47 protein-coding genes, 1 tRNA gene and 6 pseudogenes are annotated in these 44,673 nt (G+C 71.0%); 24 read left to right on the top strand and 30 right to left on the bottom strand.

Annotated features, from left to right (window positions below):
- Positions 1-120: 120 nt before the first annotated feature.
- Positions 121-1,278 (bottom strand): RICIN domain-containing protein, encoded by a 1,158-nt coding sequence (locus AB4039_RS24015; RefSeq protein ID WP_266845599.1) that lies wholly within the window; start codon positions 1,276-1,278, stop codon positions 121-123.
- 744 nt (positions 1,279-2,022) lie between these two features.
- On the opposite strand from AB4039_RS24015, the gene AB4039_RS24010 reads away from it, so the two are divergent.
- Both AB4039_RS24010 and AB4039_RS24005 read left to right on the top strand, forming a co-directional pair.
- Positions 2,023-2,490, top strand: coding sequence for a hypothetical protein (locus tag AB4039_RS24010; protein WP_442271790.1), 468 nt, complete (start codon positions 2,023-2,025; stop codon positions 2,488-2,490).
- Entirely contained in the window at positions 2,373-3,098 is a 726-nt protein-coding gene (locus AB4039_RS24005; protein ID WP_442271789.1) for a response regulator transcription factor, read from the top strand. The genes AB4039_RS24010 and AB4039_RS24005 overlap by 118 nt, the downstream gene beginning before the upstream one ends.
- Before the next feature lie 535 nt (positions 3,099-3,633).
- Here AB4039_RS24005 and AB4039_RS24000 read toward each other — a convergent pair.
- The 3 genes and pseudogenes from AB4039_RS24000 to AB4039_RS23990 form a co-directional block, all read right to left on the bottom strand.
- Complete coding sequence (locus tag AB4039_RS24000; RefSeq protein ID WP_442271794.1) at positions 3,634-3,759, bottom strand: hypothetical protein; 126 nt, start codon at positions 3,757-3,759, stop codon at positions 3,634-3,636.
- Positions 3,736-3,822, bottom strand: a pseudogene (locus AB4039_RS23995) (transposase); the annotation flags it as partial. The pseudogene AB4039_RS23995 and the gene AB4039_RS24000, both read right to left, overlap by 24 nt.
- A gap of 145 nt (positions 3,823-3,967) precedes the next feature.
- The gene (locus tag AB4039_RS23990) at positions 3,968-4,414 is read right to left on the bottom strand and encodes a hypothetical protein (RefSeq protein WP_442271788.1); all 447 of its coding nucleotides are present in this window, start codon (positions 4,412-4,414) and stop codon (positions 3,968-3,970) included.
- A gap of 142 nt (positions 4,415-4,556) precedes the next feature.
- Here AB4039_RS23990 and AB4039_RS23985 point away from each other — a divergent pair, with 142 nt between their 5' ends.
- The 3 genes from AB4039_RS23985 to AB4039_RS23975 all read left to right on the top strand — a co-directional run bounded on the left by AB4039_RS23985 (position 4,557) and on the right by AB4039_RS23975 (position 5,684).
- A complete protein-coding gene (locus AB4039_RS23985) occupies positions 4,557-4,721 on the top strand; it encodes a hypothetical protein (protein WP_266845592.1) in 165 nt (54 codons plus the stop codon).
- Between the two features lie 106 nt (positions 4,722-4,827).
- Positions 4,828-5,214: a transposase gene (locus tag AB4039_RS23980; RefSeq protein ID WP_442271787.1), complete on the top strand. Its 387-nt coding sequence runs from the start codon at positions 4,828-4,830 to the stop codon at positions 5,212-5,214.
- Positions 5,211-5,684 carry an IS3 family transposase gene (locus AB4039_RS23975; RefSeq protein WP_442271786.1) on the top strand — a complete coding sequence of 158 codons (474 nt, stop codon included), beginning with the start codon at positions 5,211-5,213 and terminating at the stop codon, positions 5,682-5,684. The genes AB4039_RS23980 and AB4039_RS23975 overlap by 4 nt, the downstream gene beginning before the upstream one ends.
- Here the strand turns inward: AB4039_RS23975 and AB4039_RS23970 are convergent.
- Positions 5,654-6,262, bottom strand: coding sequence for a helix-turn-helix domain-containing protein (locus tag AB4039_RS23970; RefSeq protein ID WP_442271785.1), 609 nt, complete (start codon positions 6,260-6,262; stop codon positions 5,654-5,656). The genes AB4039_RS23975 and AB4039_RS23970 overlap by 31 nt on opposite strands.
- A gap of 182 nt (positions 6,263-6,444) precedes the next feature.
- On the opposite strand from AB4039_RS23970, the gene AB4039_RS23965 reads away from it, so the two are divergent.
- Positions 6,445-7,080 (top strand): VOC family protein, encoded by a 636-nt coding sequence (locus AB4039_RS23965; protein ID WP_266845586.1) that lies wholly within the window; start codon positions 6,445-6,447, stop codon positions 7,078-7,080.
- 379 nt (positions 7,081-7,459) lie between these two features.
- Here AB4039_RS23965 and AB4039_RS23960 read toward each other — a convergent pair.
- The 3 genes and pseudogenes from AB4039_RS23960 to AB4039_RS23950 all read right to left on the bottom strand — a co-directional run.
- Positions 7,460-7,882 (bottom strand): annotated as a pseudogene (locus tag AB4039_RS23960) (transposase); the annotation flags it as partial.
- Between the two features lie 301 nt (positions 7,883-8,183).
- Positions 8,184-8,708 carry a peptidylprolyl isomerase gene (locus tag AB4039_RS23955; RefSeq protein WP_266845584.1) on the bottom strand — a complete coding sequence of 175 codons (525 nt, stop codon included), beginning with the start codon at positions 8,706-8,708 and terminating at the stop codon, positions 8,184-8,186.
- Between the two features lie 565 nt (positions 8,709-9,273).
- Entirely contained in the window at positions 9,274-10,251 is a 978-nt protein-coding gene (locus AB4039_RS23950; RefSeq protein ID WP_442271784.1) for a DUF5937 family protein, read from the bottom strand.
- A 62-nt stretch (positions 10,252-10,313) separates the two neighbouring features.
- Here AB4039_RS23950 and AB4039_RS23945 point away from each other — a divergent pair, with 62 nt between their 5' ends.
- Positions 10,314-11,594: an MFS transporter gene (locus AB4039_RS23945; protein ID WP_442271783.1), complete on the top strand. Its 1,281-nt coding sequence runs from the start codon at positions 10,314-10,316 to the stop codon at positions 11,592-11,594.
- A 77-nt stretch (positions 11,595-11,671) separates the two neighbouring features.
- Here the strand turns inward: AB4039_RS23945 and AB4039_RS23940 are convergent, their stop codons facing one another.
- The gene (locus AB4039_RS23940; RefSeq protein ID WP_442271782.1) at positions 11,672-11,845 is read right to left on the bottom strand and encodes a hypothetical protein; all 174 of its coding nucleotides are present in this window, start codon (positions 11,843-11,845) and stop codon (positions 11,672-11,674) included.
- Positions 11,846-11,860: 15 nt separating this feature from the next.
- On the opposite strand from AB4039_RS23940, the gene AB4039_RS23935 reads away from it, so the two are divergent.
- Entirely contained in the window at positions 11,861-12,445 is a 585-nt protein-coding gene (locus AB4039_RS23935) for a hypothetical protein (RefSeq protein WP_442271781.1), read from the top strand.
- Between the two features lie 123 nt (positions 12,446-12,568).
- Here the strand turns inward: AB4039_RS23935 and AB4039_RS23930 are convergent.
- The 3 genes and pseudogenes from AB4039_RS23930 to AB4039_RS23920 form a co-directional block, all read right to left on the bottom strand.
- Positions 12,569-12,957, bottom strand: a pseudogene (locus AB4039_RS23930) (transposase); the annotation flags it as partial.
- Between the two features lie 52 nt (positions 12,958-13,009).
- Complete coding sequence (locus AB4039_RS23925) at positions 13,010-14,467, bottom strand: RNB domain-containing ribonuclease (RefSeq protein ID WP_266845579.1); 1,458 nt, start codon at positions 14,465-14,467, stop codon at positions 13,010-13,012.
- Positions 14,468-15,082: 615 nt separating this feature from the next.
- Positions 15,083-15,322: a hypothetical protein gene (locus AB4039_RS23920; RefSeq protein ID WP_442271780.1), complete on the bottom strand. Its 240-nt coding sequence runs from the start codon at positions 15,320-15,322 to the stop codon at positions 15,083-15,085.
- 61 nt (positions 15,323-15,383) lie between these two features.
- On the opposite strand from AB4039_RS23920, the gene AB4039_RS23915 reads away from it, so the two are divergent.
- Positions 15,384-15,457, top strand: a tRNA-Met gene (locus tag AB4039_RS23915).
- A 69-nt stretch (positions 15,458-15,526) separates the two neighbouring features.
- Here the strand turns inward: AB4039_RS23915 and AB4039_RS23910 are convergent.
- Together AB4039_RS23910 and AB4039_RS23905 are read right to left on the bottom strand one after the other, a co-directional pair.
- Entirely contained in the window at positions 15,527-15,772 is a 246-nt protein-coding gene (locus tag AB4039_RS23910; protein ID WP_442271779.1) for a hypothetical protein, read from the bottom strand.
- Positions 15,773-15,860: 88 nt separating this feature from the next.
- On the bottom strand, positions 15,861-16,166 hold the full coding sequence (locus tag AB4039_RS23905; RefSeq protein ID WP_442271778.1) for a hypothetical protein: 306 nt from the start codon (positions 16,164-16,166) through the stop codon (positions 15,861-15,863).
- A gap of 299 nt (positions 16,167-16,465) precedes the next feature.
- Between AB4039_RS23905 and AB4039_RS23900 the strand changes: the two genes are divergently transcribed.
- The 3 genes from AB4039_RS23900 (at position 16,466) to AB4039_RS23890 (ending at position 18,287) form a co-directional block, all read left to right on the top strand.
- Positions 16,466-17,401 carry a helix-turn-helix domain-containing protein gene (locus AB4039_RS23900; RefSeq protein WP_266845574.1) on the top strand — a complete coding sequence of 312 codons (936 nt, stop codon included), beginning with the start codon at positions 16,466-16,468 and terminating at the stop codon, positions 17,399-17,401.
- Positions 17,402-17,484: 83 nt separating this feature from the next.
- Positions 17,485-17,703: a hypothetical protein gene (locus AB4039_RS23895; RefSeq protein ID WP_442271777.1), complete on the top strand. Its 219-nt coding sequence runs from the start codon at positions 17,485-17,487 to the stop codon at positions 17,701-17,703.
- Between the two features lie 134 nt (positions 17,704-17,837).
- On the top strand, positions 17,838-18,287 hold the full coding sequence (locus tag AB4039_RS23890) for an SRPBCC family protein (RefSeq protein ID WP_442271776.1): 450 nt from the start codon (positions 17,838-17,840) through the stop codon (positions 18,285-18,287).
- 105 nt (positions 18,288-18,392) lie between these two features.
- Here AB4039_RS23890 and AB4039_RS23885 read toward each other — a convergent pair whose 3' ends face one another.
- The gene (locus tag AB4039_RS23885) at positions 18,393-18,587 is read right to left on the bottom strand and encodes a hypothetical protein (RefSeq protein ID WP_442271775.1); all 195 of its coding nucleotides are present in this window, start codon (positions 18,585-18,587) and stop codon (positions 18,393-18,395) included.
- Between the two features lie 145 nt (positions 18,588-18,732).
- On the opposite strand from AB4039_RS23885, the gene AB4039_RS23880 reads away from it, so the two are divergent.
- Positions 18,733-19,008: an isoamylase early set domain-containing protein gene (locus AB4039_RS23880; RefSeq protein WP_266845571.1), complete on the top strand. Its 276-nt coding sequence runs from the start codon at positions 18,733-18,735 to the stop codon at positions 19,006-19,008.
- 282 nt (positions 19,009-19,290) lie between these two features.
- On the opposite strand, the gene AB4039_RS23875 is transcribed toward AB4039_RS23880, so the two are convergent.
- The gene (locus AB4039_RS23875; RefSeq protein ID WP_266845570.1) at positions 19,291-19,695 is read right to left on the bottom strand and encodes an STAS domain-containing protein; all 405 of its coding nucleotides are present in this window, start codon (positions 19,693-19,695) and stop codon (positions 19,291-19,293) included.
- Between the two features lie 368 nt (positions 19,696-20,063).
- On the opposite strand from AB4039_RS23875, the pseudogene AB4039_RS23870 reads away from it, so the two are divergent.
- The 3 genes and pseudogenes from AB4039_RS23870 to AB4039_RS23860 form a co-directional block, all read left to right on the top strand.
- Positions 20,064-20,378: pseudogene (locus AB4039_RS23870) on the top strand (STAS domain-containing protein); the annotation flags it as partial.
- 254 nt (positions 20,379-20,632) lie between these two features.
- Positions 20,633-22,153 carry a sensor histidine kinase gene (locus tag AB4039_RS23865; RefSeq protein WP_442271774.1) on the top strand — a complete coding sequence of 507 codons (1,521 nt, stop codon included), beginning with the start codon at positions 20,633-20,635 and terminating at the stop codon, positions 22,151-22,153.
- Entirely contained in the window at positions 22,150-22,845 is a 696-nt protein-coding gene (locus AB4039_RS23860; RefSeq protein ID WP_266845567.1) for a response regulator transcription factor, read from the top strand. Before AB4039_RS23865 ends, AB4039_RS23860 begins: the two co-directional genes overlap by 4 nt.
- Positions 22,846-22,938: 93 nt before the next feature.
- On the opposite strand, the pseudogene AB4039_RS23855 reads toward AB4039_RS23860, so the two are convergent.
- Positions 22,939-23,268, bottom strand: a pseudogene (locus AB4039_RS23855) (phosphatase PAP2 family protein); the annotation flags it as partial.
- Between the two features lie 753 nt (positions 23,269-24,021).
- On the opposite strand from AB4039_RS23855, the gene AB4039_RS23850 reads away from it, so the two are divergent.
- From AB4039_RS23850 to AB4039_RS23840, 3 genes are all read left to right on the top strand, one after another.
- On the top strand, positions 24,022-25,542 hold the full coding sequence (locus tag AB4039_RS23850; RefSeq protein WP_442271773.1) for a serine hydrolase: 1,521 nt from the start codon (positions 24,022-24,024) through the stop codon (positions 25,540-25,542).
- A gap of 361 nt (positions 25,543-25,903) precedes the next feature.
- The gene (locus AB4039_RS23845) at positions 25,904-26,914 is read left to right on the top strand and encodes a hypothetical protein (RefSeq protein WP_442271793.1); all 1,011 of its coding nucleotides are present in this window, start codon (positions 25,904-25,906) and stop codon (positions 26,912-26,914) included.
- A gap of 96 nt (positions 26,915-27,010) precedes the next feature.
- The gene (locus AB4039_RS23840; RefSeq protein WP_442271772.1) at positions 27,011-27,538 is read left to right on the top strand and encodes a hypothetical protein; all 528 of its coding nucleotides are present in this window, start codon (positions 27,011-27,013) and stop codon (positions 27,536-27,538) included.
- Between the two features lie 6 nt (positions 27,539-27,544).
- Here AB4039_RS23840 and AB4039_RS23835 read toward each other — a convergent pair.
- The 11 genes and pseudogenes from AB4039_RS23835 to AB4039_RS23785 all read right to left on the bottom strand — a co-directional run bounded on the left by AB4039_RS23835 (position 27,545) and on the right by AB4039_RS23785 (position 38,386).
- A pseudogene (locus tag AB4039_RS23835) lies at positions 27,545-28,184 on the bottom strand (copper homeostasis protein CutC).
- A gap of 719 nt (positions 28,185-28,903) precedes the next feature.
- Positions 28,904-29,467 (bottom strand): dihydrofolate reductase family protein, encoded by a 564-nt coding sequence (locus AB4039_RS23830; protein WP_442271771.1) that lies wholly within the window; start codon positions 29,465-29,467, stop codon positions 28,904-28,906.
- 312 nt (positions 29,468-29,779) lie between these two features.
- Positions 29,780-30,988 (bottom strand): phospholipase D-like domain-containing protein, encoded by a 1,209-nt coding sequence (locus AB4039_RS23825; protein WP_266845560.1) that lies wholly within the window; start codon positions 30,986-30,988, stop codon positions 29,780-29,782.
- Positions 30,985-31,743, bottom strand: a complete 759-nt coding sequence (locus AB4039_RS23820; RefSeq protein WP_266845559.1) for a restriction endonuclease — start codon at positions 31,741-31,743, stop codon at positions 30,985-30,987. Before AB4039_RS23820 ends, AB4039_RS23825 begins: the two co-directional genes overlap by 4 nt.
- Positions 31,744-31,910: 167 nt before the next feature.
- Complete coding sequence (locus AB4039_RS23815) at positions 31,911-32,387, bottom strand: ATP-binding protein (protein ID WP_442271770.1); 477 nt, start codon at positions 32,385-32,387, stop codon at positions 31,911-31,913.
- A gap of 30 nt (positions 32,388-32,417) precedes the next feature.
- A complete protein-coding gene (locus tag AB4039_RS23810; RefSeq protein WP_442271792.1) occupies positions 32,418-32,780 on the bottom strand; it encodes an STAS domain-containing protein in 363 nt (120 codons plus the stop codon).
- 82 nt (positions 32,781-32,862) lie between these two features.
- Positions 32,863-33,321 carry a response regulator gene (locus tag AB4039_RS23805; RefSeq protein ID WP_266845555.1) on the bottom strand — a complete coding sequence of 153 codons (459 nt, stop codon included), beginning with the start codon at positions 33,319-33,321 and terminating at the stop codon, positions 32,863-32,865.
- Entirely contained in the window at positions 33,318-35,006 is a 1,689-nt protein-coding gene (locus AB4039_RS23800; RefSeq protein ID WP_442271791.1) for a sensor histidine kinase, read from the bottom strand. The genes AB4039_RS23805 and AB4039_RS23800 overlap by 4 nt, the downstream gene beginning before the upstream one ends.
- Before the next feature lie 104 nt (positions 35,007-35,110).
- The gene (locus tag AB4039_RS23795; RefSeq protein WP_442271769.1) at positions 35,111-36,403 is read right to left on the bottom strand and encodes a PP2C family protein-serine/threonine phosphatase; all 1,293 of its coding nucleotides are present in this window, start codon (positions 36,401-36,403) and stop codon (positions 35,111-35,113) included.
- 185 nt (positions 36,404-36,588) lie between these two features.
- Positions 36,589-37,113, bottom strand: coding sequence for a MarR family transcriptional regulator (locus AB4039_RS23790; RefSeq protein WP_266845553.1), 525 nt, complete (start codon positions 37,111-37,113; stop codon positions 36,589-36,591).
- 52 nt (positions 37,114-37,165) lie between these two features.
- The gene (locus AB4039_RS23785; protein WP_442271768.1) at positions 37,166-38,386 is read right to left on the bottom strand and encodes a PP2C family protein-serine/threonine phosphatase; all 1,221 of its coding nucleotides are present in this window, start codon (positions 38,384-38,386) and stop codon (positions 37,166-37,168) included.
- A 101-nt stretch (positions 38,387-38,487) separates the two neighbouring features.
- Here AB4039_RS23785 and AB4039_RS23780 point away from each other — a divergent pair, with 101 nt between their 5' ends.
- The gene (locus AB4039_RS23780) at positions 38,488-38,988 is read left to right on the top strand and encodes a MarR family transcriptional regulator (RefSeq protein ID WP_266845550.1); all 501 of its coding nucleotides are present in this window, start codon (positions 38,488-38,490) and stop codon (positions 38,986-38,988) included.
- Between the two features lie 249 nt (positions 38,989-39,237).
- On the top strand, positions 39,238-40,128 hold the full coding sequence (locus tag AB4039_RS23775) for a DUF4232 domain-containing protein (RefSeq protein ID WP_266845548.1): 891 nt from the start codon (positions 39,238-39,240) through the stop codon (positions 40,126-40,128).
- Positions 40,129-40,173: 45 nt separating this feature from the next.
- Here AB4039_RS23775 and AB4039_RS23770 read toward each other — a convergent pair whose 3' ends face one another.
- A complete protein-coding gene (locus AB4039_RS23770; RefSeq protein WP_442271767.1) occupies positions 40,174-40,707 on the bottom strand; it encodes a DUF7822 domain-containing protein in 534 nt (177 codons plus the stop codon).
- Positions 40,708-40,875: 168 nt separating this feature from the next.
- Between AB4039_RS23770 and AB4039_RS23765 the strand changes: the two genes are divergently transcribed.
- From AB4039_RS23765 to AB4039_RS23755, 3 genes are all read left to right on the top strand, one after another.
- Positions 40,876-41,157, top strand: coding sequence for a hypothetical protein (locus AB4039_RS23765; protein ID WP_442271766.1), 282 nt, complete (start codon positions 40,876-40,878; stop codon positions 41,155-41,157).
- A gap of 1,114 nt (positions 41,158-42,271) precedes the next feature.
- A complete protein-coding gene (locus AB4039_RS23760) occupies positions 42,272-42,949 on the top strand; it encodes a hypothetical protein (protein WP_266845544.1) in 678 nt (225 codons plus the stop codon).
- Positions 42,934-43,137, top strand: a complete 204-nt coding sequence (locus tag AB4039_RS23755) for a hypothetical protein (protein WP_442271765.1) — start codon at positions 42,934-42,936, stop codon at positions 43,135-43,137. Before AB4039_RS23760 ends, AB4039_RS23755 begins: the two co-directional genes overlap by 16 nt.
- Positions 43,138-43,401: 264 nt before the next feature.
- Here the strand turns inward: AB4039_RS23755 and AB4039_RS23750 are convergent, their stop codons facing one another.
- Positions 43,402-44,511 (bottom strand): C40 family peptidase, encoded by a 1,110-nt coding sequence (locus AB4039_RS23750; RefSeq protein ID WP_442271764.1) that lies wholly within the window; start codon positions 44,509-44,511, stop codon positions 43,402-43,404.
- Between the last annotated feature and the right edge of the window lie 162 nt (positions 44,512-44,673).

Genomic DNA, 44,673 nt, shown 5'->3' with positions numbered 1-44,673 from the left:
GCACCAAGCCATGCTCGGCATCGCCCGCCTGCACAACCTCGCCCTCGCCGGATAAGCCAGCGGATCGCACCGCGACCGACCCTGCCCAGGGCGACTCAAAGATCATTTACGGGACAAGTCTTAGCCGTAGAAGTGCGGCACGAAGCGCTGGTTGGGGGTGGCGTGAGCACACGGCATCAGGCTGAGCACCTTGGTTTTGGTGGCCGTGGTGTTCACGCACAACTCGGTGTTGTTCTGCTTGATCATCCAGGCCCCCGGCTCCTCGCCCCAGTAGTAGATGGAGAAGACCTGGGAGCTTTGGCCCTCGCAGTCCCATTCGTTGAGGGCATCGCCACTCTTCGCCCAGCGGCCGTTGTCGACGTCGATGCACTTGCCGGTCGACCTGTTGACGAAGTTGAAGTCATACTTGCCGCCGCCGGGAATGCTGCGCAGCTTCCACTGGGATTTCATGGGGCTCCAGGTGCCGGAGACCAGGTGCGTGCCGTTGGCGTTGCTCCCGCGTTCGAACGTGAGGTACTTGTCGTGGTCGCTGTCGCTGGTCAGCTCGACCACGGACCCGTTCGCCACCAACTGCGTGCGGAAGTAGACCGGGTAGTGGTCGGAGCCGCGGCCGCCCATACGTATCCCGCGGTAGTTCCCCAGCGCGCGCGACGAGATCATGTAGTCGAGTTCGCCGCTGCTCTGCTGGGTCGCAAGGCCAGTGTGGTAGACCTGAGCGCCCAGACCTGCGGCGAGATTGTGCATGCCCTGGTCCGGGTCACGGTTGAAGTCGCCCATGACGGTCCACGCGCGGCCCGCCGCGGTCGCTTGGTTGCGGACCTGGCGTACCAGCTCCTCTGCTTCGTTGTGCGCTCCCGAAGCCAGCGCGTGCACGTTGTAGTAGATGTCGTCGTCCATGCGCAGACCCAGCGCGGGGCGGGCGCCGGCCCGGCCGGGCGGGGCGACGTAGACCTCGTGGGCCATGGTGTGCGTGACCATGGCGAGGTTGACCCGGGTGTCTCCCAGCGGACTCATCCAGTACACGAAGCGGCTGCCCCAGCGGTACAGGTGGACGGTGTAGCCGCTGCGGTTGTACGACTGCTGGAACACCATGCCGTACAAACTCGGTTCCGACCCCGCCTCCTGGACGGCGACGATGTCGTTCTCGTTGCTGAGCTGCCGGACGTCCGACCAACGGGCGCCTTGCGAGTTGTAGGTCGCGATGGTGTGGGCGTTGGGCGTGTCCGCTGCGGCCGGCGATGCCGGCAGGCCGACCAGCAAGCCGACGAGCGCGGCCATCGCCATCAGCGTGGTGAGCGTCCTGGTGCGTGGGTGAAGAACGTCGGAGCGTGGCAAGGTCGGTACCTTTCCTGGGCAGGATGAGATCGGGAATCTGTCAGGGGCCGCTAACGGTCCGCTAACGAGGCGGACCGCACCGCCTGGTACTGCCTGGGCGGGCAGTTCCTGTCGCCCCACGCGGTCGTCACGGGGCAGTCTTTGCCGGGGTCGAGCCACCCGGGAAGTTCCGCGTCAGCACTGACGCGGTGTCCGGCGCCGGTCCCGTCCGAAGCGGCGGAGGCGGCGGCGCCCCCTCCGATGCCCGCGGCCAGTACGCGGGCCACCAGAGCCCGGGCCGTGTTTCCCCGCATGTGCGTCGGCTCCTGTTGTGTAGCCGGCAGCGGTCGGTCCGCCGGTGTCCGTGCTCTGGTCGCCAGCCGCTTGTGCCGGTTGTGATCACCACTGTGCCGACCCGGCGCCGACCGCGGCAGCCCCCCGGGGCATCATCTGTGTGCCATGCACTTTTAGGAGGGATTCCATGGGCACTGCGCCAGGTCACGGCGGGGCAGCAGGCGTGCCCGAACTGGGCAGCGCGGAGTCCTGCTCTACCGCTGGACCGTCGTCCACGAAAGCCTCACCCCCGCCGCCCTGTCGAGGGCTGCCGCCGAGACCGGAATCAGCGAGCACGAGAGCCACCGGGCGCTGAACTCGCTCCTTGATGCCTGCCTCCTCCAAGCAGTCCCCGCCGCCCCCGGGGATCCCGGCGTGCGCTGGCAGCCGGTGAGCCCGCAGGCCGCCGCCGCCCACCTGCTCTCCGATCGCGACGCCGCCCTCCGCGCCCAGGAAGAAGCCCTGCGTATCCAGCGCCGGCAGATCCAAGAGCAGCACGACTGGCTCGTGGCCCTCATACCTGTCTACCTCCAGGCCCGCCAGCACGCCTTCCCGCAGGGCAGCATCGACCACCTGCCCGACAAGTCCGCCGTCCGCACCCTGCTCACCGACGTCATCGACCCCTGCCGCAGCGAGGTGGTGTCCAAAGACGGCGGCGCCTTCCCACCTGCCGCACTGCGCGAAGCACTCCCCCGCGACCTCGCCTTCTCCAGCGCGGCATCCGCATGCGCAGCCTCTATCAGCACGCCACCCGCTTCGACCAGCCCACCCGCACCCACGCCGAACACCTCGTCGCCGCAGGCGCCCCGATCCGCACCCTGCCCGAGGTACTGCCTCAGCTGATCATCGTGGACCAGGCCCTGGCCTTGCTCCCGGCCCGCTCCGGCGGCGCCCTGATCATCCGCGAACCCGGACCTTCTCGCCTACCTCCTGGACGTCTTCGAACGCGACCCCGGGCCAGCCCCACCCCTTACGCCACCGGGCCCCACGCCGCTCAAGCCGTCTCCCAGACCATGAAGCGGACCATCCTCGTCATGCTCGCCAAAGGCATCAAGGACGACACCATCGGCCGCCGCCTCGGTATCTCCCTGCGTACCTGCCGCCGGCACGTCTCCGAACTCCTTGAGACCCTCGGTGCTAGCAGCCGCTTCGAAGCAGGCGTCATCGCCGAACGACAAGGACTCACCCACCATTCGGCACCGCCGTCACCGCCATCGCCTGCCCCCGCCCCCGCTATGGAAGCCGCCCCGGACACCGCCCGGCCCGGCCCTGTACCCTCGTGCCCGGTCTGCGGTGGGAGCCTGCCCGCACGGACCCCAGGATCCACCGGCCGACCGGCCCGCTACTGCTCCCCCAAATGCCGCTCCAGCGCCAACCGCACACGAAAATCCCCGGAAGCACTGCCGGAGGACAACACCGCACGCACGTCACGAAACCCGTCACCCGCGTGACGAAACCCCCTACGGGCCGGACTACCGCCGATGCGCGGGCCGCTTGGGACCTGCGGCTGGGCCGAGTCCCCCAAGCATGCGACGGCTTGCCAGCGGGCCGACGCTTCCGCCTGGCCGACGTGGCGCACTCCCGCAGGGTGACTGGGTCCCCGCCGCCGGGCGCGCACGCGTCCACCCCACCGTCGGCGGGCCGAGGATGCACCAGCCACAAACCCCTTCGTCGGTGGGAGCCCCCGGTGCTCGAACGCCAGAAGCTCGAAGGCCGCGCGCAGGTCACCTTCGTCCTGCCTGACCACACGCCCGACGGGCCGGTCTGTGGTCGGCGACTTCCACCACTGCAGCCCCCACGCCCACCCCCTCGCCTCCAGGGGCGACGGCACCGCGCCGCCAGCGTCACCCTCCCCGCTTCCGCTACATGGCCGCCGGCGACTACTGGTTCGACCACGACGAGGCCGACGGCCACGGCGGCGCCGACGGGCGGCCGCACACCTGACCGCCACGCACGACACAGCCCCCGGCTCCCGGTCGAGCGGAGTCAGAACAGCGGGACGGGATCGACGCCGAACAGGTCCCGGGGGCCGGTCAGCTCCAGCAGGCGCAGGAACTGGTCTCTGGGGGCGGCCAGGTGCAGGTTCTGCCGGTCCTTCCACGCCGTGATCACCGGCTCGATCAGAGCCCACTGCGCCTCGGATAAGTCGCTGGGGTAGGACATGCATTCACTCACATCATCACACCAGCAGACGAGCGCCTACGGAACGGCCGTTCCACATCGAACTCACACCATCAGGCGACGACAGAGCCGTCCAAAAGTCACGAACCGCCCGCTGAAACGCGCTGGAGACAGCGTCCCACCCCGGCGCCCTGACCTGTCAGCCGGTGGTGAACTCCGCGCTACCCTTTCCGAACAGACGCGCCAGCCCTGTCGGGTTCCCGTCAAATTCTCCAGCGAGGAGCTGCAGCAGAAATTCCGTCATGCTGCAGTCGTAGACTGTCCACTCACCTCCGTGCACATAGACAGCCACAGGCCATGTCCCCGGTTCGTCGCTGCTCGGGATCCAGCCCAGTACGTCCGCTTCGACTGTCTCCCTCCAGACCATGACGTCCGCCGGGCCATACAGCTCGGCGCACAACGGGTCGTTCCACTCGTCGACCTCCGGCAGGTCGAGAACGTCTGCCGGAAGCCTTGAGGTGTGACGCGAAGGAACATGAGGATCCATCCTCGGAGCGAAAACGGCCAGCATTCCGTCGATTTCACCGCTGCCGTAGACGGACAGGAAGTCCCTGTAATCGGGCGGGAATCGGGTGCCGTACGCCACCGCAACGTCGTCCCAGTCGATGAAGGTCCCGCCATACCACTGGCGTGTCGGAGGCCCCCAGGTCAGGTTAGGAACATCATCACACCAGCGGGCGAGCGTCTGCGGACCGGCGGGTTCCGCCGCGCACCCACACCATAAGGCGATGACAGAGCCACTCACCCGCGTGCCGACCGCCGCCGAACTCGCCGCCCGCGACCACATCAGCACCCGCACCGCCGCATCACCGCCGCTCAACAGCAACTCGACACCACCGACGAGCAGCAGCGTGGCGAGTGACGGAGCGACACCACCAGCGGCCCGCCGGTAGCGCCCCCACCCGGCCGGGCCGCGCGGCTACGGGACGTCGCCGCGCCACAGGAACCGGCCGCCATCTGAAGGACTCGGCTCGCCAACTGGAGCACACACCGCCAACTATGGTGCTCTGGGCTTGCTCCGCTTTGACGGACATCCGAGATCAGGGGCTTGGGCCCCGGAAGGATGATGTTCATCATGGAGAGCATGGGGAAGAAGAAGGTGCGTCCTCGGCGCTCGTTCACGGGGCGGAGTTCAAGGCCGAGATCGTCGGTCTGTGCCGGCGTGGTGACCGTTCGGTCGGTCAGGTCGCCAAGGACTTCGATCTGACCGAGACCGCGGTGCGGGGCTGGGTGAGGCAGGCCGAGGTCGACGCGGGCGACCGGGACGGCCTGACCAGTAGCGAGCGCGAGGAACTGGCCGCGCTTCGACGGGAGAACCGTCGGCTGCGGGAGGACGTGGAGGTCCTCAAGCGTGCGACGGCTTTCTTCGCGATGGAGACCCGGTGAGCGTGGACCCGTTCATCGAGGCGGAGAAAACTGCAGGGCACAGCGTCAAGCGCGCGTGTGAGCTGCTCATGGTCTCCCGAGCCGCCTACTACGCCCGCTGCAGCAGCGCCCCCGGTCCCCGTGCGGTGCGAGACGCCGAGCTGACCGAGCGGATCACCAATGTCCACGGACAGTCCCGTGGAACGTACGGGGTCCAGTGCGTCCACACCGTCCTCCAGCGTGAGAGTGCCGGCTGCGGGCGCCGGCGGGTGGCCCGCCTGATGCGGCAGGCGGGACTCATCGGCCGACACCGAAGGCGACGACACCGCACCACCGCCCCCGGCCCGAACGCGGCCGCCCGCCCTGACCTGGTCCTTCGCGACTTCCGCCCCGACCCGGCAGCCRTTGACACCCGCTGGTGCGGCGACATCACCTTCATCGCCACCGACGAGGGCTGGCTCTACCTCGCCACCGTCAATCGAGACCGGTGAGGGCAAGCTCTACCTGGCCACCGTCCTTGACCTGTTCTCCAGTGCGTCGCGTTCTTCGGCGTCGATTCCAGGGTCTTCACGATCACCCGCTCGACATCCTCGTCGGTGATCTTCCGTGGGACACCCGGCCGCGGCTCGTCGCCCAGCCCGTCCAGCCCATGCTCGATGAAGCGCCGCCGCCAGGTGCGGACCGTGTCGGGAGCAACCCGCAGCCGTCGCGACACCTCCGTCACCGAGTGCCCCTCCGCGCACTCCAACACGATCCGTGACCGCTGAGTCAACGCCTGAGCCGTCGCGCGACGACGTAACCAACCCTCCAGCACGACACGCTGGGCATCAGTCACCAACAACGGCGGAATCATCGGACCAGGACGACTCATACCCAAACCAACGATAAACCTCTGGCTCAGGTCACTAGGTGTCGCGTGGCGGTCGGCGAAGGCGATGTCGTCGGGTTCGGTTCGCACCCAGATGGGGTGGTGAAGCGGGATGGCCTGCTGAACTTCCTCCGGGGTGAGCTTGGTGATGTGCTGCCAGATGAAGATGCGCGAGGAGGGCATCGGTTCCTTCCGCAGCACCGTACGGGCTCCCTCACCACTGGCGAAGATGGCGGCAGCGCTGCTGCCTGGCTTCGACCGGGGCCTCCCCCGCCGGGATGACGATGATCGATCCGCTCCACGGCTGAACCCACGGACGAACGCGGTCGGGACGGCGGGCGTGGCGTCGGGATTTGCACGGGTTGTCGGGTGATGATGGCGCAGTGCGACTTGATCACGTGTCCTATGCGGTGGCCCGCGACAGCTTCGTCTCGACCGTCCAGTGGATCGGATCGGCCCTCGGCGGCGGGTTCGTCGACGGGGGCGTGCACCCGCGATTCGGCACCCGCAATTTCATTCTCCCGCTGAGCGGCGGCACCTATGTCGAGGTCGTCACCACACTCGACCATCCCGCCGCCGACCGCGCGCCCTTCGGCCAGGCGGTCGCGCGCCGCGCCGCCGAGGGCGGCGGCTGGCTCGGCTGGGTGGTCTCCGTCGACGACATCGCCCCGGTCGAAGCCCGCCTCGGCCGCACCTCGGCCGAGGGCCACCGTGTCCGCCCCGACGGGTTCGACCTGAGGTGGAAGCAGATCGGCCTGCTGGAACTGCTGGAGGACCCGCAACTGCCGTACTTCCTTCAGTGGCTGGTACCCATCGAGGAGCGCCCGAGCGCCGACCCGCGCACTTCCACCACCATCCACGGGGTCTCCATCGCCGGCGACGCCGCCTCCATCGCCGAATTCCTCGGCGAACCGGCCGACCACCCCCTCGACCAGATCGACGTCACCTGGGTCGAGGATGAGGAACCGGGCCTGGTCTCGGTCGAGTTCGCCACCGCCCACGGCCCGGTCACGATCTGACTCCGGCCGACTCCCTGCGGGAGCAGCCGGCTGGGGTCTCCTGGCCAAAGGGTGTTGCAGAAGGCTCCTCCTCCGCGACGGACGACCGTTGGACAGTGGTCAAGGGGTACCTCTGCACGCTCTCCCTCCTCGGCCCGCTGGGCAACACCCTCGGTGCTCCGGACACGTAGAGGCGAACGGCTTCGCCGTGGCCCTGCCGGAGTGCGCGCGACTGAAAATGCCCAGTCGACGCGGCCCGGCCTCATGGCGTTTCCTCGTCGGCAGCCCTGCTGCTGACCTGGTGGAAAAGGGGATTCGGGTGGCGTCGAGCAGCCGCCGGAAGCCTCCGCCGAACGCGGACCTGGACCGGCTCATCGAGACCTGCGGTGCGAGCCACAAAGGCAAGGTGGACTTTCGTGCTCAGGCCGCCTCGGGAGCGTCCGAGGGCGTGGTCGTCGGGTTCGGCCAGGCCTGGCGCCCCCCTTCATGGCGCCGGCGGCGTGTTGGTGGGCTCGGCAGACGGCGGAGTCCACCGAGACGGGCCGGCCGACGTCGGCATCGGCGTCGGCCGCTGCCAAAACTGCGGCGAGGATGCGTTCCAGGTGCCGTCCACGGCTCATCTGATCAGGCATGTGGGAGCGGTTTGGAACGAGCCGAGCTCGCCCGGCAGGTCCCGCCACGGCGAGCAGGTGCGGCACTTCCACGCGATGGCTTCCAGGGCTCGGCGGTGATCGGCCCACCGCTGACCACGGACCGGATCGGTCGGTATCAACAGCTCGATCCGGTCCCACGTCGCATCAGTAATCAGTGGCCGGACGGATATATCCGATCAACGGTCCAACCGATCAAAGAGACGCATTCTAGACCAAAACCGATCACGGCTCGGAAGGACACCGGCTGCGCCTTGCCGGACAACCACCCACGATGCCGCAATGGATGCGATGTCCATGGGCAGCACCCTACGGAGTCCACCTGCTGGGCCTTGGGCGCTTCGCGTCGCCCTGGCACAAGTCCGGGTCCCTCCTCTTCCGCACCCGGACACTTCACCCGGCCGGCACAGTCCGCCCGGGAGCGGCCACAGGTGCCAGGCACGCTCATCGAGGACGTGGCCACGTCACGGTGCGTCAATGCCGGCCGGACGGCCGGACGTGGAGCAGCTCGGTCCGCAGGACGGGTGTGCCGTCGATCGGCGCCGGGTTCTCCGCGGTCGGCTCGATGCCTCCGGCGGCGACCTTGTCGAGTGTCGTCAGGCCGTCGGCGTCGACCGTGCCGAACACCGTGTAGTTCGGTCGCAGCGCGGAGTCGCCGTAGACGACGAAGAACTGTGAACCGTTCGTGTCCGGACCGGCGTTGGCCATCGCCAGCAGGCCGCGCCCGTAGAGACGGCGCGCGCCGGTCGGGTCGGTCGGTGCCGGCGGCAGGTCCACCGGCAGCTCGTCCTTGTACTTGTACCCGGGCCCGCCCTCACCGGTACCGGTCGGGTCGCCGCACTGCAGGACCTTCAGCGTCGGATACGCCGTCAGACGGTGGCACACCGTGCGGTCATAGAACCCATGCCGTGCCAGGTGCAGGAAACTCTGGACCGTGCACGGCGCCTTGGCCCGGTCCAAGTGCAGCGGGAGCGGGCCCCGGCTGGTCGGAACAGCCATGTCAACCGTGCCACGACTGGGGGTGCGCCGCGGGTCAGGCGGCAGCGGAACAGGGCGCGCCGGCGGCTCGTCCGGGGTCTGGGTGTACTGGCAAGGGCCGTGCGTGGTGCGCGGCGGAGCGCCGTCGGATGCGGTGGCGACACTCCCCCCGGACACGACTAACGCCACGGCCGCGAATGCGCTGATCAGTGCTCGTTTCATCTTGCACGCCCTCCCGATGATCGCCAGGTCTTGGAGCGGTCGCAGTCTAGGGCGTGGTTTGGTCCGCGGGAATGGTTACTACTAACGGCAGGAGGCCGGCGCGGCCGACCCCGAGGTCCTCGCCCTCCAGTTGACGTCCTTGCCCGACGGAGCCACTGGCGGTGTAGGCGTCGGCTGTCCCACAGGCTCCAGACGGCCCTCACGCGTCTCCGCCGGCCACTTCCGATGAGCTGGATGAATCTCCCCGGGTGGTGCCGGTGGGTGGGCACACCGGCTGGAGTTGATTCCCCGTCGTCAGCGGGAACTGATGCCGGTCGGCTGCGCGGCCGCGCCGGCCGGCGTTGTGGTGCGGCGGCTGGTGGTGTCAGTGGTAGAGGGCTTCGCCGCGGGTGGTTCTGGCGTAGAGCACGGTGCGGCCGACGCGGTGGGGGGCGATCAGGCCGGCGCGGGTGAGCCGGTGTAGGTGGACGGAGACGCCGCCGGGGGCCAGGCCGGTGCGGTGGGCGAGTTCGAGGGTGGTGGCCGGGCTCTCCAGGAGGTCCAGGAGCCTGGCGCGGGTGGCACCGAGGGCCGCGGCCAGGTCGCTGGCGGTGTCGGCGGCCTCCCACAGCGTGCCGATGCCGCGGACGGGATAGCGGATCACCGGCGTCCACGGCTCGATGGTCTTCACGTACAGGCGCGGCCAGGCGAAGGCCGAGGGCACCAGGACCAGACCGCGTCCCTCCAGGCGCCGGTGGGCCTGGTCCGGGACGCCGTGGCGCAGCGTGATGCGCAGGGTGCCGGCGGTCTGGTCGTAGGCCAGGTCGGGGTGGATGTCGGCGAGCATGGCCGCGGATCCGCGCTCGGTGAGGGTGCGGGCGCGGTGGTGGATGTCGGATTCCAGGAGGGCGCGGATGCGGGGCCAGTGCGGGGCCAGGGTGCGTTGCCAGTAGCGGTGCAGGTGGTCGGTGAGAGCGCCCAGTTCGCGTCGGGGGGCGCGCAGGAGCGGGTGGAGGATCGTGGGGAGCCGGTCGCCGTAGACGGCGGTCAGGTCGTGCCGCAGGGTCTCGATCGGGGTGGCGCGGACCTCGGCCAGCTCATCGTCCAGTTCGGTCAAGGGTGAGGSGGGGGTGGGGGCGAGGAAGCCGGGGAGCCGCCTCGGGGTGGCGGCGGCCAGTTCTCGGGCCACCGGTTCGCTCAGCAGTGGGTCACCCCGGTGGGCGGACAGCCATGGCATGTGGACGGCGCGGCCGGCGGGCCGGGTGAGCGCCCTGACCGAGGCCAGCAGTTCCCAGGCCGGGGACAGGGCCCAGCGCAGCTGGCTGAGGTCGGCGCTCTCCAGGGACAGGGTGAGGGTCGGCACGAGGATTCACTCTAGTGCGAATCCATTGAGCAGGAGTGGGCCGGTCCCCGAGGCTTCCTGCCATGACCGACATGATCGACAAGTCCTCCGCCGCTCCGGCCCCGTCGAACAGCCGCACGCCCGCTGTCTCGGGGCGGGACCGAGCCCGATACTTGACCGCCTCCGGGGTCGCCCTGTGGGGCGCCCAGATCGGTCAGGTGGCCGTCCCGTTGACGGCGGTCACCGCGCTGCACGCGGGCGCCTCGGCAACCGCGCTGCTGCGCACCGCGCTGACGCTGCCGTTCGTGCTGCTGGGTCTGCCGGTGGGCGCGTGGCTGGACCGGGTGCCCCGGCGGCCCGTCATGATCGCCGCCGACCTGGTGCGCGCGACGGCGCTGACGACCGTCCCGGTCGCCTACTGGTGCCACGCACTGACCATGGCCCAACTGCTGGCCGTCGTGACGGTGCAGGGGATGGCGACCGTCTTCTTCGACCTGGCCACCCAGAGCCTGGTCAAGGACCTCGCCCCCGGCGCGCTGCTCGCCCCCACCAACGCCCGCCTGGCCACTCTCACCCAGACCGCGATGATCGCCGCACCGCCGCTGGCCGGCTGGGCCGCCGGACTGCTGAACCCGCCCACCGTGCTCCTGGCCATGGCCGTCGGCTACGTGTGGTCCGCGGCCTGGCTGTCCGCTCTCGCTCTGCGCGAGCACCCGGCCGCCTCGGCCACGGCCCCTCATCGGCGGCTGGAACGGGAGATCACCGAGGGCCTGGCCTTCGTCGCCCGCCAGCCCGTGCTGCGCGCCGTACTGCTGTCGGGATCCCTGGTCAACATCGGCACGGCCGGGGTGACGACCCTGCTGCCCGTCCTGACCCTGACCGAACTGGGCTGGAGCGAAGGTGAACTGGGCCTGTTCCTGGGCGTCGGCGGCGTCGGCGGACTGACCGGCGCGCTGGGCGCGGTCCGGCTGGCCCGCCGGCTCGGCGCAGGCCGCGCCGCCGTGCTGGTCGGCATCGCCGTGGCTCCCCTCGCGCTGACCCTCCCGCTGCTCGGCCACCCTGTCCCCGCGCCGCTCGCCGCCCTGGCCTGGGCACTGGTCATGCTCAAGATCGGCTTCGACTCCGTGTTGATGATGACCTTCCGTCAGCAGGCCACCCCGGCCCACCTCATGGCCCGGGTCAACGGCACCATGCGCGTCTTCTTCACCGGCGCCGTCGCCCTCGGCGCCACGACCGCGGGCACCCTCGCCGCCACCACCGACACCCGCACCGCCCTCACCGTCGCAGCGGCCGCCCTGGCCTGCGCCTGGCTCCCGGCCGCCCTCTCCCCGCTGCGCCGCATGACCACACTCGTCGTGCAATAGCGCAGCCGCCCCTCACCACCTCGCCGACCGAGGGCGGAGAGATCCGCAGACCACGACGCTCGCGAAGGCCCGCTGACTCAGCCGACGGCGGCCGCGGCCGAGTCCGGCTGGTCCTGATCGCACCCGCAGGTGAACGGGCCGCGCTGGCGACTGAACCACGCCCGGTCCACCGCTGGCAGGCCGCCGATCTGGTCGGCCAACACCTTACCGGCGTCGTCCACCCGCGCGAACGGGGCCTTGTCAGTGGCCACCTGCTTACTTGGCATATGGCCGACAAGATGAGTCACAGCGATGTCCACCGCACCACGGCTCTCACACCCGACACCGAGATGGTCGAACCATACGGAGGCGGGACGGGGTTTCGGTTCAAGATCCGTAACGTGAAGATCGATGGCCAGGCCGACGTGGTACAGGTCCGCGGGGGAGGTTCACACAAGGTCAGTTTCGACATGCTGCATGATTGCTCGGAGTGTGGCAACGCCATCAACCAGGTGATCGTTGGTCTGGCGGGCCAGGATCGAGCCCAGGCGTCGGTATGGAACGGCAAGCAGCGCAGCGGGGGCGGCTTGAAGGTGGTCAATGCCGGCACGCACGTCGAGGCGCTCGCGGAAGACAACCCCGGTCCGGCGGAGTGGGTGAATGTGTCGTGCGACCTCGTTGTTCCCGACGAACCCGGCGTCTATTCGGTTCGAGCACGGTACGCCCAGGCATATCAGGGACGCCTGATGACTGTCGAAGGACGTGCGATCTCACAGCCGGAGTACCAGGACGTGCTGGGTTGGTGGAAGGTCGACCGTCCGGAGGGGCCCGGCCCGGAATCGGCCATAGGCACCATCATCGTCGAGGCGTGAAGCTGCCGGTCAGCCTCTTCGGCCAACCCCATGACGTCGACCGAGCTCGGCATGGTCTCCCCGCCGACGTCGATCGCGGCCCAGCGGGGCCGCCTCACCCGCCAGGGCGGCGGGCCCCGGGGCGCTGACGCCGATCTGACAGTTGCCCACCTTGCCCAAGGTGCCCGAGTACTGCCGGGCCGCCCGGGCGAGGCGGTGCCGTCCTTGGGGAAACCGGTGTCGTCCACCACCCACACCCGCGGCCGCACCACCCGCACGGCCCGCCACGCCAGGCGGGCCCGCACGTCAGCGACCGGCCAGGTCGAGGACGTCATGAACTGCTGCAACCGCCGATGGTCCACCCCGAGCCGCTCGGCCATCGGCTGCATCGACTCGCGCCGTCCATCCAGGAGCAGGCCCCGCAGGTACAACTGGCCCTTCGTCTGCTGGTCCCTGCGGACCCGCGGCGCGGACACCTCCCCGGCGAACTCCTCCAAACGGACGCGGCACTCAGCAAGCTCACCCGCCCTCATACAACGGGCGAACTACCGCATACCCGGCGTGACAAGACCAGCCAACAAAGCACTACTGGGCCACGGTGAAGAGGACCTTGTCCCCGTCCGCGGAGGGGTCCGCCCGCTTGAGCGTGGCCCTGACGCTGGATCCGAGCTGGAGGTCCAGGCCGTTKGTCGACTCGACCTTGGCCAGCACGGCGGGGTCGGCCAGGAACACCTTGCCCTCGCGTGGCTTGCCCCGCTCGGCGTCGGTGTCGATGACCGCGGCGTCGAACACCTCGCCCACGCGGTGCATGAGCACCGCGGCCTCGGCCAGGTCCACGATCTGCCGGTCCGCAAGGCCGCTCTTTCCCCGTGCCGTGTCGCACGGGATGCAGGACAGGGCGTCGAGCACCCAGTTCGGCGGGGCCTTGTCCGAGCACGCCGCCACGCACAGCTCACCGGCGTACCGGTCGACCAGGCGCCGCAGCGGAGCCGTGCAATGGGTGTACGGGGCCGCGATCGCCGCGTGCATCGTGTACGCCGGCTTCTGGTTGTCGCGGAAGACGGTGTACTCCGCCTTGAGCATCGTGCTGGTCGCCTCGCTGAGGAAGGCCATGTGGGTCTGCTGGCCGGGATCGAGCTTGCGGACCAGCGTTGCGTACGAGATACCGGGCTGCCAGACGATTCCCAGGGCCTTCGCGATGTCGTGCAGGCGCCTGACCACGTTCTGATCGGCCTGCTCCTTCTGGGTCCGCAGGATCCCGGTACCGGTGTCCAGCATGATCTGGGCCGCGGACATGCCGGTCATGAGGGAGAGCTGCTCGTTCCAGCCCTCCACCGGAAGCGTCGCCACGTAGCTCAGCTGGAACGATCCGTCTTCGAGGGTGACCTCCTGGTCCGGCAGGTTCACCGAGATGCCGCCGCGCGCGATCTCGACGGCCTCCCGCAGCTTGCCGATCTCGCGCAGCAGAGCGAGGGACTCCTCAGCCGTGCCGTTCTCGATGGCCTGCTGGGCGCCCGCGTAGTCGAGCTGGGCCCGGCTGCGGACCATGGCCCGGCTCACGGAGGAGTCGGTCAGGTTGCCGTAGGCGTCGAGGTCGTGCTGCCACAGCAGGGCGGGGCGGTCCTGGTTCGGCAGTAGGCTGGCCGCGCCCTCGGAGAGGACGGCTGGGTGCAGGGGCACCTTGAGGTCGGGGAAGTACAGCGACTCGATCCGGTCGTGCGCCTCGACGTCCAGCGGGCTGCCGGGCCTGACGAAGGCCGCCACGTCCGCGATCGCGTAGTACACACGGTAGCCGCCGCCGGGCCGCCGCTTCAGGTACATGGCCTGGTCGAGGTCCTTCGAGGTCGGCGGGTCGATCGTGAAGAACGGCAGGTCCCTGGCGTCGTTGTCGGGCAGGGCCGGCCCGGCTGCGGCCTTGTCGGCCGCTTTGAGTACGCGCTTGGGGAAGGCGAGGGGGACCTTCAGCTCCGTCCGAAGTTCCACCAGCGCGGCGCGCAGGGTGTCCAGGGCCTCGTCAGACATGTGCATCGGGCGGCGTCTCATGCCCCGAGCGTAGGGCGGCGGTCACGGCCCGGCGCGGTGAGCGGGTCCGGGTGGGGGAGGGCCGTCCGGGCGGGGGCGGCGGGGGCCCCGCGCGAGGCCCTGGCTTGTCTTTATCCTTCGCCGTCGAACGGGCGTCGAACTTGATCGCCCGGTTCGGTAGCCGCCGTACGCGCCGCAACCTCGGGCAGGGCATGCGCCAGGGACGCGAACGAGGACCGCACGAAGGGGCTGCCGGAAGATCAACGGCAGAGGCAGGTCATCCCACGACACGACGCTGACGTCAGTCTCCGTGAGACGCCCCAGGCAGTGGACCCGCTACACAGCCAGGGGCGGGCCGGAAGACCAGCTCCTCCAGGCCGACGAAGCCGAGCACCGGAGCGGCTGGCCAGACTCGCTCAACGACCCTGGCCGTTACCGTTGAAGAAGAACGGGCGGGTCCGCTTCCCGTCATAGCGTCGATGAAGCCGAACACGCCGTCACTTCCGTTCACCGGCGACCCTCACACCCACCGACGGAGGCGACAGCGGCGACCGTCACGTCGCGCTCCTCGCTGTCGCGCAGGGTCATCCGGCCCTCCGGAACGACAACAGGGGGACCTGCGAGGTCTGCACACCGTCATCCCGTGCGCGCGCCGGCGTCCAGTTTGTCGATCAGGGCCTGCATTTCCGACGGCCGGTTCTGCTTGTTGCCCCGGTTGTGGTTGTCCATGTGTTCCGTGGCCGCCTTGGCCTTGCCCAGGAGGTCGGCGCGCAGCCTGGGGTCCTTGTTCACCGCGTCCACGGCCTCCTGCACGCTCTTGTCCGACGCCCAGTGCGGAGCATCGCGACCTTCGTCATCGTCGGCGCCGCAGGACACCTGACCACGTCATAACGTGGCAGGAGCGGTCCCGTCGGTGCCGTAGAGTGGGGTTCACCGACGCGGGGTGGAGCAGCTCGGTAGCTCGCTGGGCTCATAACCCAGAGGTCGCAGGTTCAAATCCTGTCCCCGCTACTGAAGAAATCAGAAGGCCCCGGATCCTTGAGGATCCGGGGCCTTCTGCCTTGTCCGCCGTGTGTTGGATCAGCCGACACGGTGGAAGGTGAAGGAGCGGAAGAAGCCGCCGTCATCCGCCCATTCCACGTGAAGGGTGTTGCCCCGGGTGCACAAGCGCTGTGGTTCGGACGCCGTGACCGTCTCGGGGCTGAAGGTCAGGGCGTCACCGGCGGAAGCAAGTACGGAGAAGCCTTCGCAGTGGTGGGCGTCGCCGTCCCAGACGAATTCGGCCCGGGCGTGGCCGGGTGTTCCCCGGTTGATTGTCATGCGCACGGATGAGGTGGTGTCGTTTCCGTCCTGGGCGCGCCAGTCCCGATGAACGGGGCGGGGATCGTCTGGATGAGGGGCCCCGGGTGGCCGGTCAGCAGGGCGCGGTGATGTTCATGCAGTAGATGTAGCCGGGGCGCGGATGGGTGACCTGGTACCACCGGTTTCCGGCTGAGTTGACGACGGACTTCGTCCAGTAGACGTTGTCCCCGTACGAGGTCTGTACGACCGGATCACAGTTGACCGAGGCGCAGGACCTGATCGGGCCGCCGATGGACATCGCCCAGCCTCCGGCCATGGGGGCGGGTCCTGCCGGGTCGGCCTGGGCCGGTGCCGCCGTGATGCGGGCCAGCGCGGCGGCTCCGAGCGCCATTCCGGTGAGTAATCGACGTGTACGCATACGTATCTCTCCTTGTTTCGTCGTGGTCGCAGACCGCGGTGGATCCGCTGCGGAGGACAGCCGGCAGGGGCGCGGATTCAGGGGGCGGAAACAGGGGGCGGCCCTGCACGCGGGCAACTTCCGGCCTGATCCTCCTCCGGTCCCGACAGCTCCTTCGCGCGGTTGTCCGGTCATGCCCTTCACCGCGGCCTTCGTGCCCCCTCAGAATGGGGCCCGAATCGACGTACTTCTTGTACGAATGCGCACCCGCCCACCCGCCCGTCGCGAACGGGTGAACCTGCCACGAGACCGGGAGGGCCATGGCACTGGTACCGGAGTGCGACCGGGGCGAGAACGAGGAGCGAAGGCCGCCGGCGTGGTTGTCCGATCAGGTGATCAGGTATCGGGGGTACCGGACGCCTGGGCCGAGACCGCCCAGGGTCAACCTCCCCTCCGCCAGGGTGACTCTTGTCCTGGGCTGGGGGGAGCCTTTGTACGTACACGACGGCAACGCCCCTGAGCCGTCAGCGGATCGCCGGCGCTCGATGCTCGCGGGCCTGCGGACCACTTCCCTCATGGCCGGGTACCAAGGAGCGGGGCACGCGATCGAGGTCGAGTTCACGCCGATGGGCGCGTACCGCTGCCTCGGCCTCCCCCTGCACCACCTCACCGACGCACTCGTCCACCCTGACCACGTCATGGGACGGGGCTGGACCGCCAGGACCACTGAACGGCTCGCAGCGGCCCAGGATTGGACGAGCCGGTGGGCCGTGGTCGACGACGTCCTGGCGGCACGGGTGGCCGACCGTCCGCCTGTGTCGCCTCTGATGAATGAGGCGTGGAACGAGCTCTGGTCCCGTCGTGGCGGGATAGCCCTTCGCGAGCTGTGCCGGACCACCGGAAGGGGAAGCCGGCGTATACAGACTCTCTTCCGTGAGAACGTCGGGCTGCCGCCGCAGACCCTGTCCCGGATCATTCGGTTCCAGTACGCTCTCAGACTGCCGTCCCGCGATTACCGTTCTCTGGCCGAACTCGCGGCCATGAGCGGGTACCACGATCAGGCACACATGAACCGGGACTTCCGGACACTGTCCGGTCATACCCCCAGGCAGTTACGCGATCTCATCGGCCTGAGAACGTCGGGTACGGCAACTGGCCCCGACGAATGCCTCAGCGACTTCTTCGAAACGATGCCCCTTGCAGACCCGGGAGCTCTTCGAGCCGTACTGCCCATGGGCAACCCCGGTCCTCATTGATCACTGAACGGTCTGCCCGGGTGCCGCGGTGTCAGTGGCGATGCTTTCATTAGGCAGTTGGGCAGGGAGGGACCACCCGACTGATGGGGACCGGCCGCCAGGTCCACGGCGGTGACGTCCTCGCCATGCCGGCCAACGGCCGGATCACCGGCAACGCCGTGGACTTCGCGAAGGACCGGCGACGCCTGCACCTGGTGGACCGCAAGGTCCTCGCCCTCGCCCCATGGGCCGCCGGCTCCCGCCCGCTGTGGGAACTGCTGCGCCAGGTCCCCCCGCCCCGCAAGCCCCCCTCTCTGTCCTGAATCAGTGCATTCACCGCTGGTACGTCTGTTCGGGGGTGATGGATGAGCGGATGCCGGGCAGGGGCGACGTCAGGGGAAGAGCTCCCCGGGTACGGCCCGGCCGCCGCCGGGCCGGCGAAGAGGAAGGATGCTTCATGTCGCAGGTCGAAGAGTCGATCGAGGTCGATGTCCCCGTGCGCACCGCGTACAACCAGTGGACGCAGTTCGAGTCGTTTCCCCACTTCATGGACGGGGTGCAGCGCATCGAGCAGCGCACCGACACCATGACGCACTGGGTGACGAGGATCGGCGGGGTGACCAAGGAGTTCGAGGCGGAGATCACCGAGCAGATCCCCGACGAGCGCGTCGCCTGGACGACCCTGGGCGGCGACGTCGATCAGGCAGGCGTGGTCACCTTCCACCACCTCGCCGACAGCAAGACCAAGGTCATGCTCCAGCTCGACTACAACCCGGACGGCCTCGCGGAGCACGTCGGCGACACACTGGGCTTCGTCAAGCGGCGGATCACCGGCGACCTCAAGCGGTTCAAGGAGTACATCGAGGACCGCGGCCTCGAGACCGGTGCCTGGCGCGGCCAGGTCTGACCCCCTCGTACGAGTCCCGTGCGGGTGACTGGACACCTCCGCGGGGATGTGGCAGGGCCCGCCCGAGGGTGCGGAACGGGCGGGCCCACTGCGTGGCGGCGCGGGCTACAGCGCGTCGTCACGCATGTCGTCGTCCATCTCCTGCTCGCGGCGGCGCGAGGGGTCCTGGAGGTTGCGCTCGTGGGCCGGGCGGCCTTGCATGTCCTTCGGCTCGTCCTGGCCCGGGCGCCGGCGCTGGAGGTGCTCCTGCTCCTCGCGGCCCTTGCCCGGCTGCTGACGCTTGTCCTGCATACCGCTCATCGTGCACTCCGTGAACGTGGGGAATGTTCCACCCGCCACACTGCCACCGAGCGTCACATGCCGCATCATTTGTGTGACCAAGCGTGATCGACGGAGTGATCGCGGCCGGTTCCGCGTATCCCCGTCCCGCCCGAGGAGCTCTGCCGTGCTCGAACGCGATAGCCGTGAAGGCCGTACCGACGTCACCTTCGTCCTGCCCGCCGACACCCCGCCCGGCCCGGTCAGCGTCGTCGGCGACTTCAACGAATGGAAGCCCGGCGCCCACGAACTGACACCGCGCCCCGACGGAACCCGCGCCGTCACGGTCGCCCTCCCCGCCGACGGCAGCCACTCCTTCCGCTATCTGGCGGCCGGGGACTACTGGTTCAACGATGACAGTGCCGACGGCGCATCCGACGGAAACAGCCGCCTCACCACCTGAACGCCGCCCGGCCTGCTCCCCGGGCCCGGCCCGGGGAGCAGGCCGCCTGACGGGGGAGGACTCCGCCCGTGCGTCGGTCGCGGAGGGCGTCACCCGTTCGCGCGCCGGCGTTCGCGCACCGGTGGGTGACGCGTGCGCAGACGGGACGGAGGCTGGGCCCCCGTGGCCGCAAAGCTGATCGTCTACCCGCCGGACGCACAGGGCTGGCGCCGGGTCCGGGAGAGGCGAGGCGCCGGCCCCCAGGGGTGGGAACCGTCTGTGTGAGCAACGGACCCGGCCGTGCTAGACGCCGGACAGCCATCCGGCACCGAAATCCGAGGAGTCTCGTGCGCGCTGCGCCCGCTCCTCGATCAGGCGGCGAAAGCCCGCCACAGCGTACCTCTCGCCAGTGGCCGCGCGGCGTCCGCGGATACCTGCGATGTCGGCCATGAACTGCTGGGGCTGGGGCTGCCAGCCGACGACCCGGACGCGCAGGCCCAGGCTCTCCGCCCGCCGGTGCAGGGCCAGGAGTTGAAGGAGGCCGTCGGCATCCATGGACACCGTGCCGTGCAGGTCGACCATGAGGTCCCGCTCGGCAGAGGTGACATCGTCCAGCGCCCGCCGGAGCGCCGCGCCCCCGGCCTCGTCGAGTGCCCCGGTGACGCTGACCAGGACCGTGCCGTAACGCTGGACGTGCGTGGTGATCAATGCGCTCTCCTGCCGCCGGGGGCGCCGGGTCCCCCGGCCTCCCCATCCTGGCTCGGCGTTCCCGGGGCGGATGCGAGGCACGCTGACGCTCCGGCGCACAACCTGGACTGCGACCGTGCGCCGAGTGCCCTTGACCACCAGTTGGCCAGCCGGGCGCCGCGGCCGCCCAGGCCGCTCGACGGGCACCCCGTACAGGACAGCGACGACGAGATCGTGAGGATCGCGACTGTCAGCAGCAGGGGCGCGGCCGGGCAGCGGGCGGCCGACGGGTCACTGCGGGGTCTGGGGCGGTGGGGCCGGGCCGACAGGCGCGTGCGGAGTGTCTCGGCGAAGTCCTGGGCGCGGGCCAGCTGGAGGCGGGGTTGGTGCGCGCCGCCCGCCTCGCAGAGGTGTCCCGGCTCACCGCCCCGGACGCAACCAGCAGCGTCCTGTACACGGTGACCGGCGAGCTGTTCTTCGCTTCCTCCACCGACCTCGTCGGACAGTTCGACTACGCCGACGACCCGGAGGAGGTCGTCATCGACCTGTCCGCCGCCCATATCTGGGACGCCTCCTCCGTCGCCGCCCTCGACGCTGTCGAGACCACGTACGAGCAGCGCGGCAAGACGGTAAGGATCACAGGCCTGAACCGCTCCAGCGCCGACCTCCACGGCAGACTCACCGGCGAACTCACCAGCCACTGACAAGATCGACAATCGGCCGCCGACCGGGCCGGGCCGCTGGTTCTCCGGCAGTGCGCCGAGCTGGGCGACCCTGGCCGGGCGACGCTCGCCGAGGCTTGACCGCACGCCGCACCCGCACGTGCGACCGACTCCCCATCATGGCCGTCGAGCAGTCCTTGATCCGGCCTGCTCGGCAAGAGGCATGGGATCCCGGGCCTGCGGTAGTGGACTTTCGTTGGTGCCGCGGGGGCGCGGAGTTCCGTAGGGTCGCGTTCGTGAGAACACTGATCACCAAGGCCCGGGTGCCGGCACCGGTACTGTCCGCAGGCCTCTTCATCGGGGCGGTGGCGGCCGTCGGCACAGGTGTCGCCACCCTGTGGTGGGGCATACCGGCGGCGGTCTGCGCCTTCCTCGCGGGCTGGCAGCCGGGGCGGAACCGGAGCGCGGGGGCGGCCTTGGCCGCAGTGCTCGCGGCCGCTGTTGTGGCTGTGCTCCTGGTGCCGGCGTGGCTGGGCTGGGCGAGCCGGTTCGTGGGGTTGTTGCTCGTGGCGGCGATGCTGCCGTGGTTCGCGGGCCGGTTCCTGCGCCAGTCCCGCGAACTGGTGCGGGCCGGGTGGGAGCGGGCCGCGCGGCTGGAGCGGGAACAGCATCTGGTCGCCGAGCAGGCCCGGTTGCGCGAGCGGACCCGGATCGCGCAGGACATGCATGACCTCCTCGGCCACGACCTCAGCCTCATCGCCCTGTCCGCGGGGGCACTGAAGCTGGCCCCCGGCCTTTCCGAGGAGCACAGGGCCACCGCCCGGGACATCCGCGCCAGGGCGGGAGCCGCCGTGGACCGGCTCGGCGAGGTGATCGGTGTCCTGCGCGAGCCGTCGGATCTGGCTCCGGGGCCCGAAATCGGAACCGGGGTCAACGAACCCGGCGCTGGGCTCACCGAACTCGAACGCCTGGTGGACCGGGCGGCCGCGGCGGGGCTTGACGTCCGGCTGCGTGTGGAAGGCGAAGCAGCTGCAGGTGACGCCCTGCTGGTCGTCGAGCGGGCCGTGCAGCGCGTCGTCCAGGAGGGGCTGACGAACGTTGCCAAGCACGCGCCCGGGCACCGGGCGACCGTCGTCCTGCGGCACATGGAAGGACGGACCGAGGTCAGTGTGACGGACGAGCCGGTGTCCACCGTGTCCGCGGCCCACCATGACCACGCCGCCCGCCCCGAACAGGGGTCCTGGGCTTCCGCATCCGGCGAGGGCCACCGCTTCGGGCTCATCGGCCTGGATGAACGCGTCCGACTGGCCGGTGGCACCTTCACATCGGGCTCCGAGCGCGGCGGGTTCGCCGTCCGGGCCACGCTCCCGCACCGTCCCGGGGCCGTGCCCCCGCCGCGCCGCGCCGCGCCCGATGGTCCAGGTGCCGTACTGCCTCCCGAGCACCACAGTGCCCGTCGTCGGCTGGGCCGTACCGCCGCCGCGGCCGTCCTGGTGCCGCTGTGCACCACCGCGTTGCTCATCGGCGGGGTACGGGCGTGGGACACCGTGACGGCACGGCAGTCGGTACTCGCTCCCCAGGACTACGCCCTGCTGCACATCGGCCAGCCACGCGCGGACGTGGCGCCGTACCTGCCCGAGCGCCAGACGACGCGCCGCCCTGCAGCACCCACGCCCGCACCGCAGGGTGCGGCCTGCGAGTTCTACGTACAGACCAGCGACCCCTTCGATGACCGCTCGGGGGACATCTACCGTCTCTGCTTCCGGGCCGGCCGCCTGGTCTCCACCGACGACTACACCGGGAAGGCCGTCCGATGATCCGGATCCTGATCGCCGACGACGAGCCCATGATCCGCGCAGGCGTCCGCGCGGTCCTTGCCAGCGACCCCGGCATCACCGTCGTCGCCGAGGCAGCCGATGGCCACCAGGCGGTGGAGCTCGTCCAGCGCCACCGCCCGCAGGTGGCCGTCCTCGACATCCGGATGCCGGGAACCGGCGGTTTGGAAGCCGTCGGCGAAATACGAAGGACCGTCCCCGAAACGGGGATCGTGATGCTGACGACCTTCGGGGAGGACGAGTACATCCTGCGGGCACTGAGCGAAGGTGCCGCTTGCTTCCTGATCAAGTCCGGCGAGCCGGAGGAGCTGATCGCCGGTATCCGGGCGGTCGCCGACGGCGCCGCCTACCTGTCACCGAAGGTCGCGGCACGGGTCGTCGCTCATCTCGCCGCCGGCGGTGCGGGCGCCCAGGCCGGCCGCCGCTCCGCGGCCCGCGCCCGCGTCGAGGCGCTGACGGCCCGGGAGCGGGACGTGCTCGGCTTCCTTGGCAGCGGGTTCTCCAACGGGCAGATCGCGCGCCGCCTGCGCCTGGCGGAGGGGACGGTGAAGGCCCACGTCAGCTCGATCCTCGCGCGCCTGGGGGTCGACAACCGGGCTGCGGCGGCCGTGGTCGCGCACGAGGCCGGCGTGGTCCCGGTGCCGTCCGACCGGCTGACGTACGAGGAAAGCTGACACCGCCCGTACGACAATCGGCAGTACGAGGAGCCGCACGGTCACCACGGCCGTTGCACCGAGCGCCGTGCCCGCCAAGACGTCGTGCGGATAGTGCACCCCGACCAGCACCCGCAACAGGGCGGCCGCCCCGGCCACCGGCAGCACCAGGCCGGCGAGCCGAGGACGTACCAAGATCACACCGACCGCCAACGCCACTGCCAGAGTGGCGTGGTTGCTGGTGAACGACCAGTCGCCCGGCTCGGGACACGATGCGAGGGCCGAGACCCCTGGCAGGACCCGGCACGGACGTTCCTCCGCGACGAGGAGTTTGACCGCCTCACTGAGCCCGTAGGCGACGACGGTCCCGGCGGCGGCCACTGCTACCCCGGCCAGGCCCGGGGCGTCACGGCGGCGCAGGGCGCTCCAACCGACCCAGGCCATGAGCAGGCCCAGGAGCAGCAAAGTGCCCTCACTCGCCGCTTGCAGGGCGGTCTCGGCCCAGGCCGGCCCGTCCGCCACGCTCCCGGTCAGCGCCCGGTAGGTCCTCGCCGAGAGGCCCGCCGTGACGTGCACCGGTCCGTTCGTGCCCAGTGTGCCGTCGGGTGCCAGCCAAACCACGCCCGCCGCCCCCGCTCCGGCCGACGCGACCGCCACCGGCAGTCTCCGGCCCCACCTGTACCGCTTGATCGATTCCATGCCGCCGACGGTAGGAACACCGCAGGCCGGGTGCCCTGGCCGAAGGGCAGCCCGGTACCCCGACGATCGTCAGGGTTGACCGGTACAGGCTGAAGGGACACGGGACTGGCCTCGAAGATCCAGAGGCCGTCACGAAGCCGTGATGGTCATGCGGCAGCGGCTTCGGTAGGACCGCCTGCCAGACCCCGGCCGGCCTGCGCGGGACTGGCCCGGGGCGGCTCGCGACCTGGGTGACGAACCGCAAGGTGCGTGGCGCCCAGGCGATGACCTATGCGGCCCTCGCCGCAGGGCGGGCCCAGCACACCGCGGTGGCCGGGGAGAGCACCACCGCTGCCGTGGGCAGTGCCCTGACCCGGTCCGTTCAGGCTCTCTGAACGCCGAGATCGCTGCCGAGGCGATCCTCAGGCCTGCCCGGCATGGGCCCAGCGCCGCCCCGCCTGCATTTCGTACCCGGGCTCTGCCCAGGCGCCCCATGCGGGGCCAGCGTTCAATGGACGTATGCGACGCAACAGCAAGCACAGGGCGCTGGCAGTGGCCGCCGGCCTCGCCCTCGCGGCCGGGACCGGTGCCGCCGCACCGTCGCCAAGCCCCGGCGGCTTCGACGTGTCCAGGGCCCTGGACACGCTGGACACGCAGGTGCAGGACGGCATACGGCGCACCGGGGTGCCCGGTGTCTCGGTGGCAGTGGTCCACGACGACAAGGTCGTCTACCTCAAGGGCTTCGGTGTCCGCAGCACCGAAGCCCCTGGCGGGAAGGTCGGCCCGGACACCGTCTTCCAGCTCGCCTCGGTCTCCAAACCGGTGGCCACGACCGTCCTGGCGCAGGCCCTCGGCGCCGACGGCTTCGACGACCCGCTCAAGGGAATCACCCTCAAGGACCCCTGGGTCAGCTCGCACGTGACGGCAGCCGACCTGCTCTCGCACCGCTCGGGCCTGCCCGACCACTCCGGAGACCTCCTCGAGGATCTGGGCTACGACCAGTCGTACATCCTGTCCCACCTGCGCTACGAGCCGCTCAGCCCGTTCCGCACCAGCTACGCGTACACCAACTTCGGCTTCACCGCGGCCGCCGAGGCCGTCGCCAAGGCCAAGGGTGTGCCCTGGGACAAGCTCTCCGACGACCTGCTGTACAAGCCCGCCGGGATGACGCACACCAGCTCCCGCTTCAGCGACTACGAGAAGGCGGCCGACCGCGCCCTCACCCACGTCAAGACCGCCGACGGCACCTGGAAGCCCCTCTACGTCCGCGATGCCGACGCGCAGACCGCTGCCGGCGGCGTCAGCTCGAACGCCCGGGACATGGCCCGCTGGCTGCGCCTCCAGATGGACGGCGGAAAGATCGACGGCAAGCAGGTCATCAACAGCGCCGGCCTGGCCGAGACCCACGTCCCGCACAGCATCAGCCAACCCGCCGCCGAACCGAACGCCCAGCCCGGCTACTACGGCCTTGGCTGGAACGTGCGCTACGACGACCACGGCCGGCTGCGCCTGAGCCACTCCGGCGCCTTCGCACTCGGCACCAACACCAACGTCACCCTGCTCCCCGCCGAGAAGCTCGCCATCGTGGTGCTGACCAACGGCGCCCCCTCGGGCCTCCCCGACACCATCGCCCTCAACTTCTTCGACACCGCCGAGCACGGCAAGCCCACCCGGGACTGGCTGCCCGTGGTGGCCAAGTCCTACGAAGAGCAGCTCAACGAGGGCGGCTCGGACACGGACTACGCCAAGCCGCCCGCCAACCCGAAGCCGGCCCGCCCGGACAGCGCGTACACCGGTACGTACACCAACCCGTTCTACGGGCGGGCAGCCGTCACGGCCGGCCCGGGCGGCGGACTGGTCCTGCACCTGGGACCGAAGCCGCAGAACTACCCGCTCACCCACTACGACGGGAACACCTTCAGCTTCGAGACCGCCGGCGAGAACGCGGTCGGACGCACCGGGGTGACCTTCACCGACAGCCGGATGCGCGTGGAATACCTGGACACCAACGGGCTGGGCACCTTCGAGAAGGCCGGGTAGCGTCCTTCCTTCGGAACGTCTCGCCGACCGGACGAAGGCGGCAGCGAGGTGGAGGGCGGCTGGTTCAGCGAACAGGACCATCCCGATCAAGGGGGTGCCCGAAGGATCCGGCGTCACCCTGATCGCGCGGGGCTCCGACGCCCCTGCCGTGCTCGGCGACCGGTCGATCGCCTACCTGGGGTGTGACCGAGATGCGCGCCAAAGGGACAACGGGATGATCTTGAAGCCCTGAGCGCCCGTCACTCATTCGGCTCAGTGTCGTTGGTGGTGATGTTGAGCGTCGTCTGGGGCCTGGGGTGGGTCGTGACATCGATTGAGCGGACCGCGTACCCGCGGTTCAAGCGGCTGATCACCGCGTGAGCTGCATCTGTTCTTCTCCCCGAGCCGCGATGAGTTGGAGTGGGCGGCCGATGCCACGGACTGTGATGAGCATCTGCTGGCGCTGCTGCTGATACTGAAGTCGTACCGGCGTATGGGGTGTTTCCCGGCGCTGGAGGACGTCCCGGAGATGGTGGTGGACTTCGTCCGGCGGGCGGTGGAGCTGCCGGAGGGCACGCTGGAGGAGCAGCGGCTCCTGCTGTGGCCCAAGCCGTACCGGAGCGTGAAGTCGGCGAAGTGGTCGTCGGCGGACCTGGTGCTGATCGACGAGGCGGCCGACCTGGTGGAGCGCACGCACTCGCTCGGCCACGTCGTCCTCGACGAGGCGCAGGACCTGTCGCCGATGCAGTACCGGGCGGTGGGCCGGCGCTGCACGACCGGCTCCGCGACCGTGCTGGGCGACCTCGCGCAGGGCACGACCCCGTGGGCCACGCGCAGCGGGGACGAGGCGCTGGCGCACCTGGGCAAGCCGGAGGCGGGGCTGGAGGAGCTGACGGCCGGCTTCCGCGTACCGCGCGAGGTGATCGCGTACGCCTCGCGGCTGCTGCCGTCGATCTCGYCGGGGCCGGCCCCGGTCTCCTCGGTCCGTGAGACGCCGGGCTCGCTGGTCGTCACGCCGACGCCGGACCTGATGGCGTCGGTCCTGGACGCCTGCCGCGCTGTGCTGGGCCACGAGGGCTCGATCGGCCTGATCGCGGCCGACACCCGGATCCCGGAGCTGGCCGAGGCCCTGCGCGCGGCGGAACTGCCGTATCTGGCGCCGGGCGAGGAGACGACGGCGCAGGCCCGGCTGACGCTGGTGCCGGCCTCGCTGGCGAAGGGCCTGGAGTACGACTACGTGGTGCTGGACGAGCCCGCCGCGATCGTCTCCGGCGAACCCGACGAACGCACCGGCCTGCGCCGCCTCTACGTGTGCCTCACCCGTGCCGTCTCGGGTCTGCACGTCCTGCACGCCGCCGCGTTGCCGGCGGCCCTCGGACCTGCCCTTCCGTAGCTCCGGTGGACACGGCCGGTGGACGGCAGGACGATGGACGTGTTCACACCTCCCCGGGCCCGGTTCTTGCGTGATCCATCCGAGGAAGGACGAACGATGAAACCCCGCATTCGACTGGCCGTGCTGGCGCCCGTGCTCGTGTCCTCGCTGGCACTCGGGTCGGCACCGTTGCTGGCGGCTTCCGCGCAGGCGGCAGCGGTGCCTTCCCTGACGTGCAGCGTGAAGCAGACCCCCAACACCACGGGCAAGTACAACGTCTCGGTCACAGGAGCCCAGCCGGGGACGACCGTCACCGTCCGCGGTGGTAGTGCGACCCACCAGTTCATCTTCGCCACCAATGCCGACGACGACGGGAACGCCTCCACCAGCGGGTTCATCCCGGCCGGCAAGGTGACGGCCTCGAACCAGGACGACAAGGTCACCTGCGGCACCGTCAAGCAGGCCGAACAGAAGAACGCCCAGGACCAGTACAACGCGGGCTTCCAGAGGGGTCTGTCCGAAACACTGAAAACCTGCAAGCAGCAGTCCGCCAACCAGCAGGGGCTCGTGCAGCCGGACCCGAACTACGAGCGCGGCTACAACGCGGGCGTGGACAAGGCGCTCAGCAGCCCCAAGTGCCAGTAGTGCTGATCACCCGTCACTGAAGCGGCCGGCGGTCGGCGGCTGCGAAAGGGCCTTGCGCCACTCCGCGACCGCCGACGCCGAGACCGGGGCGTCCCACCCCTGCGGCCGGGCCGCCCCGCCGATGTGGAAGGCGTCGATGCCCGCGGTCCGCAGCCGCGGCAGGTGCGCCAGGGTGAGGCCGCCACCGACCATGATCCGCGCCACGTACCCCGGCTCGCCCCGCCGCGCCGCCTCGGAGAGCAGCACGGGAAGGCCCTCGTCGACCCCGTCGGCCGAACCTGCCGTCAGGTAGGCGTCGAGCCCCGGCAGGTCGGCGAGGGCCTTGCGCGCCTGGCCGCGGTCCGCCGCCCGGTCCAGCGCCCGGTGGAAGGTCCAGCGGCAGCCCTCCAGCTCCGCCAGGACGGCCTCCACCGCGGCCAGGTCGGGGCTGCCGTCCGGGGTCAGGAACCCGAGGACGAACTCCTGCGCCCCCCTCAGCCCGCAGCACCCGTGCCTGCTCCACCAGCAGGTCGACGGGGCCGGCGGCGAACCCGTCCGTCCGGCGGATCATCACGCGCAGCGGGACGTCGACCGCCGCGCGGATCGCCGCGAAGGTCTCGCGCGGCGGGGTGAGCCCGTCGGCGGCCATGTCGGTGACCAGCTCCAGCCGGTCGGCCCCGCCGACCTAGCGCTGCGTAACGCTCAGGTCTGCGATCGGCGCGACGGGCGGCGGTGCGGCGGTGCGGCGGTGCGGCGGTGCGGCGGATAGCGGTAGCAGTTGTTCCACTTCAAGAGCGGCTTATCGGACTTTCGTTCATTGGCGGACCGTCAGGGTGGTGCCGCAGTAAATGCCGGATTTACTGCGGCAGATCTCCCTGACGCCATGGGGGTGGATGCCAGATCATCCCGTTGCCCCTTTGGCGCGTATCTCGGTCACACCCCTACCTCGTCCACGTACGGACCCACCACGGGGACACCCCGCAGGCAACGTGCGCGCGGGAGAGGACCCCGCCCTGTCCGTGCACCCGGCTGGGACTCCCGATCACCTGCTGCCGCCGGGAGATGTGCCGGCCAAACCCTTGTGCCGCCTGGTGTTCCAGTGGCCGGGGCGTGACGCCCTCCTTCCGGCGCCCGTGAACACACGGCAGGCGACGGCCGAGCCCCGGAGGAGCAGTGATCATCTGGACCGACGGGGCGTTCGGCTTGGGGAAGTCGACCCTGGCGGCCGGGCTTCATCAGGCACTGGCTGGACCGGTGGCGCGTCGCGGACCCCGAGGCTGTCGGCACCCTCCTTCGCAGCAGCCCGGGCGGCCACCCCATTCACCTCAGTGGTGGCGCGCGCGTTCGCGTGGACCCCGGCAGGCCGTCGAATCGCGTGACGGGCGCTCAGCGCCTCGTCTCGTACCTGGTCAGGATCACGCCGCAGGGAAGCGTCCGCGTCYCCAGCAGGTTCAGGTTCACCCAGCTGTCCAGCGTGGTGAAGAACGGCGTGCCGCCGCCCACCAGCACCGGCGCGGTGGCCAGCACGTACTCGTCGACCAGCCCGGCCCGCATGGCCGCCCCGGCGAGCGTCGCGCCGCCGATGTCCATCGGGCCGCCGTCCTCGGCCTTGAGCCGGGTGATCTCGGCGACCGCGTCGCCGGTGACCAGGCGGGTGTTCCAGTCGACCTCGTCGATCGTCGAGGAGAACACCACCTTCGACATGTCCCGCCAGCGGCGCGCGAACTCGATCTGCGCGGAGGTGGCGTTGGGCTGCTGGTCGCCGGTCGGCCAGTAGGAGCTCATCGTCTGCCACAGCTTGCCCCCGTACAGCGACAGGTCGGTCGCCTGCAACTGGTCGGACCAAAACTGGAACAGCTCGTCGCTCGGCACGCTCCAGCCGATGTCGTCGCCGGGCGCGGCGATGTAGCCGTCCAGGGTCAGGTTCATGCCGTAGATCAGTTTCCGCATGGCGCCAGCCTTCCGTGAGTCGGTCTCACGCGCACAGACCGGCGCGCGGGAACTCATCGGTGCGCGATCCGGGCTCGCATGTAGTCCTCGTGCTCGGTGGCTCAGCCGCAGACTCATCGTTCCGCCGAGGAAATGGCATCGATCTGAGACTGATCTCGGGTGACATCGCGGTGCGGTCTCGTCCGCGGTGACCGGCTCCGCACACGACACCACGGTGACGCCGTCGCGCTGGTAGGACGTTGCTTGCAACGTCTTGTGGATCACCGCGGGGTGAGCCGCGACGGACTCGCGCGCCTCGGAGGGGGCGCCGCCTCACAGGAAACGGCGCAGCGGACGGACCGAGAGCTCCCGGGCGCGCTGGAGCACGGAGCGGCGGCGCCAGCGTCCCGGAGCGATGCGCGTGCTGGCCCGGAGGTCCTCGTCGTAGTGCTCGTCCAGGGTGCGGGTGACGGCCGGGTCCATGACGGCCAGCATGACCTCCTCGTCGTGGTCGAGGGAGCGGCGGTTGAAGTTCGACGAGCCGATGAGGGAGACGACCCCGTCCATCGTCATGATCTTGGCGTGCATCATCGTCGGCTGGTATTGGTGGATGCGCACCCCGGCGGCGGTGAGCGCCTCGTAGTGGTGCTGCCCCGCCAGTTGGCACACCCGTTTGTCGGTGTGCGGGCCGGGCAGCAGGATCTCGACGGTCACGCCGCGGCGGGCGGTGGCGGACAGCAGCTCGACGAAGTAGTCGTCGGGGGCGAAGTACGCGGTCGCCAGGCGCACTCGCTCCTCCGCCGATTCCAGGACGACCCGCATCAGCGTCTGCATGTCCTGCCACCCGAAGGCGGCCGAGCCGCGGACCACCTGGACGACCGCCGGGCCGGCCGGCTCGTGGCTCACGAAACGGTCGCGGTCGTCGAAGAGCTCGGGATGGCACTCCGCCCAGTTCTGGGCGAACGCCGCGGCGATCCCGTCGACCGCCGGCCCGCGGACCTCGGCGTGCGTGTCCCGCCACTCGTGGGGGTTGCGGGCGTCGCCGCACCATTCCTCGGCTATGCCGACGCCGCCCGTGAAGGCGGTCCGTTCGTCGACGACGAGGACCTTGCGGTGGCAGCGGTGGTTCTGCTTGAGCGGGGAGAGGAAGACGGGTCTGCGGAACCAGGCGACGTCCACCCCGGCCGTGCTCATCCGGTCCAGCAGGTCCTGTTCGATCAGGCGGCTGCCGAAGCCGTCCAGCAACAGCCTTACGCGCACGCCGTTGCGGGCCCGCTCGGCCAGGGCCTCGGCGAACCGGCGGGCGATGTCGCCCTTCCAGTAGACGAAGGTCATCATGTCGATGGTGTGCCGGGCGCGGGAGATGGCGTCGAGCATCGCGGCGAAGATCTCGTCGCCGTTGCGCAACGGACGTACGGAGTTCCCCTCGGTCGCCGCGATGCCGATGAGGCGTTCGAGGCGGCGGCGGATGCGGTGGATGCGCTCCTCGGCCCGGTCGGCGACGTCGGCCGCGGTGGTGACGGTGTCGGCGGTGGTGGTCATGACGTGGCTCCTCGGGCAGGGGTGGACGGGACGGGTGCGGGCGCGCCGGCGCCGGACTCCCACGGTGGAGGCGCCTCCTGTGCGGTCCAGGCGGCCAGTGCCTCGCCGTCGACGCGGACTATCCCGCAGGTGTCGGCGTACTCGGCGGCGGGCGCGGTGAAGGAGCTGGTCGTCACGATGACGGCGACGTCGGCCTCGTGGACCGCGAAGCAGGTTCCGCCGAAGCGCTGGAGGTCCTGCGAGCCGACCCGGTTGTCCTCGGCGTAGTGCTTGCACTGGAGCACGACGCGTCGCCCGTCCGCCGTCGTCGCGAGGACGTCGGCGCCCAGGTCGCCCGCTCCGCCCACCACCTCCACCGGGGTGCAGCCGTCCCGTGCGCACAGGGCGGCCACCGCGTGCTCGAAGCCGTCGGCGTCGACCGCGGCGTGGTCGAGCGCGTCACCCCCGACCTCGGGAAGGTCCACGGGCGCCTCCGCGTACCCGGCGGGCCGCCGCGGGCCGCCGGGCCGGCGCCGGACGGGCGCGAAGCTCCACTTCGCCAGGAGCGCCCCCAGCAGCAGCACGGCCAGGGCGGCGATCGGCGTCACCGGGAGCCTCACCCCGTCCGCCGGGGCGGCCTTCAGGAAGGCGGCCACGCCTGCGACGGCGGTGCCGAGCAGCCCGAGCGCGAGCAAGGCGTCGCGCCCCAGGCCCGCACGCCCCGCGGGTCCGCTGCCGCGTACGGACGCGGGCGCGTCCTCCTCGGGTGTGGTCATACGAGTTCCCCCTCTCGCTCCGGCACACCGCGGTCTGCGCACCGACCGGTGTCGGGGCGCAGACCGCGGCGGACGCCGAAGCCTGTTCGACGCCCGTATGGCCGAAATCCCGGATTTCAAACGGGTAGGGGTGTCACAGCGGTCGGGGTGTCACAGCGGTCGGGGTGTCACACCGGTCGGGGATCTCCCTGGGAGTCGGCCGCGCCTTCCAGCGGGACGACGACCTCGATGCGTTTGCCGCCGTGCGCTGCGGGGGTGATCCGCATGCTCCGCGTGAGGCGGTGGATCAACGGCCACCCGTAACCGCCCCGGCCCGTCGCCGCATCGGCCGGAGGGGCCGGCGGGGCCGGCGGGGACGGGGGAACGGTGCTGAGGGCGTCGGTGACGGCGATCCGCAGGCCGGTCCCGCCGGCGCACAGGGAGGCGTCGAAGCCGAGCAGCCCGCCGCCGTGCCGGATGGCGTTCGTGACCAGCTCCGAGGTCACCAGCAGTGCGTCGGTGAGGAGTGCCTCCCCGCCGGCGGTGCCGACCCGCACGGTCGCGGAGGACTCCAGGAGGGCCCGTACGCGGTCGCGCGCCTGCATGGCGGTGCGCGGTGCGCCCGGGCTCGTCCTGATGTCGCTCGTGGCTGCGTGGTACAGCACCGTTCACCTCCTCGTGGGAACGAACGCCCTTCAGCCCTCCCGGGACGGGACGATCATGACCGTGCCCTCGCCCACGCTGGGCGCGGTGGCGAAGGCCAGATCTGCACCGGTGAGCTCCAGCAGCCGGGCCAGACGGCCCGGCACGGTCCCCGCCAGGACCACCGGCCGGTCCAGCGCGGGCTGCAGCATGACGCTGAGCGCGGTCGAGTCCACGAACGTCACCTCGGCGACGTCCAGGACGAACCTGGCCACACCGGGCGCTGTGGGATCCATCGCGGTCCGCAGAGCGGCCACGCTGTCCATGTCGAACTCACCCGCCATCACGACGATGCGTACGTCCCCGTCGGAGCGGGTCTCGACGCGGCTGCGTGCCTCGCCGTTGTGCGCGTCCATGCTGCTCACGTCCGTGTTCCCCACTTTTCCGTTCGCATTCCCGAACCATCGCGTCCTGTCACCGGCCCGGCCACCGGCCGCCTCACCATGCGCGGGGGAGCTTGACCACGGTGACGAAGAAGTCGTCGATCTGCTGGATCGCCCGGATGAACTGGTCGAGGTCCACCGGCTTCGTCACGTAGGCGTTGGCATGCAGCTTGTAGCTGCGCAGGATGTCCTCTTCGGCCGCCGAGGTGGTGAGCACGACCACGGGGATGTGTTTCAGCTCCGGATCCGTCTTGATCCGTTCCAGGACCTGCCGTCCGTCGTACTTGGGCAGGTTCAGGTCGAGCAGGATCAGGTCGGGGCGCGGGGCGTCGACGTGGTCACCGCGGCGGTACAGGAAGTCCAGGGCCTCCAGACCGTCCCGCACGACGTGCAGCACGTTCCCGATCTTGTTGTCCTCGAAGGCCTCTCGGGTCATCAACTCGTCGCCCGCGTCGTCCTCGACCAGCAGGACTTCGGCGGGGGTGGCCTGGGGCCGGTCTGCGGGAGTGCTCATGGGGTTCCTTCGGTGGGTACGGGGGCGGGCGGCTCGGCAGCGGCGCCGACGTCGGCGCCGGCCGCCGCAGTCTCGGCCGCGCCGGGGGCGGCGGTGTCGGGGGCGGCCGTGTCGGAGGCGGCGGTGGCGGAGGCAGCGGTGGCGGAGGCAGCGGTGGCGGAGGCAGCGGTGGCGGAGGCAGCGGTGGCGGTGGGGGCAGCGGCGACGGCGGGCAGGGTGAAGACGATCCGGGTGCCTTCCCGGTGCTCGGTGTCGATCCGGATGCGCCCACCCGCGTGCTCGACGATCTTCTTGCAGAGCGAGAGGCCGATACCGGTGCCGCCGTAGGTCTCCCTGCCGTGCAGCCGCTGGAAGATGACGAAGACCTTCTCGGCGAACTCGGCCGGTACTCCGATGCCGTTGTCGGTGACGGTGAAGGTATGGAAGCCCGGCTCCGCGTCGGGGCCGTCGGCCACGGCCACGGCGACCTCGACGCGCGGAGCGCGGTCGGGCGAGCGGAACTTGACGGCGTTGCCCACCAGGTTCTGCCACAGCATCGTCAGGAGCGTCGGGTCCCCCACCACGTCCGGGAGCCGCTCGGGCCGGGTGATCTCCGCGCCGCTGTCCTCCACGGCGGCGGCCAGGTTGCGCAGCGCGCGGTCCAGGGGGCCGTCCATCGCGAGCGTCTCGCGCGCGTCCTGGACCCGGCCCACCCGGGAGAAGGTCAGCAGGTCGTTGATGAGGACCTGCATCCGCTTGGCACCGTCGACGGCGAACCCGATGTACTGGGCGCCGCGCTCGTCGAGCTGGTCCCCGTACCGCTTCTCCAGCAGCTGGCAGAAGGAGGCCACCTTGCGCAGCGGCTCCTGCAGGTCGTGGGAGGCCACGTACGCGAATTGCTCCAGCTCCGCATTGGAGCGGCGCAGCTCCACCGCCTGCGCGTCCAGTTCGGCGGCGATGCGGTCGAGCCGCTCGGCATTGCGCCGCGAGGCCTTCAGTTCGGCCACGGTCCGGTGCCGCATGGCCTCCACCGCACGGGCCAGGGCCCGCAGATCGGAGGGGCCGCGCAGAGGGATCTCCTCCTCGAAGGCCCCGTACGCGACGCGCTGGGAGGCCGTGCGCACCAGGGCCAGCGGCCGCAGCACGCCCACGTGGAGCAGGACGGCGAGGGCGGAGCTGGCCAGCAGGAAGGCCACGACGATCGCCAGCAGGATGTGGTCGCGCTGCGAGCGTGCTTCGCCGAAGGTGGTGCGGGCGTCGGCCTGGATGCGGTCCAGATGCGCCTGCTGGGTGGCGAGCCGGCGGCGGACCTCGTCGAAGCGGTCCTTGCCGGACTGGAGGGACGGCGGGGTGGAGCCGTTCTCCACGGAGGCGATGGCGGGGGTCGCGAACTGCTCGCGCCAGGTCCGGGCGGCTTCCTGCACGGCGGCCAGGTCGGCACGTACGCCGTCGTGGTCCCCGTCGGAGACCGCCGCCAGGCGCTGGGCGGCCGCGGTCTCGTTGGCCAGACCGCGCTCGTACGGCTCCAGCAGCGCGGGCTGGTCGGTCAGCAGGTAGCCGCGGACCCCGGTCTCCTGGTCCAGCAGGGCCGTCTCCAGCCGCAGGGCGTCGCTCTGGGCGGGCATGATCCCGTCGACGAGCCGGTTGCCGGCCGTCGTGGTGTGGGACAGGAGGGCCGCGCCGAGCGCGCCCGTGCCGACGACCATGAGGGCCAGCACGACCAGCACGCTGGTCAGCCAGACCTGGAGGCTCGGCCCGTGGCGCTCCGGGGCCCGTCCGCCGGGGGTTTCGGGGGGCTGTGCGGGAGAGGTCACGTGGAGGAGTTCCATTCGAGGTGGAGAACGGCGACGTCGTCGGCCAGGCCACCCCAGTCCGCGGCGAGGCCCTGCGCCGTCTGGATGAGGGTGTCGACGAACGGTTCCGCGGGCAGGTCTGCGTGCTTGCGGGCGATCTCCAGCAGGCCCGTCTCGTCGAGTCGGTCGGAGCCGGGGCCGATGCGCCCCTCGATCAAGCCGTCCGTGAAGAGCATCACGGCGCCGCCCGCCTCCACGGCCACCTCGGTGACGGGCCAGCCGGGGCCCCAGCCCGGCAGTAGGCCCAGGGCGGGCCCTCCCGGCACGGTGCGCAGCTCCACGCCGGCCGCCGAACGGACGAGGAATCCGGGGTGGCCGGCGCGCTGTACGGAGACGGCGTGGGTGCCGGCGGGACGGGTCAGGCAGACGAGGGTGGCGAAGATCTCGGGGCCGGAGCGTTCCGCCAGCAGGATCCGCTCCAGGAGCCCGAGCAGTTCGGCGCCGCGGGCGCCGGCCATGACGAACGATCGCCAGGCCACGCGCAGGCACACGCCGAGCGCCGCTTCGCTGGGGCCATGGCCGGACACGTCGCCGACGACGGCGTGCGTGGCCCCGTCAGGGGTCTGGACGACGTCGTAGAAATCCCCGCCGAGCAGCGTCTGGGCGCGTCCGGGCTGGTAGCGGGCGCAGACGGTGACGGCGTCGGCCGCGTCGTCGAGCAGCAGCGGCGTGGGGAGCAGGCCGCGTTCGAGGCGCGCGTTCTCCTCGGCGCGCAGTTTGCCCGCCTGGAGGGCGGCGGCCGCCAGCTCGGTGCGCTTGCGCYGGATCGCGTAGCGGATGGCCCGCATGAAGACGTCGGCCTCGACGCGACCCTTGACCAGGTAGTCCTGGGCGCCGGCGGCGACGGCGGTCAGTCCCGCCCGCTCCTCCGACAGGCCCGTCAGGACGACGACCGCCGCCTCGGCCGACACGGCGAGGACCTTCTTCAGTCCGTCCAGGCCCTGGGCGTCGGGCAGGTGCAGGTCCAGCAGGACGCACTCGGGGGCCTCGGCCTCCAGCAGGCACAGGGCGTCGGCGAGGGAGCGGGCCCGGCCGAGGCGGACCTCGACCCCGCTGTCCTCCACGAGTTCCTCGACGAGCACGGCGTCGCCCTCGTCGTCCTCGATGAGCAGGACGTACGGGGGCAGGCCGTTCCACAGTGCCAGCGAGTCGTCCGGTCTCCCGGAGGACTCCCGCCGGGGCTGAACCACCGGGGGCTGCGATGTGCGGGCGGCCGGTGGGTGGGTCCCGAGCCCGGGAATGCTCACCATGGCGTCGCGACTGTCCCTTCTCATCTCGGACGGCGGACGCCCGACGGACGCGTGGTTGCGTCGGACAAGCCTAGAGTGATCATTTGCCGTTGGGCAATATTTTATGAACTCAATGATTCTGTCATCCCGTGGATGGGCCTGGAACCACCCCATGGACCGGAGGCGGCCGCCGCGGCCCCCGGACGTCAGGCGCTGTCGGGGACGGAGGCCCGGGCCGACGGTGCGGAGCAGTCCGCGTCCGCGGGCGGGGCGGCGGCCGGGTACCCGCCCGCGGCCGCCTCCCGGAACGCCTCCAGGCCCGCCACCAGCGCGTCCACCGCCTCGGGGGTCATCCGCCCGAGCACCGCCGACAGCTCGCGCACCCGGATCGCACGCCGCTCGTCCAGCAGTGCGCGCCCCTGAGGTGTGAGCCGTACCTCCACCTCACGGCGCCGGGACGGATGGGGTGACCGGGTCAGCAGCCCCATGGCCTCCAGCCGGTCGCAGAGCCGGGAGACCGACGGCGGGCGGGAGCCGAGCACATCGCCCAGGGTCCGCAGGTTGACGCCCTCGGCGCCCTCCACGGCGAGCAGCGCCCGCAGCTGCGACGGCGATACGGCCGGTTCCACACCGTCCTGGCCCCTGGCCTGGAGCACCGCGAGGAGGTCCGCCGCGGCCGCGAGGGCCGCGGCCGGGTCCTCGTGGGCGCCGGAGCGGCCGGGACGGGGCATGTCACCACTGTGCCACCGTCCGGCGCGGCAGGCCCTGTCCGCCCGGTCCCCGCTACCGCTCGCCGCCGGCCCCCGTACCGGGCCGGCCGTGCCAGTCCAGGCAGACGACCAACGCGTCGTCGGTGGCGTCCACGCCGCCCCGGTACCCCGGCAGCTCCTCCAGGAGGGCCCGCGGCACCTGCGAGGGCGGCAGCAGCCGCGTGTTCATGACGGCCCGGGTCAAGGCGTGCAGGCTGTACGGCTCGCCCACGGGGGAGAGGACGTCGTAGACGCCGTCGCTCAGGAAGAACAGCCGGTCCCCGGGCAGCACCTGGAAGCGCTGGGAGGTGTAGACGGTGTCCTCGAACATGCCGAGCGGCAGCTGCGCCTCCAGCCCCAACGGCTCCACCGTGCCCCCGCGCAGCCGCCAGACCCGGGGCGACCCGGCGTCGATGACCTCGACCTCGCCGGTGTCCAGGTCGAAGCGGAGCAGCAGCGTCGCCAGGTGCAGCCGCCCCTGGTACTGGCCGTAGAGGGCCTGGTCCGCCAGTGCCGCCTGATCGGCGAGGCCGAGGCCGGCCCGCCGGGCGTTGCGCAGCGCGCTGACGGCGAGGCTGGTCAGGAGCGCCGCGTCGATGCCCTCGCCCATGCCGTTGTTGACGGTCAGCGTCAGATGGTCGGCGGAGGCCGACCAGTCGAAGCTGTCGCCGAAGATGGCGTACGCGGGCTCCAGTTGGGCCCCGAGGTCGTACTCGGGCCGGGAGCACGCGCGCCCCGGCAGCAGCTGCCACTGCATCTCGGCGGCGAGGGTCAGCCTCTTGGCCCGGCGCGCCTGCAGGAAGAAGTCGGTGTCGCGGTCGGCGACGAGGATCTCGTGGGCCAGCGCATCGGCGATGTCCTGCAGCGGGCCGATGTGGCTCCCCACCGGCACTCCGGCCGCGTAGCGCACGCTCAGGACCCCGAGCCGTTCACCCCGCACGGTCACCGGCAGGTGCACGGTGACCCCGCCCTCCCCCAGGACCACGTGCGCCTCCTGGGCGCCGAAGGCCCTGCCCTCGGCGGTGTTGTACGCCGACACCGACTCGGCGGTGAACGGCTGCGCCGTGACGGGCTGGAGCCGCGCCGCGGCGTAGTCCGCGATCAGCAGTTCGGCGCCGGCCGCCCCGTGGTCGCGGGCCAGGAGCCCCCGCACCTCCTCGAACAGCGCGTGCGGGGCGGCGGCGCGCAGCACGCGCTCGACTTTCCCGCCGCCCCCGACACCGCCGACATCCTCGCCCCGTACGCCTTCAGTCACCGGCCCCGTACCTGTCTCTCTCACAACTGCCAAGATGGGGGACGACGAAGCCGCCGGTCCGCCGGGGAAGGGATGCGCGTACGTCCGGTAGGGAGTGTCACATGAGTCAGCGGTCGATCGGCTCCCCGCGGCCCGCCGTGTCGGCGGTGGCGGAGATGAGCGAGCTGATCGAGCTGCTGGAGGTGGTCTGGGAGCGGGGCCGGGACACGGCCAGCGCCGCGCCCGTCTCCTCCGCGCAGGCCCGGGTGCTGTTCCTCGTCGAGGCGAACGACCAGCTGAACCTCCGCGAGCTCGGCAGGCTGCTGGAGGCGGCCCCGCCGTCCGTCACCCGGCTGTGCGACCGGCTGCAGGCCGTGGGCTTCCTCGAACGGCACCCCGGGGCCGACGACCGCCGCGAGGTGCTGCTCGGGCTGACGGCGGCAGGCCGGACGTACCTCGAACGACTGCGGGCCCGCAGGCAGGAGGTGCTGGCCGAGGCGATGGCCGCGATGCCGGAAGCCTCCCGGGCCGCCCTGGCGACGGGCCTCGCCGACTTCTGTGCGGCGGTCGCGAAGCCGCTGCGGCTGCCGTCCCGGGACACCTTCAGCACCAGGACGGCCTGAGGCGGTCGGGCGTGCGGGCGCAAGGCGGGCGGGCTACGGCGCGCTGCCCCTCGCGCCGTCCCGAGGAGGGAACACCCGCGTGAACCGACGGGCCGCACCGGGCTGGTGGAGGCGACCACACGCCGTACGCACGTCCTGCCGGTCCCGTCCGACGCGGCGCCCCAGCGGACCGGTTACCGTGACACGCCTGTGACCGGAAGTGTGGCCTCCGCCATGGCCCGGCATCCGCGTCCCTGATGAGGTGGCGTGATGCCCAAGACCAATGCCCTTCTTCCGGTGCTCACCGCGCTCCTGCTCCTCACGGCATGCGGCGCCCCGGGATCCGGGACCGGCGTCACGGCCCCGCGCGTGGACGGCGTGTTGATCACCTCGGTGACCCTTCCCTCCGCCATGCCCACCCCCGGCTCCGACGGGTTGGGCGTCGTCCACGCCGATCCCCTCCCCGCCGACGGCTCCGGAATCTCGGCCGCGTACGAGGTCACCAACAACGGCACCGAGGCGCTGGCTTACACGATCCTCTTCGACTTCACGACCGAGGCCGGCGAGGTCATGGCCAACACCCGCGAGACCGTACGCTCGGTCGCCCCCGGCGCGACCGTGCGCGGCACGGTCCGGCTGAAGGCTTCCACCCCCGGATCGTCCCGGGTGACCCGCGTCAAGGTCTCCCGCGTGACGACGGTACCCGCCGCCGAGGCACCGTCCGCATCGGGCGAGTGCCCGCCCTCCGGCATCCGCATCACCGCCGACGACGGCGACGCCGCGATGGGGCTGCGCGTGGTCGGCCTGCACCTGGAGAACTGCGGCAAGCGCGACTACGCACTCGACGGCTACCCTCTCCTGGAACTGCTGGACCAGAAAAAGGTAGCCGTCCAAGGGGTCCACATCGTAGAGGGAAGCGGTGGCATCAGCACCGGTACCGGATTCGACGAGCCGGCCCGTCCTTTGGTGCTGAAGCCGGGTGAGAGCGCCCTGTCCGGGCTCATGTGGCGCAACACCACTGAATCCGGGGATGCCGTCAACGTCCCGTACGTAAGGGTGCGGGCCGTGCAAGGCGCCGATCCGGTGACCGTGACACCCCATCTCGATCTCGGCACGACCGGCCGGCTGGCCGTCCGCGCCTGGACCCGCCCGTCGAAGTAGGGCCCCGTCCGGAATCGGCTCCGGCTTCCGGGAAGACCAGACCCTCTATTCGGAGAAGGTGTAGTAGAGCGCGTCGCTGTAGAAGGACCCGAGGTGCTCCTGCCAGTCGGCTCGGACCGAGGCGAGCCATTCGTCGTTCTCGCCGGCGATCGCCGCCTCGGCCTGGGCGACGGCGCCGGGGATGTCGGTGGAGACCAGGCGCTGCACCGCCGCCACCGGGTCGTCGGCCGTGATGGAGATCATTTCCCCGGTCTCCAGGATGAAGTGCCCCGCCCTCTGCTTGTCGAGGTGGGCCCCGGTCTCGTCCACGCACCGGGCGAACTGGTCGTCGTCCTCAAGCCCCCGCCCGACCGCGTTCAGGAGGTCGCGGAGCAGGGCCGCACCCCTGTCGTAGTCCGCGGCGATACCGATCCGCGGGTTCCAGATCATGGAGGGGACGATCGTCGTGCCGTACCCGGCCATGAGCTTGTGGGCGAGCGGGATAGCCCAGTTGTGCTCGGATATGCACCGGATCGCCTGGGGGATCTCGTCGTCGGTCGGCACCGAATCGGCAGAGTAGAGGTATGAACGGTTTGCCATGGCGGCGACCCTAACACCGGGGTCCGACAGCCCCGGTGCCGTCGGCCCCGCCGTACCGCCGACCTGGACGCGCCCCTTGAATCCCTTCGTCAACAGCACCTGTGAGAACAAGATGTGACTGGGCAGAGACGCACCGCCTGGTGGCGCAATCTCAGTGGGGTGAGGCAGATGGGCCGACGGCACACGGACGCGGAGACACGGGTGCGGCGGGGCGCTGACGGGCAGTTGTACAGGGCCGCGCAGGACGTCACCGCGATGCTCCGCGACACGGCGCGGACGTTCGACCTGCAGGCAGAGCGCGGCGAGGCTGCCCAGACGGCAGAGGGGCGGACGACCCCGGTGCGTCTGCATGGGGAGACGATGCGCATGGTCGCGAGCATCCTGCGTGGGCAGGCCGACGAGATGGACGTCCAGCTCAACGCCATCGCCGTCCAGCACCCCCTCCGATAGCGGGCCCTGGGCATCCGCACTGGTCAAAACGCCCCCGCTCACGAGTGGCGCCTGGGGCTGCGTTCCGGGGCATCTTCGCCCCGTGCCACCGCATTGTCCTCAGGCGGAGACCGGCCGCCACGGCGGCGGCCCGGTCGGCGAGTCCAGCCACGGCATCGCGCTTGGTCACCATTGCGGGCCGCCTCGACGACAGGCCTGGCGGTAGTCACAGACCCGCAGCCGAGACGCCCAGCGGTCTCTCCGGGCTTACGGAGCAGGACAGGCCTCCATCTGGGTCCTCGTGGTRGTGATCGTTCAAGGCCCGGGGGTCATCCCCGCGGGTGCGGGGAGCAGGCTTCTTGAGCTGCCACTTCAGGTGGAGAGGTCGTTGTTCTGAGGCACTTTCACTGATTCCGGCAATCCTGACTCATCCCCTGTTCTTCTTTGTTGTCACTCCGGGACGGAGTTCGCCCGCCTCTCGGGGAAAGAGGCGCGACTTCGGCAAGGAAGGGCGTGCTCCCGGGCCGGCGGCCTGGCACAGGCGCCGGGCCGCACGGTGCCGCGGCCGGCGCACGGCTGATGCGGAGTATCGGTTCGCCGGGCTGCCGGTGGTGTGTCCGTGTTGGAGCCGGCGCAGCTGGTCGGCAGGCTCTGCGGGGTGCGCCCTGCCGGATCCGCAGCGCATGGGTGCGCGCCCAGGCGGCCGCAGCCAGGGGCGGGATCGGCGTTGGCGTTTCGGCCGTCGCTCGGGCTCGGGTCAGGCCAAGGGTGGGCGGGTCGGCGTAGCGTCGCGGGGCCTCGCCATCCGGGGTACCGGCACTCCGGGCACGGTCGCCAGTGCCGACGTCACCTTCATCCCGTTCGGCATCGGCTGCCGACGAGAGGCCCCGCGTCAGCACCACAGGGGCGCTGCCCGAGACGGAACCCCGTCATCCGGGGCACCCATGGACGCCGCCCATCTCAAGGGACGGAACGGGCAGGGGTGATTTCCCTCCCGGAATCGGACACTCTCCCCCGCGATCCGGCCACCCGTCGGGCCGTCCTGGGAATCGGCCACGCGTTCGCCTAACGTCCCTGCCCTGCCGCCACACCGGGCGCACCCTGCTCCCGCAGCTCGCGGCACGAGGAGCTGTTCATGCGTATGTCCGCTTTGGCCACCGCAGGTTCGTCTCTGGGGCTCGTACTGGCGCTGGCGTCCGGAGCGAGCGCTGCAACCCCCGCCCCCTCTGCCGACGCGTCCGCCAGGACGGCGCCCGCCGGGGCGGCCCGGCCGACCACCGGCGCCGTCATGCACTACGGCTACGACGGCGCCGGTAACACCTACCAGTCGGCGACGCTGGACCTGTCCGACCCCAAGGCCAAGGACCCCGCCAACTACCTCCCGAAGGAGCTCGTCGATTCCGCGCGGGCGATAGAAGCCGCCAAGACCAGCGGCAAGACCGCCGCTCCCGCCGCGAACGCCGCCGGCGCGTTCCTGTGCACGCTGTACGTCGGCGGCCTGCGGGACTGGAACCTCGGCGACCTCCAGGGCACCACCAACCAGGACTGCTCCGGCAGCTTCCGCGTCCAGCACACCAACGGCCAGTTCGCCTGGGACAACGGCGGCTGGGCGCGGTTCACCGGCTCCGTCGTCGGGCCGGAGACCACCGCCCAGCACAACGACACCGTTTTCATGGTCTGGTGTAATCACCCCGCCGGGTACGGCCAGAAGCCGTACCGCCTGGAAGCCCGCGGGTACGCGACCGCGACGGACGGCACCCAGGTCAAGGGCTATCTCCAGTACGGAGGCTCCAGCAAGTGGACCTGCCTGTAGAACAGCCGCGCAACACGTTCGGCTACGACCCGGCCAGCGGGCCCGTCAACGCCACCACCCTGACCCCGGACACCCCCGACACCCCGTCCGGCCCGGCCGGTGACGAGGGGGACGACGACGGCCCGGCGGTGATCCTGGCCCGTGCGACGGCACGACGGGCGACCCCCACCGACGACCCGACCCACTGACCCCGGCCCCACCACCGTGCCCCCTCTGCCCAGCACGGGGAGAGGGGGCACGCACGCGGAGGGGAGTCAGGGACCAACGCCCGATGGGCCCCGTCGACGGCGTCACTCTCGTTCGGAGCGCTCACCGCTCCCTCACCGGTCGACGGCGGCGCTGCCGTCCGGCTCGCACGGGTCTGCCGCGCCTGCCGACACCGCCGGCAGCGTCGGCCGGAGAGCACGGCGCTGAACGTCGGGCCGGTGGGGCCGGGCGGCGCTGCGTCCGCGTCAGCGGGTGAGGAAGCGGGTGGCGCCCACGTACACGCGGCCGGTGGAGCCGATGGGTTCCTCTTGGACCACGTCACCGGTTCGGGGCGAATTGATCATCATCGGTTCGCCGTTCTTCGTCCCCGAGTAGATTCCGACGTGGGTGACAACGGTCCCGGTGGCGGGGCGGAAGGCGACGATGTCCCCCGGCTTGAGGTCCCTCGTGTCGGTGATGCGCACCCCGACGGCCGAACCGGCGGGCGGCCGGCCGCCACCCGCGTCGAACTGCGGCTGGGCGTCCCGGGGGATCGTCAGGCCGAGGGCGGAGTAGATCTGGCTGGTCAGGCCGGAGCAGTCGTAGCCGAATCCGGAATTGCCGGACCAGAGGTAGGGCAGGCCCAGGAAGGTGCGTGCGGCGTCGACCACGTCCTCGCCGCTCGGGGAGGCCGGGACTTTCTGCAGGTCACCGGCTCGGAAGAACACACGGGCACCGCTGTGGGAGTAGGCGGTGACGAGGCCGGGCAGTGGGCCGGCTTTCACCGGGAATGCGGTGTTGTACGAGTACTCGACCGCCTGCCCCGCCCCGGCGGCCGAGAGGGCGGCCTGGGCCGTGGTGAAGCCCCGGGCCGTGGGGCGAGCGACGCGTTCCTCGTGTGTACCGCCCGGTGGCCGCCGGTGATCGGAAGTCAGCTGCCGGTCGGGGATCCAACCCGGGTAGGCGCCCCGGCCCGTCTCGTCCCTGGGGGTGGGCTGGCCGTGCACCCATACGTGGTCCCAGAGGAGGCCACCGTGCCACACCGTCTGATCGACGGTCACCTGCGCCTGGTGGAGCGCCTGTGTCTCGCCGGCCACGTCACGACGCTCGTCCAGGGACATGGCCGTCAACCAGCCGTGGATGTCCGCGGGATTGGCGGTCGCGGGAGCGTCCACGGGCCGTACCTTCTCCGGGCTCACCCAGACCTGCGCCACCGTCACGTCGACGTAACAGGTCGGGGCGCCGTCGCACGGGCGCGTCGCGACGGGTTGGTAGGCGCCGGACGCGACGGCCGGAACGGTGGGGAGTGCGGCGGCAGGGGCAGCGAGGGTGAGGAGCGTCGCCGCGGCCGTCAGGAGGGTCTTCACGGAGTACATGCACCGATGCTGTCCAAYATCCGTCGCCGGTGAACCCGTCCGGCGACGGAGCGGGCAGGACACGCCACCCCGCGCGGCGACCCCCACGACCCGGCGCGCCCACCGCCCGCCACCCCGCCTGGCAGGCGCCGGCGCCGGGGCCTGGCAGGCGCCGGCGCCGGG

The organism is Streptomyces sp. M-16 (genome assembly GCF_052114405.1).
Classification (GTDB): Bacteria; Actinomycetota; Actinomycetes; order Streptomycetales; family Streptomycetaceae; genus Streptomyces.
The sequence above is the reverse complement of the archived record's forward strand: the minus strand, read 5'-3'. Positions and strand labels throughout refer to the sequence as shown.

Bases quoted from the DNA above. Each gene is read 5' to 3' on its own strand.
- AB4039_RS24015 (WP_266845599.1), bottom strand. From the start codon at position 1,278: ATGGCCGCGCTCGTCGGCTTGCTGGTCGGCCTGCCGGCATCGCCGGCC.
- AB4039_RS24005 (WP_442271789.1), top strand. From the start codon at position 2,373: ATGCGCAGCCTCTATCAGCACGCCACCCGCTTCGACCAGCCCACCCGC.
- AB4039_RS23985 (WP_266845592.1), top strand. From the start codon at position 4,557: ATGACAGAGCCACTCACCCGCGTGCCGACCGCCGCCGAACTCGCCGCC.
- AB4039_RS23980 (WP_442271787.1), top strand. From the start codon at position 4,828: ATGGTGCTCTGGGCTTGCTCCGCTTTGACGGACATCCGAGATCAGGGG.
- AB4039_RS23955 (WP_266845584.1), bottom strand. From the start codon at position 8,708: ATGGCTGTTCCGACCAGCCGGGGCCCGCTCCCGCTGCACTTGGACCGG.
- AB4039_RS23945 (WP_442271783.1), top strand. From the start codon at position 10,314: ATGACCGACATGATCGACAAGTCCTCCGCCGCTCCGGCCCCGTCGAAC.
- AB4039_RS23935 (WP_442271781.1), top strand. From the start codon at position 11,861: ATGGCCGACAAGATGAGTCACAGCGATGTCCACCGCACCACGGCTCTC.
- AB4039_RS23905 (WP_442271778.1), bottom strand. From the start codon at position 16,166: ATGCGTACACGTCGATTACTCACCGGAATGGCGCTCGGAGCCGCCGCG.
- AB4039_RS23900 (WP_266845574.1), top strand. From the start codon at position 16,466: ATGGCACTGGTACCGGAGTGCGACCGGGGCGAGAACGAGGAGCGAAGG.
- AB4039_RS23895 (WP_442271777.1), top strand. From the start codon at position 17,485: ATGGGGACCGGCCGCCAGGTCCACGGCGGTGACGTCCTCGCCATGCCG.
- AB4039_RS23890 (WP_442271776.1), top strand. From the start codon at position 17,838: ATGTCGCAGGTCGAAGAGTCGATCGAGGTCGATGTCCCCGTGCGCACC.
- AB4039_RS23885 (WP_442271775.1), bottom strand. From the start codon at position 18,587: ATGAGCGGTATGCAGGACAAGCGTCAGCAGCCGGGCAAGGGCCGCGAG.
- AB4039_RS23860 (WP_266845567.1), top strand. From the start codon at position 22,150: ATGATCCGGATCCTGATCGCCGACGACGAGCCCATGATCCGCGCAGGC.
- AB4039_RS23850 (WP_442271773.1), top strand. From the start codon at position 24,022: ATGCGACGCAACAGCAAGCACAGGGCGCTGGCAGTGGCCGCCGGCCTC.
- AB4039_RS23840 (WP_442271772.1), top strand. From the start codon at position 27,011: ATGAAACCCCGCATTCGACTGGCCGTGCTGGCGCCCGTGCTCGTGTCC.
- AB4039_RS23825 (WP_266845560.1), bottom strand. From the start codon at position 30,988: ATGACCACCACCGCCGACACCGTCACCACCGCGGCCGACGTCGCCGAC.
- AB4039_RS23820 (WP_266845559.1), bottom strand. From the start codon at position 31,743: ATGACCACACCCGAGGAGGACGCGCCCGCGTCCGTACGCGGCAGCGGA.
- AB4039_RS23810 (WP_442271792.1), bottom strand. From the start codon at position 32,780: ATGGACGCGCACAACGGCGAGGCACGCAGCCGCGTCGAGACCCGCTCC.
- AB4039_RS23805 (WP_266845555.1), bottom strand. From the start codon at position 33,321: ATGAGCACTCCCGCAGACCGGCCCCAGGCCACCCCCGCCGAAGTCCTG.
- AB4039_RS23800 (WP_442271791.1), bottom strand. From the start codon at position 35,006: ATGGTCGTCGGCACGGGCGCGCTCGGCGCGGCCCTCCTGTCCCACACC.
- AB4039_RS23790 (WP_266845553.1), bottom strand. From the start codon at position 37,113: ATGCCCCGTCCCGGCCGCTCCGGCGCCCACGAGGACCCGGCCGCGGCC.
- AB4039_RS23780 (WP_266845550.1), top strand. From the start codon at position 38,488: ATGAGTCAGCGGTCGATCGGCTCCCCGCGGCCCGCCGTGTCGGCGGTG.
- AB4039_RS23775 (WP_266845548.1), top strand. From the start codon at position 39,238: ATGCCCAAGACCAATGCCCTTCTTCCGGTGCTCACCGCGCTCCTGCTC.
- AB4039_RS23770 (WP_442271767.1), bottom strand. From the start codon at position 40,707: ATGGCAAACCGTTCATACCTCTACTCTGCCGATTCGGTGCCGACCGAC.
- AB4039_RS23765 (WP_442271766.1), top strand. From the start codon at position 40,876: ATGGGCCGACGGCACACGGACGCGGAGACACGGGTGCGGCGGGGCGCT.
- AB4039_RS23760 (WP_266845544.1), top strand. From the start codon at position 42,272: ATGCGTATGTCCGCTTTGGCCACCGCAGGTTCGTCTCTGGGGCTCGTA.
- AB4039_RS23750 (WP_442271764.1), bottom strand. From the start codon at position 44,511: ATGTACTCCGTGAAGACCCTCCTGACGGCCGCGGCGACGCTCCTCACC.